Here is a 51,110-nt window from a genome sequence, read left to right as displayed (position 1 = left end):
CTCGTCTTTTGTTCTTAGAGGAGGGAGCGAGGTTATGTTTTGGGAACCCCAAAACGCCTCGCTCCACCATGAGGGCGAAGAAATTTTGCTCCCAACGGTTGCAGAAAGTGAGTGTACCAACTGTAGGCAGTGCATAGAAATATGTAAATAGATTTGTCAGGTGTAGTTTATTCTTCCTTTATTTGCACAAAAGTATGTTTTGAGTGTTATAAAAAATAAAAAAATGCACTATTACGTTGATACTTTTGTATTTTTGCACTCAGTTATCTTGGACAGCAGAATTTGAAACACTGAAAATCCGTAATCTGTCTATATGTAAAATCTTTAAATTTGGATTATTATGACTAAGAAGTTTTGGTTAATAGCACTCATCGTAGCTTGCACTGTTGTATTTGGCAGTTGCGATAAGTCTGAGGAATTGAGTGTTGAGCAATGTAAGTTGGATATGAATCTATTCAACCAAACCTATACTGTTAATGATGAGGGGTGCTGTGTGCTAAAAGGGAGAAAGCCAATAGCAGCAGAAGAAATACAGAGTAAGGTCAAGGGCTATGGTTGGGAGAGTATTGCCACTTATGAGGTACAGGAAAACGGAAAGTTGAGCAAGGAGGAATTTTGGAAAGACAGATTTGGTGGCAGCCCTACACACTTTTGGTTTGAGACATCACAGCAAGCTTTTAGTTATTTTTATAGTGATGCCTTGCCAGCCTTTTGTTTCAGTCGTGTATCATGGACTTATGACATGGACAAAGGCTTCATACTGTTTGGCAGCAACAAGCAGACAACAGACAGCAGATACATGCAGATTCTTAAGCTTGACGAGTCGAATGGCAAGACCTTAATGTACACCATACAAAAATTGGGAGCGACGAGTGATGGCAGCAATGGTTACAAGTCTATATATGGCATGATTGTATATAAACGCATGACCGAAACCGATTTGGAAATGATGAAGAAAAGTTACACGTATGATACGGATATTGACCGTTCTGTTCCCGACAACTGCAAGTTTAAGATTAAGGCATACTATGCAGAAGACGACAAAGACAACACAGACCCTGTGTTTCAGACCTTCTGCCTTGTAACATTTGAGCTTACCGATGAATATGGTTTCAACTCTTCAGATAATGCCTATTACAACTACTACGATTCAATTACTTGGACGAGTGATTGTCGTGATATGCCAGATAGCTTTGGAATCATGGAACGTAAGACAAACTGTTTGAATACTTCCTATTGGTGGAGCACATACTTCTTCACGCCTCATGACAATACTATTGTCTATGCCAATGGCTATAAAGATGGCCGTATTGTCTATCAAGCCCGAAAGAGGCTCTATTTGGTGAATGATGGATTCTTTGGTTACGATTGGGATAACGTAAGGTATAATTCCAAGAACCCCGAACTAACAGAATATTGCTTGCTGGACAAGAGCCGTGAGTTTATCCTAACTCCACCTACTGCCTACAAAGAAGACATTACAAAACCGTATGCAGAGTTACGTATTGTACTGAAAGGAGCAAAAGACAAAAACGACAAGGAATATATGTTAGGCGTGCTTGAACGTGAAAGAGAAGGTCTGTTGAAGATTATGGACCAGTACTATGAAGCACATAGTACTATAAAAGAAACAGAAAAGGCTTCGCTGTGTAAAACGTTTAAGGCACTACCCGAAGATGCTGATATTAAAGCATATTGGCGTACAAAACATTCTCGCATGGTACTGATACTTAAAACTGACGGGGAAGACCCTATAAACAGTGAATACTATGTGCATGCGGAACCAATTAAATGATAAATAAGTTTAATGTGGACAACAATAGTCATAAGGCGAAGTTAATCTTTGTTTTATGACTATTGTTTTTTTGCACCAACATAGTGTGGTTTCATTTTTATTTTGTATTTTTGCAACTGTAAAGAGTTGTTAGGCAAAGCAAACATATGCATATTGCAGAAGTTGTGACTATTGCCAAATCATTACCTCTATTGAGGTTGAACACTTATAAATCGCTCATTTTAAGCTATTCAGCAGATTATAGAAGAATTTTTCGGAAAAAAACAGCATAAAGATTTGGTAGTTTCAAAAGATTACACTATCTTTGCATTATAGAAAAACGAAAGACTTCTATCGATAGATGATAGCATAAGCTACGTCTAGTCGAAAAAAATATAAGGGTCGTGTCGGTTCGATCGGGATACTCATCAAATTACACTTATGAAACCGAGAAGACTTCTCTTGCCAATGGCGGGCCACATAAACTGACATGTCAACTAAGCTGCAAAGCCGGTGGATTACAAAAGCGGAGAGCTCTCAAATGTTACTGACATTCGGAGTTTCATCACATCATCGAGCGGCCCTTTCCTTTTAAAAGGCAGATTTCCTTAGTTGGAAATCTGCTTTTTTCGTATTATCTAAAATTTATTTTGCTCATAAACCTCGAAAACACGTTCTTCACACTCGTTTTAAACTTACATCAGACTTGCCACATTTTATACTTTTATCTACATTTTACACCCAAACTCCATTTTAAAAGATAAAAAGTAAAAAAAATGGGGGCCTGAGAATGAGAGGGTTACGAAAAAAGTGAATTTTTATTTAAAAATAATCGCTGAAAAATTTGGTAGAACCGAAAAAAAGTAGTACCTTTGCAACCGCATTTGAGAACGATGCTTGTTGATTCGGTAACGATTTCCGACTGGAAGGTTGGGTGAGTGGCTGAAACCAGCAGTTTGCTAAACTGCCGTGCGGGTAACCGTACCGGGGGTTCGAATCCCCCACCTTCCGCAAGCTGACTTCAAAAAATGTACCGTTGGTCGATTCATCTAATGGTTAGGATACAAGATTCTCAATCTTGGCATAGGGGTTCGATTCCCCTATCGACTACAGTGTTTTTCATGTATTAGTTAGATTGTTTAAGCTTGCATTCAGTCCTTCAGAGACTATTGCAAGTTATTTTTTTGCCCTTTTGTTTGGTAGTCTCCCCTATTTACCGTATCTTTGCAAAGACAAAAAGAATCAGCACAAACGCATTTTACAACATGAAAAAAGATAACTCCATCATTTCATCCAGTTTCAAAGCGATGATGATAGGCTGCATACTCATCCTGACAGCTCAACTACCAGGTAAAGCTCAGCATAACATCATACACAACAAACGCATAGCTTCACTCCAGGTGGTAGCCGGAACAGACTGGCTCAGCATGCCTATCACCCAACTGGGCGGCAATGCCATCAACATAGACTTCGACGACATGACCCACGATTATCATCGCTACACCTACCAAATCACCCATTGCGATGCCGACTGGCAGGAATCGGAAGGAATCTTTGATACCGACTATCTGCAGGGATTCAATGGAGAACTGACGATTGACAACAATGAGCAGTCGTTCAACACCAACCATCTATACACCCATTACCACCTGACTATCCCCAACGAGAACTGCCGGATTACGATGAGCGGAAACTATAAACTGACCGTTTACGATGACAATGCAGAAGAGGGAGAAAACACAATGTTTACGGCATGCTTCATGATCGTAGACCCCAAGATAAAGGTAGACCTAGCCTACTCTTCCAATACCGACATCGACAACAACAGACAGCACCAGCAGGTGAGGATGACGGCCGACTACAGGAATATCCACGTTACAGCACCCGGCGAACAGATTAAAACCGTGGTACTGCAAAACGGAAGATGGGACAATGCCGCAGTGAACGCAAAACCCGACTATCTCAGCGCAGAACAGATGAGCTGGATACACAACAGACAACTCATATTCAAGGGCGGAAACGAATACCACAAGTTTGAAATGCTGGACCTAGACCACCCGACCATGGGTATCGAGCGAATCAGCTGGGACGGAAAGGACTATCACGCCTACGTCACTCCCGACGAACCCAGACCCAGCTACGTATACGACGAAAGCGGACAAGGAGCCTTCTACATCCGCAACAGCGACAACATAGGCAACAACAGCCAAAGTGACTACGCCATCGTCCACTTCACCCTGAAGGCTCCCCGCCAGGAAGGAGCAGTATACCTGAACGGTTTCTGGACCCAAGATTCATTTACCCCAGAATATCAGATGGAATATGACGAAAGCAGCCATTGCTATCATGCACAGGTGAAACTGAAACAAGGCTATTACAGCTATCAATACCTGGTATTGAGAAGCGACGGCAGCACCCGACATGTAACAACAGACGGTGACTTCTATCAGACAGCCAACAGATATGATGCACTGATATACTATAGGGGAACCACAGACCGAAGCGACCAGCTGCTGGGATGGAAAAGCATCCAATAGAGAGGCGGGCAATCTTAAAAGGATTAAAAAGTATGCCGGATAACACCCTAATTAGTTAAATCTTCATAAAACCATATTCTTTAGGAAAGCAATATTCGTTTATATCGAAGATAATTTGTAATTTTGCACTCCGAATGCTCATGGATTGGGCAAATGTTACAGAAAAGTTTAGTTCGTTGGGGCTCGGTCAAGATCCGGCACGAAGCAGGACGCCTCGCGGAAAAACCCGTTTATATAAATAATTAAATGTACGCAATCGTAGAAATTAACGGTCAGCAGTTCAAGGCAGAGGAGGGCAAGAAGCTCTTCGTACATCACATCAAGGATGTAGAGGCAGGTCAGACTGTTGAGTTCGACAAGGTTTTGCTCGTTGACAAAGACGGCGCAATCACTGTCGGTGCACCAGCTGTAGAGGGTGCAAAAGTAGTAGTAGAAGTAGTGAACCCACTCGTAAAGGGTGACAAGGTAATCGTCTTCAAGATGAAGCGCCGTAAGGACTATCGCAAGAAGAACGGTCATCGTGCACAGTTCACTGAAGTATCAATCAAATCTGTAATCGCTTAAAATTAGGAGGAATTAGAAAATGGCACATAAGAAAGGTGTTGGTAGTTCTAAGAACGGCCGTGAATCAGCTTCACAAAGATTAGGCGTTAAGATCTGGGGTGGTCAGAGCATCATCGCAGGTAACATTATTGTTCGTCAGCGTGGTAACAAGCACTTCCCAGGTGAGAATGTAGCTCAGGGTAAGGATGATACATTGTATGCTTTGACAGACGGTATCGTTTACTTCCACAAGGGCCGCAAGGACAAGAGTACAGTTTCTGTTCTCTCTCCAGAGGTTTACGCTGAGAAGACCAAAAAAGCTGACGCTTAAATTTTAAAGTTTTAGAAAAAACTATTCCAAACAAACAACATAGAAGCCTGCTCATACCTTGAGCAGGCTTTCTTCGTTTATATACAATGCTTGGGGGCTTCCTTTGCAGTTTTTAGGCACGGATTACTCGGATTACACCACACCCCTTTCTAAGCTCCTTAACCCTGTAAAACCACAAAAAAACTTTAATTCTACCCTTCCCTGTAAAAAAGTCAGCATTTTTTTGCGTTATCACAAATATTTTTTGTACTTTTGCCTACAAATAGTAAATAATTAAATAAAAAGACATTATATGCTTACACTTAAACTCATCAGTGAAGAAACTGAACGTGTAGTTAAAGGTCTTGAAAAGAAGCATTTTCCTAATGCTCGTGAGGCCGTAGAGAAAGTATTGGAGTACGACAAGATCCGTCGTGAAGCTCAGCAGAAGCTGGATAACAACAAGCAGCAGGCTAACCAGTTTGCCAAGCAGATTGGTGCCTTGATGAAGGAAGGCAAGAAAGAGGAAGCTGAAAGCGCTAAGGCGCAGGTAGCTATGCTCAAGGCTGACGCTAAGGCTCTGGAAGAGATCATGGAGAAAGCACAGAACGATATGACCAATCAGTTGCTCGAAATCCCTAACATCCCTTGCGAACTGGTTCCTGAGGGTAAGGATGCGGCTGACAACGTAGTCGTAAAAGAAGGTGGCGAAAAGCCAAACCTCGGTGAGGATGCACTCTGCCACTGGGATCTCCTGAAGAAGTACAACCTCGTGGATTTCGACCTCGGTGTGAAGATTACCGGTGCCGGCTTCCCTGTATATATCGGTAAGATGGCTCGCTTCCAGCGTGCTCTCGAGGCTTTCTTCCTCGATGAGGCTCGTAAGAGCGGATATCTTGAGATTCAGCCTCCTTACGTAGTAAACGAGGATTCAGGTCGTGGAACTGGTCAGTTGCCAGACAAGGAGGGTCAGATGTATCATGCCAATCTCGACAACCTCTTCCTCATCCCTACTGCTGAGGTTCCTGTAACCAACATTTTCCGTGATGTGATTCTTGACGAGAAGGATCTCCCTATCAAGCGTTGTGCTTACTCTGCCTGCTTCCGTCGTGAGGCTGGTAGCTACGGTAAGGATGTTCGCGGCTTGAACCGTCTGCACCAGTTCGACAAGGTGGAGATTGTACGCATCGATAAGCCAGGTCACTCTTACGAGAGCCTGAACGAGATGCTCGACCACGTAGAGGGTCTCTTGAAGAAGTTGGAGTTGCCATACCACATCCTCCGTCTCTGCGGTGGTGACATGAGCTTCACCTCTTCTATCTGCTACGACTTCGAGACCTGGAGTGCAGCTCAGGGTCGCTGGTTGGAGGTTTCATCAGTATCTAACTTCGAGAGCTATCAGGCAAACCGTCTCCACTGCCGCTATCGCCATGCAGAGGACAAGAAGATTGAGCTTTGCCACACCTTGAACGGTTCTGCTCTCGCCTTGCCACGTATCGTTGCAACCATCCTGGAGAACAACCAGACACCAGAGGGTATCCGTGTGCCTAAGGTATTGGTTCCTTACTGCGGATTCGAGATGCTCGATGACAAGAACTTCGATTAATTCGAAAGAAAAAGACTGGATAGACATCCATACTAAAACATATTGTACGAGGATAACTTCGACTGCCCCAAAAGGTGGCCGTAGTTATCCTTTTGCATTTTTAATACCATGCACAAACATGCATAAACAACTAAATTAGAAATAGACAATAGTCAACATAAAAAGTTAATAGCCAATGAACAAGATTATCAAGAAAATACAATACTCAGAAAAGGTATTCCGTTTCGATGTGGAAGCTCCACTCATTGCAAAGAGCCGCAAGGCTGGCAACTTCGTCATCATCCGTGTAGACAACAACAGTGAGCGCATGCCGCTGACCATTGCTGATGCCGACATAGAAAAAGGCACCATTACTCTGGTAGTGCAGAAGGTAGGCTTATCATCAACCAAACTTTGTGCCCTAAACGAAGGCGATGAGATTCATGACGTAGTAGGTCCGCTCGGAAACCCAACACATATCGAGAACTTCGGTACCGTCATCTGTGCCGGTGGTGGCGTAGGCGTAGCTCCTATGCTCCCTATCATCAAGGCGCTGAAGGCTGCGGGCAACCGTGTGCTCAGCGTGATTGCCGGAAGAAGCAAGGACCTCGTCATCATGGAGGATGAGGTACGTGCTTCAAGTGATGAACTCATCATCATGACCGACGACGGCAGCTACGGCGAGAAAGGTGTTGTTACCGTGGGTATCGAAAAGCTTATTAATCAGGAGCATATCGACAAGGTATTCGCCATCGGTCCTCCTATCATGATGAAGTTCTGCTGTCTCCTGACCCAGAAATACAATCTCTCTACTGATGTATCGCTCAATACTATCATGGTGGACGGTACCGGTATGTGCGGTGCCTGCCGTCTGACTATCGGCGGAAAGACCAAGTTTGTCTGCATCGACGGTCCTGAGTTTGACGGCGCCCAGGTAGACTGGGACGAGATGTTCAAGCGCATGGGAACCTTCAAGGACGTAGAGCGCGAGGAGATGGAACACTTCGAGGAACATCTGGCTACCATAGATGCCGAAAAGAAGAAGGAGACCACAGACATAACAATGGACGTAGAGCCAACAGATGCATCCATCGAAGAGCTGACAGACCGCAATGCCGAGTGGCGAAAGGAATTGCGTGCTTCCATGAAAGCCAAGGAACGTACGGCTATCGAGCGTGTGAAGATGCCGGAACTCGACCCAGTATATCGTGCAACTACCCGTACGGAAGAGGTGAACATCGGTCTGACCAAGGAGATGGCATTGACCGAGGCAAAGCGCTGCCTCGACTGTCCTAAGCCTACCTGTATGGAAGGCTGTCCGGTAAGCATCAACATTCCTTCATTCATCAAGAATATTGAGCGCGGTCAGTTCCTGGCTGCTGCAAAGGTTCTGAAGAACACCTCTGCCCTACCTGCTGTCTGCGGACGTGTCTGCCCACAGGAGAAACAGTGTGAAAGCAAGTGTGTGCATCTCAAGATGAACGAGCCGGCAGTGGCTATCGGATATCTGGAGCGTTTTGCAGCCGACTATGAACGTCAGAGTGGCAACATTTCAGTTCCTCAATGCGATGAAGCCAACGGAATCAAAGTTGCCGTTGTCGGTTCAGGTCCTTCCGGTCTGAGCTTTGCTGGCGATATGGCAAAGAAAGGATTCGACGTCACCGTATTCGAGGCTCTGCACGAGATAGGTGGTGTATTGAAATATGGTATCCCAGAGTTCCGATTGCCTAATGCCATCGTAGACGTAGAGATTGAGAACCTTCAGAAGATGGGCGTGAAATTCATCACCGACTGTATCGTAGGTAAGACCATCTCCGTGAAAGACCTGGAAAAACAGGGATTCAAGGGCATCTTCGTGGGTTCAGGAGCCGGACTTCCGAACTTCATGAATATCCCTGGTGAGAATGCCTTGAACATCATGTCTTCCAATGAGTATCTGACCCGTGTGAACTTGATGGATGCAGCCAATCCTCATACCGATACCCCTATCAACCTGGGTAAGAAGGTGGTTGTTGTGGGCGGAGGAAACACAGCGATGGACAGTTGCCGTACAGCCAAGCGTCTGGGTGCCGAGGTAACATTGGTTTATCGCCGTTCTGAAGCAGAGATGCCTGCCCGACTCGAAGAGGTGAAGCATGCCAAGGAAGAAGGCATCAACTTCATGACTCTCCATAATCCTAAAGAATATGAAGCAGATGAAAAGGGCGCTGTGAAGTCTGTTGTCCTCGACGTCATGCAGCTGGGAGAACCTGATGCCAGCGGTCGCCGTCGTCCGGAAGCTACAGGCGAGACCGTGACATTGGAATGCGACCAGGTGATTGTTGCAGTAGGTGTAAGTCCTAACCCTCTTGTTCCTCAGAGCATTGAGGGATTGGAGCTCGGAAGAAAGAACACCATCGCCGTAAACGAGCAGATGCAGAGTTCTATCAAAGAAATCTACGCAGGCGGTGACATCGTCCGTGGTGGTGCTACCGTAATTCTTGCCATGGGTGATGGTAGAAAGGCTGCACTGAATATGAGCGAAAGACTCCTGGAATGATAAACAAGAAAAAGATAGCGTGTCATAAGTTTAGATAATAGTTAGCGCATAACAGTTGACTACCGCATGCACATCAGTTGGTGTGCGAGTGCATATCAGCTGATATGCGAGCGCACAACAGCTGTTGTGCGGCCAGAGATACTAGCTTTCTCAAAAACTTTAGCTGTCTTTTCCAACAATATATCAATAAGATATAAAAGAAAAAGAGGGTGCGTCATAAACTTATGACACACCCTCTTTTCTATTTATGTTTTAAAGATTGAATCTCAAACCAAACTGGAAATTGAAGTTCAGTTTCTTATCCTTGAAAGTGTTTTCAATCTCGCTGCCATTGTCAATGTAATATTTAGCACCCGGCTCGATATACAAGCCCACATTTGGCGTGATATCATATTGTGCTCCGAGCGAAGCCTTTCCTGAGAACTGCACTCTATCGCGTTTGGCATTCTCTTTCTTTACTCCCTCCTCTTCCGTATCATTCTTCACATTCAAGTCAGCCTCAGCACCAGCCATCACATAGGCATGGAATCCTCCACTCTTCCATAACTCATAGTTCAAACCTACCGGGATGCCCACATAGTGAAGTACCTGATGAACATTATAATTGTTGTGAGGAGCATACGGATAAAAATCGGAAGAGGTACGGGTATACACGAAACCCGAACTCAACGACAGACGTGGAGCAATACCAAATGCCACCTGCAATCCTACAGAGACAGGAGCATGATGCTTGGCTTCACCTTTATAGGTTTTCTGAACCACCTTATAGGATGCCATCAGATAATCGATGTCATTCACACCTCCTACTGTTGGATCAGGAACAACACCCGGCATAGGGTCTGCCAAAACACCAGAACCAGAACTCGCATAGGAATCATCAGAAGTAGACAATCCCAAGTTCGGACTCAGATTTTCTGCATAGAGTTTCATTGACAAGCCAGCAGTCTCTTCATGATGAGAGAATTGATAAGCATCAGCCACTACGGCATTCGCAAAGAGGTTGTCAATAGACTTTGCCTTTTGAGTCTGCCGGACCGGAGAATCCTGCTGAAGAGTTGACTCAGTTTTCTCTTCTGCAGATGAGACTGGCTGAGAATCAACAGATGCCACCATCAATTCATTCTCCGAAGTTGGCATCAATTCATTCTCCGAAGTTGACATCACTTCATTCTCGGAAGCAGAAGCCAAAAGAACCGTTTGATCAGCCAAAAGGTGTCTTCCAGCATTTTTACCTTCTACGGTTTGCTTTGGATTCCTTTTCATCCCCAACCCTACATTGTCATCTCTGGAATCAAGCGAATTTCCAGCTCCATTTTCCGATGTCTTACCCATAGGATGCGAATGCTCTGCAACCGCTGATGCAGATGCTTTATCTGTTACCATTGCCAACTGCGAACTGGCAAGTTTGTCTTCCTCCTGATGGAAGTAGACATAACTACCTCCTACTCCCAACAAAGCCACAGCCGCCGCAGCAGCAGACCAACGTTTCCAAGTGTTTATATGGATTATTTTACCAGGTTTAGATACCTCTTGATGTCCCGTCTTCTGAGCAAGCGATTGTTCAATACCCGCCCACAAGTCACGGCTGACAGGCTCTTGATAGTCTGCCAACTGATCTCGAAGTTTGTTTGTCCAATCATTATTACTCATATTCTTTCTCGTTTAATTTACTCAGATAATCATTAATTTTTCTTGCCAAGAGTTTCTTGGCTCTCAGATACTGCGATGCAGAACTACTTTCCTTAATGCCTAACCGCAGGGCTATCTCCTTATGACTCAACTGTTCGAAGACATACATATTAAGTACTAATCTATAGCCATCAGGCAGTTCTCCAATCATTTTAGTCAGCTCCGCAGGTGGTATCTTTTCTACAGGCGGTTCCTCTTCCAAAGGCTCATCCGGAAATTCTTCCACCAGCGTAAGTTTACTTTTCTGCCGAACACAAGTAATCGCCTCATTAACAACAATACGAAACAACCACCCCTTCAGTGACCCTTCACCTCTATACTGGAAATTCGGAATCGCAGCAAAAACCTTGATGAAGCTGTCCTGGACAACATCCTCGGCATCTTCGCGCAAAGGGACATACCTCAGCGCAACCGCCATGGCATGCCCTACATACCGTTCGTACAACCGATGCATAGCATCCCGGCTGCCACGAAAAATATCGTCCAAAAGCTCCTTCTCAGATTCCACTTTTATTTACTCTTTTATAAATTAAACGAAAGATATGAAAATCCTTGCATCAAATCATGAACTTTTTTTGAAAATCTTATCAAACGACATCAAAAACCATTCCCTCCTGAGAGAGTATAGAGTGATCAAACACCGCTTTCGCTTCTTCCAGCAAGACCTGTTCGTCATTATATCTCGCACTATAATGTCCCAGGAGCAAGGTACCCACACCAGCTCCTGCTGCTATGGTAGCAGCCTGGCGTGCCGTACTATGATAATAAATCTTGGCACGATCTTCCTGATCCGATGTATAGGTACTCTCATGATATAACACAGTAACGCCTTTCACCTTCTCTTTCAAACCAGGCACAAAACGAGTATCACTGCAGTAAGCATAACTACGAGGCGAATCAGCAGGCTGAACGAGTCGGGCATTCGGGATAATATCACCATCTTCATTCGTCCAATCTGCACCATTCTTGATATTGTTGATCTGACTAACAGGAATGCCATAATAGTCGATCATATCACGACGGATATGTGGCAAGGTAGGTTTCTCACGGAAGATGAATCCACAACAAGGCACACGATGCTGCAAAGGTACAGTTTCAACGGTAAGAGAGTGGTCCTCATATATGACCTGCTGCTTCTCTGTATCAACGGGAATCATTTCCATCTCATACTCCATCGTCTGCATGAAGAATTCAACCTGCTGCCTGAAGAGAGGTTCATAATCCTTGGGAGCATAAATTCTCAACTTGGAAGTACGTCCGAGCATTCCAAGCGTAGACAACAATCCCATCAAACCGAAACAGTGGTCGCCATGCATATGACTGATAAAGATGGCATTCAGTTTGGAGAAATGGATGTGAGAGCGACGGAACTGCATCTGCGCTCCTTCACCGCAATCCACCATGAAGCACTTGCCTCTCATCTCTATGAGTTGAGAGGAAGCGTTATGTTTGAGGGTAGGCAGCGCACTGCCACAACCCAGAATATGTATCTTAAAAGGTTCCATTAGCAAAATTATTCATCTTACACCGTTCCTGATTCACCAGGCAACTATTCCTGACGCTTAAAGACGAAGATACCCTGATGATTCTCCAACAGCAAACTGTCAGGACCCAAATTATCGATATCAAAGGTGTCCTTATTCAAAAGCAGCTTACCATTCAGGATTTTCCAGGAAGTCCAAGGGTTGGTTTCAGCCTTGACATTATTCTTCACCACGCCACCTTCCAGAAGGTCGAAATTCTTATCCAGAGAAATCCACTTACCCAACAAAGAAGTCAGATTGATAACCTTCCTGGCTACCATCTCCCCATCCTGTGCCTTATAAGCCAAAAGGGCAATACGGTCGCCAGCCATCAATCCTCCCTGAACAATAGAAGGGTCAGCGTCATCAATAAAGACAGAAAGCGTATCACCCTCATCAGAACACAGTTCCAGACTGTGCATGGATGTACCTTCTCCGCACACACCATATATCGTAGAATCATTCATCTCCTCTACTTCAACAGAGTCATTGGTACTGATAACAGAAGTCTCCTTCTTTTCCTTACAGCTATTGGCAGCAAACATGACTACCAAAGCTATCGCTATATACACTAACTTTTTCATAACTTTCCTAAGTTAAATATTAATATTGCTCAACATGACTGTTGATTTCCCAACTTATCTACGTTTACTCACTCTTGCGCTCTTCCTGCTTGGCTTCATTCCAGAGTTGATCCATTTCTTCCAGGCTCATATCCTTCAGATTTCTGCCCTGCTTAAAGGAATGATCTTCCACATAATTGAAGCGACGGATAAACTTCTGGTTCGTCTTTTCGAGGGCATTGTCAGGATTGAGTTTGTAGAGACGGGCAGCATTGATGACAGAGAAGAGGAAATCTCCCAATTCCTGGGTAGACTTTTCCTTGTCTTCCCTAGCCAATTCCACCTTGAGTTCCTCCAGTTCTTCCTGCACCTTATCCCATACATCCTCCTTTTCCTTCCAGTCAAAGCCCACATTGCGAGCCTTGTCCTGAATGCGATAAGCCTTGATAAGCGAAGGAAGAGAATTAGGTACTCCACTCAGGACTCTTTCATTGCCATCCTTCTCCTGCTGCTTGATCTGCTCCCAAGTCTTTTCCACGGAAGCCGCAGTCTTGGGTTTGCCAGCCTTCAAAGCCTGAGCATCAGACTCCTTATACACAACCTGTCCGGATTCATTGATATACATATCAGGATTAGAGACCGTCCATTCCCCCTCTTCATTCCAATTGATGAACGGATGGCGGAACATCAGTTTATCAGCTTCCTGGTTGCAGACATCACAAATATCAAACTTGCCATCTTCACGACCAATAATGCTATAAAACATCACATGTTCCAAGACGTCACCCAATTCTTTCTTTATATCCTTATAATCACGCTTCATGAGGGCATCACAAAGTTCGAAAGCCTCCTCGATGGTGTTAGGTCGAAGACTTTCAAACGTCTGTTTCTTGTCCCAAGGACATTGAACACGAAGTCGGTCCTGAACATCCAGCAATCTGCTGAATGCAGCTAGTTTTTCTTCTTTTGTATGCACTTTTATTGAGTTAAAATTAAATATTCATTATAAAATCATCGATAATCGAATTATTTTTGTGCAAAGATAGGCAAAAAATTTGGCAGAAACAAATTTTTTAATTATCTTTGCACTCGAAAGATAACTTTTCGAGCGATGTTTCAATTCTTGAAACGTCAAAATCACTCAGAAACAATATTCACATATACAATATATAATAATGTATAGCAAGGAAGAATTATCAGCAAATAGTGTCGTTCAGTTGAAGGACATTGCTAAGCAAATTGGAGTCAAGATTAAATCTGGCGACAATAAGGAAACGATTATCAATACTATTTTCAATGCTCAGACAGAGGATTCTACTCTGGCTGCAACAAAACGCAAGCGTACCCGTATCGTCTCCAGCAAAGAAGATAGAGTATATAGCGTAAATGGTATCGACGGAGAAAACTTTGACGTACAAAAGCATCAAGTAACAGGTCCAACAGAGAACAATGCGAAGGAAGAAGCCCTTCAGGAGGAAGAGACAACAGACCCATTGGCAGCATTCCCAAAACACCGTGGGCGCAAGAGTAAAGCAGAGCTTGAAGCCATAGCTGCTGCCAAGGCTGCTGCCATCAAAGCACAGTTGGAAAAACAGAATGCGCAACAAGGAACTCCAGAAGAGGCAAACCTTAACTTTTCAGAGCAGAATGTGCCTGAGACATTAACCACAGAGCAGACTGATTCTACAGGATCAGGTCAGGACGATTCGGCCACATCAGGAGAAAACCACTTCCAGCAAAACGATTCCTTCATACCGGAAGAACAATTTGCACAGAACGAGGCAAACAAGGACAATCAAGGAAACGATAAAGAGGAACTGATTGCAAAATTGCAAGCCAAAATGGAAGCACACAACAACAAGAATACGGATTCTGACAATGATGCCGATTCTGCTGAAGAGAATCAGGAAGCATACAAACCAGAAGCAGCATCCAACAATGCAAACGGTATATGGGAGGGAGATCCAGGTGATGGTACTGACTTCATCACCGTTGTAGACATTCCTATCGAAGACCAGACTGCCATTCCTTCAGTAGACATCTTCGACAGACCAATCAATACAGCAAATCCTGCGGCAGCACAGGAAACACCTAACGTTGAAGTGGTACCAGAGCCTGCCTATGATTTCTCTGGCATCGTCACATCATGCGGAGTGCTTGAAGTGATGCCGGATGGATATGGATTCCTGCGCAGCAGCGATTACAATTACCTTTCTTCACCAGACGATGTCTATGTATCTGCCAATCAGATCAAGCGATATGGTCTGAAGACGGGTGACGTTGTATTCTGCCAGGTTCGTCCGCCACACGAGGGTGAGAAATACTTCCCACTCACAAACATTGAAAAGATCAACGGTCGTGAACCATCAGAAGTAAGAGACCGTGTACCATTTGAACATCTAACTCCTCTCTTCCCAGACGAGAAGTTCAACCTTTGCGGAGACCGCAAGACCACCAACCTGAGCACACGAATCGTAGACCTGTTCTCTCCTATCGGTAAGGGACAGCGTGCCCTGATTGTGGCTCAGCCTAAGACCGGTAAGACCATTCTCATGAAGGATATCGCCAATGCAATAGCAGCCAATCATCCAGAAGCCTATCTGATGATGTTGCTCATTGATGAGCGTCCTGAGGAGGTTACCGACATGGCCCGCACCGTCAATGCAGAGGTGATTGCCTCTACATTCGATGAACCTGCTGAGCGCCATGTGAAGATTGCAGGTATTGTTCTGGAAAAGGCAAAGAGAATGGTAGAATGTGGACATGATGTAGTCATCTTCCTGGATTCCATCACCCGTCTGGCTCGTGCTTACAATACAGTGGCTCCTGCATCCGGTAAGGTTTTGACCGGTGGTGTTGATGCCAATGCTTTGCAGAAGCCTAAGCGCTTCTTTGGTGCTGCACGTAACATCGAAGGCGGCGGTTCTCTCACCATCATCGCAACAGCCTTGATTGATACTGGTAGCAAGATGGACGAAGTAATCTTCGAAGAATTCAAGGGTACAGGTAACATGGAATTGCAGCTTGACCGCTCACTCAGTAACAAGCGTATCTTCCCTGCAGTCAACCTCGTGGCTTCATCTACACGTCGTGATGATCTCCTGCAAGACAGAACCACACTCGACCGTATGTGGATTCTCCGCAAGTACATCTCTGACATGAACCCTATTGAGGCAATGAATACCATCCACAAGTCAATGCAGAACACTCGCAACAATGACGAGTTCCTGCTGTCGATGAATTCATAAAAAGTATCAGCATAGTCTCATTGACTCAAATCAAGAAATGCATGTTACATACACATTTCATGCAGAAATATTCGTTATTCCGATAAAAAAGTGTTAACTTTGCACTCGTATTAAGGAATAACGAATAATAAAATTTAAAAAGATTAAAAAAATTATGATGACTATGTTTACTTTAGCGTTAGCAGCAGTAATGTTCTCAGGAATGGTTGTATGTATGGGTATGTTCTTGAAGCATGTTATACATTCTATACCAGAAGTTGTAGATATCAACCACAGAGTATGTCTCTGCAAGTAAAGTAGACTCAAAATATTTCAGAGAGAGATTTTAAAAAAGAAAGGGCGGGTTCCGAATATGGAACCTGCCCTTCTTGCTTTATTGTTATTACCAATCAATCTTATTTACCGCTTTCCGGTACCAGGAACTTGTCACCAGACTGCTTAACCAATTCCTTGGCATACTTCTCTGGATAACCAGGACGAACTGGGCGAGCACCCAATCCATACTGAGTCTTCTCGAAAGTACCGTTCTTGTCGGTTGGCTTGATGATCATATCATTGTACTTCACCACCATAAACTCGAAAAGCTGGTTCCAGCGAGCCAACATCTGCTGAGCCTTCTCTACACTGTAGTCGTTGAGATACTTCACAGCTGCCTGTGGGTTCTGGGCATAAAGCTCCTGAGCCTTCTTCTCAACACCAGCCTGAGCAGCGAAATAGCTGTTGTCCAAGCTATCACGAACCTCCTTCAAGGTTGGGAACATCAGGCTGTAACGAGGATAAACCATGTTGCTGGTCATGTTGCAAACCCAGTAAGCATTCTTCTTGCTGAAATGCAAGGCATCAGCACCTGGAGTATTGTAGCACTCAGGACGCTCGGTCATTGAGCAATATACTGGAGTGAATGCAGCCATGTTGGCATCATCGTTGGCAAACCAGAGCACGCCACCAATCTCTCTTGGCATCCATGAACGCATCTGACTTACGAATACGAAACCACTCTGCTGGGTGCTGACAGGACGCTCGTTGAAATACTGCTTGCCATCCACCTTGTACATCAATGGTGTAGGACGATAAGGCATCTCCCAGATACCACCGCCGATGTCAGAACCGTCGGCTACAGAAAGAGGAGTACCCTCGTAATGGTCGCGCATCACATTCTCCACATCCTTCACGCTCACCTTCTTGTTAGGAACCACCCAGAGAGGCATATCCTGCGCATCAGGATTCTTGCCGAGTGCCCAATCCAAATATGGAGTCATGTCATAGAAGTGGTTGAGCATAGACCAGGCACGGGCATCGCAGAAGCGACGACCAGAGAAATCAGGCTTGGCATAAGCCATCTTCCAAGAGAAATCAGCATCCTTGCCCTGGAACCAGCCCTTGCTGCGAGCAAAAGAGACTACGTCCTTGGCATACATCACGTTCTTCTTGTCCTTCATGTTGAACTTGCCGATGCGGCTCTGGTTGGCATGAGCACAGACTGCATCATCCGGAATGCGGAGGGCTACCCAAACAGCACCCTTGGAACCGGCACCCTTACCCATCATCTCCATGATCCAAGCCTCATTAGGATCGCAGATGGTGAAGGTTTCACCTTCTGAATTATAACCGTACGTATTGGCGAGGGTGGTCATCACCTTGATAGCCTCGCGGGCAGTCTTACTGCGCTGCAAAGCTACATAGATAAGTGAGCCATAGTCCATGATACCGGTAGAATCCACCATCTCCTCACGACCGCCATAGGTAGTCTCGCCGATGGTAACCTGCCATTCGTTGATATTGCCGATAACGCTATAGGTCTGGGCAGCCTCAGGAATCTCACCATGATACTTGTTGGTATCCCAGTCATAAATCTTGCGCATCTCGCCCTTAGCGTGCTTAGCCGCAGGATAATGGCAGAGGTACTGGAACATACCGTAGTCATCGGCACTATAAGAACACATCACGGAACCATCCACAGATGCCTTCTTGCCCACAATGAAGTTGCTGCAAGCCTCTGCCTCAGAGACGCAGCCCATCATAGCTACAGCCATCATGGCTGAAGCAAAAATCTTATTCATAAAATATACCTTTATTTATAATATAGAGAGAAGAGCAATAGAATTCTTTACTCTTCCCTCTTCATTCTTCACTTACTCACAAGCCTTGAAGCTCATATCCAAGCCCTTTACACTATGTGTCAAGGCACCAACTGAGATGAAATCAACACCCTGCTCTGCATAGTCACGGATAGTATCGTAGGTGATACCGCCAGATGACTCTGTCTCATACTTGCCAGCAATGATATCTACAGCCTTCTTGGTATCAGGCACAGAGAAGTTGTCGAGCATGATACGGTCGACACCACCGTGCTTCAATACCTGGTCGAGCTCATCGAAGCTGCGAACCTCGATTTCAATCTTCAGGTCGAGACCCTTCTCCTTGAGATAAGCATGGCAACGGTCGATAGCGTTGTCGATACCGCCAGCGAAGTCGATATGGTTGTCCTTGAGAAGAATCATATCGAAGAGACCGATACGATGGTTCATACCACCACCAATCTTCACAGCCTGCTTCTCCAACATACGGAGACCTGGAGTGGTCTTACGGGTGTCGAGGATGTGAGTCTTGGTACCTTCGAGGCGCTTAACATACTTAGCGGTCATGGTAGCAATACCACTCATACGCTGCATGATGTTGAGCATGAGACGCTCAGTCTGAAGCAGAGAACGGGTCTTGCCTTCAACAATCATGGCGATGTCGCCCTTCTTGACATGGGTACCGTCCTGCAGCAACACCTCCACCTTCATGGTAGGGTCAAAGCGGGCAAATACCTTCTTTGCCATTTCAACACCAGCCAAAACGCCATCTTCCTTGATGAGCAAATGACTCTTACCCATGGCGTCCTCTGGGATACAACACAAGGTTGTGTGGTCGCCGTCACCGATATCCTCAGCAAATGCCAAGTCTATCAACTTGTCTTCTAATTGATCTACGCTTAACATATTATAAATGTTTATTGTTTAATGTTTCATGTTTACTTTTTGGGGGGAGATTTCTTAATTATCAATTCTCTTCCCCTTCCAATAGGCACGTCGGATACCTTCCTCGTCTATGATGATTCGAATTTCACCGCCTAGCCATTCCGTCATCGGCAGTTCATCCCGAAATTCATAATAGTTGACTACCCTGCTATCTTCCAGTTCAACAACGGCCTGAAGAAGCTGGGTACCATCAGGAAGGCTAACGACATGCGCTCCACATCTTCTTATTTCCATCAGCCTACTCTACCTTCATTTCTACCGGACGCAGCTGTTTCCCATTTGGAGAAGGAAGCGGCTGGTTGAGCATCGGTCTTGCTCCATGATCGATAGGAATAGGCTTCAGAGAATCTACCTTGGTACTGTCTTTAGAAGCAGAGTCCTTCGCCTTATCTTCCTTCTTGGCATGCATTCTGATGAGTCGGATATGCTCAAGGAACATCAGCTTGAGAGTAGATTCGGAAGTTTCATTCGTTGCGAAACCACCATCACTCAGCATAAAGTATCCCTTTACCTGCTTGATTCCAAGATTCTCATTATCCTTAATCTGCATAGAATAATGCTGGGAGCCGGAGATATGGATGATAGACTGAGCAACACTATCATTGGTGAATTCAACAGCCAACAAGGCGATACCATCACGAATACCATCCTGATAGATGAACTGGGAATCGAAATCCAGCATCAAGCAGTCGCCCTTGTGGTAGGCGGTATCAGCTTCCATCTTAAAACTGAAGACATTATATGGCTGAATAGTACTGAAGACCATAGAACGGGCATAACTCCAGATATTAGCCGTATCACCAGTAGCTGACAAGGTGTTGAAATCTGCACCAGCATGGCTACTTCCACCAAGCGCTTCAGTCTCATTACCCAGACGGTCGGCCAAGTCTTTATAGACATCCTTCAACAGTTCCGTATGTCGCATGTAAAAAACCATAGAGCTGTCAAACTCAGCTGACGTAACATCATGCTTCTTCAGAACCGCCTCACGATAGGTCAGACTCTCTCCCTTGTCGCCACCTTCCTTGGTATGCGCCATGGACAGCGCCAAATGATAATCGTAAAGAATATCTGTCATCTGGCCCTTAGAAAGCACATCACCAGGAAGCGACGGCTTACATGAAGCCATCATCTCCATCAGACATACGATACCAACCAGGAAACACAGATAGATGAATGATTTTTTCATAAGACTAATCCTCCTTGTTTTGAGCACTATACTCTTTAGCAACCTCTACATGATTCTTTTCTTCAGCAGTCATGTCCTGTTCTTCATCAGCAGACTTAGCTTTCTTCTTTCCATCTCCCAGACTTTCCAGTTCCTTACGGCAGAAAAGAAGCATAGAGATAATACCGACAGAGACACAGGCATCAGCCAGATTGAAAACAGGATCAAAAAAGACACCATGCTGACCTCCAAGGAAAGGCACCCATTCAGGCCAGGTATAGCTAAAGAATGGGAAGCGGAACATATCTACAACCTTACCCATCAGGAAAGGAGCATAACCATCGCCAAAAGGAACCTGATAAGATACATAATAAGGCGAAGCTGCTGTAAAGATGAGACCGTAGAACATGGAGTCGATGATATTACCAATGGCTCCGGTTGTGACCAGAGCTACCAGGATGATATACAGCTTCCGATGCTTTCCCGACTTGATGATGTGGCACAAATACCACAACAGAACACAGATGGCGGTGAGGCGCAGCATACTCAGCCAGAACTTGCCGATAAACGTCATGCCCCAGGCCATACCATTGTTCTCTATGAACTCTATAAAAAACCAATCTGTAACACGAACAGACTCGCCAAGGCAAAAATGGGTCTTGATGTACAACTTGATAATCTGATCGATAATCAAAAGTACAACCATCATTGCGGTGACGAGCCAACCGATATGTAATTTACTATTTTTCTCCATTTATTAATGTTTTCTTGCTTCCTTGGAAGCTACACTCAATGTGGCATGAGGTACAGCACGCAATCGCTCCTTAGGAATCAGCTCACCTGTCTCGCGGTCGATACCGTAGGTCTTGTTCTCGATGCGAATCAACGCAGCCTCCAATCCCTTGATAAACTTCTGCTGGCGCTGAGCCATCTGGATGATTTCCTCCTTGCTCTGTGCCTCGCTTCCCTCCTCCAGGGCCTTGTAGGTTGGTGATGTATCTACCACATCATTACTATCAGAGTGATTAAGCTGAGCCATACAGTCTCTGTAGGTCTGCTTTGCCACCTTTAATTTCTCTTCAATGATAGCGCGGAACTCAGCGAGATCCTCATCGCTATAACGTGCTTTTTCGTTAGCCATAGATGTTCTTTTGTTAAAAGTTATTATTAATGTTGTCTAGCTATTAAGGTATTAGAAGTTAGAAGTAAGCAGTTTTGGTAAAACTCCGAACTCCCAACTTCTAACTCCTAGCTTATTTAATTCTTCTCTACAAGAATGTTCAACTTAAAGTCATCAAACTCGGTCTCAACACCTGCGTTGTCACCGATTTCGATGCTGTCTGCCAATACCTGCCCCTTAATGTAGTCGCCGAATGCCTCGATAGCTGCATTGGTCTCCTCGTTAGGAGCCACAGTTACGTTGATGCGGTCGGTAATCTCCAGTCCAGTCTCCTTGCGGAGGTTCTGGATACGGTTGATCAGCTCACGAGCCATACCCTCCTTCTTCAATTCAGGGGTCAACTCTACCTCAAGTGCAACGGTCAGATTGCCCTCGTTAGAAACGAGCCATCCTGGGATATCCTCAGAGATAATCTCCACGTCGGCTACCTCTACCACGGCTTCCTGTCCGTCGATATTCAATGTGATGTTGCCTGCCTTCTCGAAGGCTGCAATCTGGTCCTGATCGAGTGCTGACATCTGGGCTGCAACACCCTTCATCAGCTTGCCGAACTTCTTACCCATCACTCTGAAGTTACACTTCACCTTCTTAACGAGAATACCCTGACCCTCAATGAAGTTAACCTCCTTCACGTTCACCTCGTTCTTCAACAGTCCGGCTACTGCCTCGATGTGTGCCTTCTGCACATCATCTACGGCTGGAATCATGATCTGCTGGAGTGGCTGACGAACCTTGATGTTCACCTTGCGGCGCAATGCCAATACCATAGAAGTAATCTTCTGGGCGATGGCCATACGCTCCTCCAGGTCGGCATCGATAGCAGCTTCATCAGCTACTGGGAACTTGTCGAGGTGTACGCTCTCCAACTCGCCGCCCAAGTCGTGATACAACTCGTCTGCATAGAATGGAGCGAATGGTGCCAGCAGCTTAGCCACTGTCATCAAGCAGCTATAGAGAGTCTGGTAAGCGCTCAACTTGTCCTCGCTCATCTCCTTACCCCAGAAACGTTTACGGTTCAGACGAACGTACCAGTTAGAGAGGTCATCGTTTACGAATGCATCGATGAGACGGCCTGCACGGGTTGGATCATAGCCAGCCAACTCTCTGTCAACGCCCTTGATGAGGGTATTGAGTGAAGAGAGAATCCAGCGGTCAATCTCTGGGCGCTTCTCGAATGGCACCTGAGCAGCCTCAGCATCGAAACCATCTACATTAGCATAGAGGGCGAAGAAACTGTAGGTATTATATAAGGTACCGAAGAACTTGCGACGGGTCTCATCTACACCGTTAGGGTCGAACTTGAGGTTGTCCCAAGGCTCGCTGTTGGTCATCATATAGAAACGAACAGGGTCGGCACCATACTTATCGATCATCTCGAATGGGTTGGTCACATTGCCCACGTGCTTACTCATCTTGTTGCCCTTAGCATCGAGAACGAGACCAGAAGAGATTACGTTCTTGAAGGCTACGCTATCGAATACCATAGTAGCGATGGCGTGCAGGGTGAAGAACCATCCACGGGTCTGATCCACGCCCTCGTTGATGAAGTCGGCTGGATAGAACTTAGGAGGAATAGCATATCCCTCGTAGGTGCTGTGGATGAGTGCATCGCGGTCTGCCTCTGTGCCACGGGCCATCTCTCCCTCGAATGGGTAGTGGAGCTGGGCGTAAGGCATTGAACCTGAATCGAACCAAACGTCGATGAGGTCGCTCTCACGATACATTGGCTTGCCCTCCTCATTAACCAATACAATCTTGTCAACGTATGGACGGTGGAGGTCAATCTTATCATAGTTCTCCTGACTGTAGTCGCCAGGAACGAAACCATTCTCCTTCAGTGGGTTGCTCTGCATGATGCCTGCAGCCACAGACTTCTCGATTTCAGCATACAGCTCCTCAAGACTGCCGATGCACTTCTCGCCACGGTTCTCGTCACGCCAGATTGGCAATGGAGTACCCCAGAAGCGGGAACGTGAAAGGTTCCAGTCGTTCAGGTTCTCGAGCCAGTTGCCGAAACGGCCTGTACCGGTGCTCTCTGGCTGCCAGTTGATGGTCTTGTTGAGTTCTACCATGCGCTCCTTGCGGGCGGTATCCTTGATAAACCAGCTATCCAATGGGTAGTAGAGGATAGGCTTGTCGGTACGCCAGCAGTGAGGATAGTTGTGCACGTGCTTCTCGCTCTTGAAAGCCTTGCCCTCCTGCTTCAACTCGTAGCAGAGTACGATGTTCAGGTCTTCGGCCTTATCAGAAGCCTTCTTGTCCCAAACACCATCCACATTAAACTGTGGGTCGTAGGCATTCTTCACGTAGTCGCCTGCGTGATGAGCGTATGCCTCCTTGTTGACGCAAGCGTTCACGAAGTTGTCATCGAGGTCTTCGATGAGATAGAACTTACCCTGCAGGTCAACCATTGGGCGGGTCTCACCCTTCTTATTAATAAGGTAGAGGGCTGGGATGTTGGCATCCTTAGCCACCTTGGCATCATCGGCACCGAATGTAGGAGCGATGTGCACGATACCAGTACCGTCATCGGTAGTAACATAGTCGCCGAGGATTACGCGGAAAGCCTCGCTATCCATCTCAACGAACTTATCGCGACCATCCTCAGAAGCGAATACCTTCTCAGGATGAGCAGCAGCATATTCTGCAACGAAAGCTGGAGCAAAAGCATCTACCTTCTCGCATGGCTTCACCCATGGCAGGAGCTGCTCGTAGTGCATGCCTTCGAGGTCGGTACCCTTCATGTGGTCGATAATGCGCCATGGGCACTGCTTCTTCTCCTTGTCGAATGGAAGGAGATCGCCCTCCTTGCACTCCTGGTCTGCCTTCAGATAAGAACCTACCAAAGCCTCAGCCATCACGAGTGTCATAGGCTCGCCATTGTAGAGGTTGTAGGTCTCGATAGCTACATAGTCAATCTTAGGACCCACACAGAGAGCCACGTTAGATGGCAAAGTCCAAGGTGTAGTGGTCCATGCGATGAAGTATGGCTTGCCCCACTTGGTCCACTCAGCCTTAGGATCCTTGATGAGGAACTGGGCTGTGGTTGTGAGGTCCTTAACATCGCGATAGCAGCCAGGCTGGTTCAACTCGTGAGAGCTCAAGCCTGTACCTGCACCTGGAGAGTATGGCTGGATGGTGTAACCCTTGTAGAGCAGGCCCTTGTTGTAGAGCTGCTTGAGGAGCCACCAGAGAGTCTCGATATACTTGTTATCGTAGGTGATATAAGGATGATCGAGATCTACGAAGTAACCCATCTTCTCGGTCAACTCGCGCCACTCAGCGGTGAACTTCATCACGTTCTCGCGACACTTGTGGTTGTAATCCTCAGTAGAGATATACTTCTCAGAAGCCTTGTTGTCGATATCCTTCTTGGTGATGCCGAGTTCCTTCTCGACACCGAGTTCAACAGGGAGTCCGTGGGTATCCCATCCCGCCTTGCGGTGAACCTGGAAGCCCTTCATGGTCTTGTATCTGTTGAATGTATCCTTGATACTACGTGCCAACACGTGGTGAATACCCGGGTGGCCATTAGCTGATGGAGGTCCCTCAAAGAAGATAAACTGAGGGCAGCCTTCACGCTCGTCGATAGACTTGTGGAAGATATCGTTTTTCTCCCACGCTGCTAGTACGTCATTGTTTGTCTGAGTCAAATTCAGACCGTTGTGCTCGGCAAATTTCTTAGCCATATTATCAATTTAAATTTTATATTGTTTTTACTTTTGGGCGCAAAGTTACAAAAAAAATATGTTTTACCCAAAAATAGAAAGACTTTTTATATAATTATTTTATTATAAACGAAAAAGTTAGGAGTTGGAACAGCGCCCCGACTCCTAACTTTTTATTTCCCGTTTTATTAAAACTTCGCTGCCATGTATTATAAATTTTCCGCCTCCTGCAGCCAGATAGTGGATGCAGCATCGCTAGGCATGCGCCAGTCGCCACGAGGACTGAGGCTCACGCTTCCCACCTTCGGACCATCAGGCAGACAGCTGCGCTTGAACTGCTGGTTGAAGAATCTCCTCACGAAGGTCTTCAGCCACTTCTTGATGGTCTCCTCATCATAGGAATCAGGATCGTTGTCGCTGATTTTCACGCGCTCCAGCTCGGTATCGATAAATGCCTTCTTTGCCAGCATGTAGATCTTGGCTGGACAGAAACCGAAGCGAAGGAAGTAGTAGAGGAAGAAATCGTGCAACTCGTATGGTCCCACCAGGTCTTCGGTCTTCTGCTTGATATTACCGTTCTCATCTGCCGGAATCAGCTCAGGACTGATTGGCGTATCGATGATGTCGCGAAGGGTGATGCGGCTCTGCTCGTCTACCCCACTCTCGGCAACATGGTTTACGAGATAACGGATCAGGGTCTTTGGGATGCTGGCATTCACGCCATACATGCTCATGTGGTCGCCATTATAGGTAGCCCATCCCAAAGCCAGCTCAGAGAGGTCGCCGGTACCGATAACCATTCCTCCCATCTTATTTGCCAAGTCCATCAGGATCTGGGTACGTTCACGTGCCTGCGAATTTTCATAGGTTACATCATGCACGCTGGCATCATGACCGATGTCCTCGAAGTGCTGGGTTACCGCCTTGGCGATGCTGATTTCCTTGATGGTGATACCGAGGCTCTGCATCAGTGAGATGGCATTGTTGTAGGTTCTGTCCGTGGTTCCGAAACCAGGCATGGTGACGCCCACGATACCCTTGCGGTTCATCTTCAGTTTATCAAATGCCTTCACGCAGACGAGCAAGGCAAGCGTAGAATCCAGTCCGCCGCTGATACCCACCACTACGGTCTTGGCATGGGTATGGACGATGCGCTTGGCAAGTCCCATCAGCTGGATATTGAATATCTCCTCGCAGGAGGCATTCATGTCGTTGCTGGCAGGAATAAAAGGATGCGGATTCACCTCACGCTCCAGCACGAATTCACGCTCATTCTCGGTAGGATCTGCATCGATGTTGCGGATATTGAACTGTCCTCCGAGAACAGAATATTTGATGTTGCGCTGGGCATTCACATAGGTTGAATTTGTACGACGTTCCGAGCGGAGTTTCTCTACATCTACCTGCGAGATAACCATCTGAGGATCAAGTGAGAAACGTTCACTTTGTGAAAGTAAAACTCCATTCTCATAAATCAGGGCATTTCCACCATATACAACATCCTGTGTACTTTCCCCGAAACCGCAGGAACTATACACGTATCCGGTCATCGTGCGGGCGCTCTGCTGACTCAGAAGACTCTTCAGATAATTGTGCTTACCGATGAGTTCATCGCTGGCAGAGAGATTGAAGATAAGGTCAGCTCCAGCCAATGCCAACTTGTTGCTTGGAGGAGCAGGAGCCCATACATCCTCACAGATCTCCACGCCAAACTGCACGCCGTCGTAGGTCTGGAATATCTGCACATCCGGAGTCAGTTTCACCTTGTGTCCGGCATAGCGGATTTCGCAGTCTCTCAGGTCCTGAGCAGAGGCAAACCAGCGCTTCTCGTAGAACTCGCTGTAGTTAGGCAGATAGGTCTTAGGCACGACACCCAAGATCTGTCCGTGCTGGATGACGATACCGCAGTTGAGCAGCAGGTCACCAGCCACAACCGGTGCACCGACGATGGAGATGATATCTAGCTTGCGTGTGAAATCAAGCAGCATCATCACCGCCTGCTCCGATGTTTCCAGCAGCATCTGCTGGCGGAAAAGGTCCTGACAGGAATAACCCGTAATGGACAGTTCCGGGAAAGTAATGATCTCTACGCCCTTGCCTTCAGCCTGGGCTATCAGATCTTCTATCTGTTGAGCATTGAATACCACATCACCCACCTTGACAGATGGAATGGCACTCGCCACCTTGATAAATCCGTACTTCATATTACTTTGAACTTTGAGATTTGAACTTGGAACTTTAAGATTTGAACTTGAAACTTGGAACTGTATGATTACTTTGAGTGATATAACTTGCTAAGCATATCATAAAGTTCAAAGTTCCAAGTTCAATGTTCAATGCTCAATGTTCGATGTTTACTTAATCGTTACCTGTGTGGCACCATAGCCGTATTCCTGGAAGGAAGCATCCTGGTAGCTGCAGCTCTTATAGCGATAGTTCAGCTCATGGATGAGAGCCTGGCGCAGTACGCCTTCGCCCTTGCCATGGATGAAGACAATCTTCTGTCCCTTCTTGTTCTTGTATTCATTCATCGTCTTCGTGAACACATCCATCTGATAATGAAGGATATCGGCAGAATTCATTCCAGCAGTTGTTTCAAGTACCTCGTCCGCATGAAGGTCTACTACGAGTGTGCCATCATCCTTCTTGCTCTTCTTCTTGCCGGTATTGGCAATCACCTTCTCGTCCTTGTACATCTGCTCCTTCAATCGTTTGGAGTCGATAACGAGCGGACGAGCCACCTCGTCATTCTCTACGATGGTGAAGAGATAGGCTGGAGTCTCGAAGAAATCATTCTCCCCGAAGAGATGAAGCTTGTAGAACTTCACTGGGTCCAGACGGAACTGTACGTCGGTAGCCGGCTTCAGGAGGAAAGGTTTCTCCTTCTTGTAGGCAATCATCTGGATGGCGATATGCTCCATTTCGTTCAGCGCCTCACGGCCGAACTCCTCGATGAAGAGCTTGGTATTGGGTTCGATTTCACCCTCAGCCTTCAAGGTCCAGGCATTGCCCTCTGCTACGAGATAAGTATAGTGCAGATAATAGTTGCTGTCGTTCACCATATAGGTCTCGAAACGGGTATTGGTAACCTCCTTGATATCGATAGGCACGAAGGCGAGATAGGCGCTCAGCTTGTTGCCGCCCGTACGCTCCTGGATGTGCTTGACGAAGGTTACTTCCCTGTCAGCCGGATCATACTCTTCCTCCTCGATGTCGGTATCATGCTCATTGAGGATAGCCTTGATGCTTCGGCTGTCCTGATGCAGTTCCGTGTTGGCATGTTCTTCCGCCTTCTGCTTGGCATCCATCTTAGCCGAAATCATCTTACCCATGGCATAGTCGTCCTGCTCTACTACCACTACCTCGTTGATAGGCATAGGGATTTCAAATCCATCCTCGTCCTCTACCAGGACGATATTCTTACCCTGGAAGCCGGCAACCTTACCGCCACCCACTTCACTCAGGAATCTTACTTTATCTCCTTTTTTCATATCTGTTATTTTTTATATTCTTACTTACTATTGCGATATACGGGTCGTTGAAAGACCGGCGCTGACGACATACGGTTGCTAAAAAAGCCGTATATTTTCTGCAAAGATACAAAAGATATTGCAAAATACTACCGTTTTTTATTATTTTTAATGTATGTAAGAAAATAATCTATAGGAAAGGGAGCAGTATTGAGATATTTTTTATATCTTTGCAAGAGAATTATCGACTCTTAAACAATTTAGATTATGATTACATTTCCTTGCGCCAAGATAAACCTTGGCTTAAATATAGTCAGCAAACGGGCAGACGGTTATCACAATCTGGAGACCGTGTTCTACCCTATTCCGCTAACAGATGCGCTGGAAATCAAGCTCATGGGCGAAGAGTTTCCGAGCGAAGTGCCATGCGATCTCAAGATAACAGGCAATGCCATAGATTGCGATGAGCAGAACAATCTAGTGGTGAAGGCATATAACATGATTGCAGCCGACTTCAAGATACCTCGCATCCATGCCCATCTCTTGAAGCGTATTCCGTCTCAGGCAGGTATGGGTGGCGGTTCTTCTGATGCAGCCTACATGATTCGCCTGCTGGATGAACGGTTCCGTCTCAACATCGGCAATTCCGAGATGGAACGATATGCAGCCAAGCTGGGTGCCGACTGTGCCTTTTTCATCGCTGCCAATCCAGAGGATGGAGATACAGCCTGCTATGCTGAGGGAATCGGCGATGTATTGATGCCGGTAAGCGGTCCTGGCGACAACATGAAGGGCTATTACATCGTTGTGGTGAAGCGCGATGACATTGCCGTGAGCACCAAGGATGCCTATGCAGCCATCACTCCTAAGCAGCCTGCTAAGTGCTGCCGTGACATCGTACGTCAACCTATCGAGACCTGGAAGGAAGAACTCATCAATGATTTCGAGGCTCCTATCTTTGCGATGCATCCTGAGCTTGCCGAAATCAAGGAGAGCCTTTACAATCTCGGTGCCGTATACGCAGCAATGAGTGGCAGCGGAAGTGCCATCTTCGGCATCTTCAAGCATAAGCCAGCAAACATAGAGGAACAGTTCGAGGGAATGTTCTGCAAAACAATGAAACTTTAAAAAATGATGAACGAAGAAACACATCAGAAACTGATGACTATCAAGCGAAGCTTTCGCTTGCTGATGAATGGTCCGGGTTCGCAGTCGATGCGCGACAAGGGCTTGGGATATAAACTGAATTGGGGCGTGCCATTCTATGAGCTCAAGAAGATGGCGCAGGAATACGGCAAGGACTATGACCTCGCCATCGAACTCTGGAAGGAAGACATCCGAGAGTGCAAGATTCTGGCTACGCTCATCATGCCTGCCGACAGGATGCTTGCCGAGATCACGGATATCTGGATGGAACAGGTACAGAGCCAGGAGATGGCTGAGATGCTTGCCTTCAACCTGCTGCAGCATGTAGACTATGCGCCTGTGATTGCCTATCAATGGATTGCAAGCGACAAGCCATTCTATGAGATTGCCGGTTTCCAGCTCCTTGCCCGTCTCTTTGCAAATGGTCAGGAGCCTAACGAGCGTGGCATCAATGAGTTCCTTGATCAGGCTGCCGTGGCTTTGCAGGGTGACAATATGGGCATCAAGCACGCTGCTGCCAATGCCGTCATGCGATTCTGTGACTTCGGAGAGGATTTCGAGAAGATTGCTCAGGGGGCACTCAAGGGAATCTTCGAGATATAATCTTACTTACATGTTCTTAATGTCTCACAGATTTTAACATCCCACAGAGGTGTAATTTTAAAAGTCCCACAGATTTCACAGATTTACACAGTTTTTTTCTCGAACTGCAGAAATGCTCTGTGTAAATCTGTGAAATCTGTGGGACATTTTCTTAGCGGTCGAAAAACTTCTGGTATTCGTTTTCGAAATTAGGAGTAAAGACACCTTTTCCAATGTTTTCCTTAATTTCCTCCTTACTCCAGAATCTGCCACCAGCCAATTCTTCCTGGCTAGGCTTCACCTCACCGTCGTATACGCAGCGGTGAACGTATACCAGTTCCTTTTCCCTCTGACTTTCAAAGACATAATGTCCCAAAGACTCCGGTTCGAAATCGGTGATACCCAGCTCTTCCCTTACTTCACGATGAAGCGCCTGATTCACGCTCTCGCCTAAATCTACGTGCCCACCACAGGCTGTATCCCATTTATCCGGCTGGATATCCTTCCATGCCGGACGATGCTGAAGATACAGTTCTCCCTTGCTGTTGAATACATGCAGATGAACCACCGGATGCAATATCTTGCTTCCGTCATGGGCATGTCCCCGGGTGATGGCACCCAGGATATTGCCCATTTCATCCACTATCGGAAATTCCTCGTTCTTATTATCTGTCATCATTTCTTATTACAAAGTTCCGTATTCGTCTGAATAACGAAGCATCTGGTCGGTATAACTCTCCTCGTAATCCAATAAAACATCTGTAGGAGTACCCTCCTCATCATAATGCAGCGTCATCTTCGGATTGATGAATCCCTTATATGGAGCGAGATTCAGCTTCTTGTATCTTGCCAGTATCTCACGATGCAAGGCTGGGTCGATGTTCACTGCATACTTCTCTACCAGCTGTCGGGCTGCCTCATAATCGCCCTCGCTCTTGATGCGCTGAATCTCGGCAAGTAGTTCACCGAAGAGATGACGGAGCTTTTCATAATCATTCACCTTCACATAGGTTCGGGTGGTGATGATATTGCCCTCTGCATCCTTCAGCGCATCCTCGGCAGAAGCATAGTTCACTTCTTCCTGAACGAGTTCCACGGCTCCCTCTGCATGTTCCAGCGTCCACCAGGCGATGAGGGCACGGTTACGCATGTGGGCTTCCTCTATCTTGTCGCCCTCCTTGATGCGGATGGTCTGGGTGAGCAGTCCGTTCATCAGATAGCTGTAATACTGAGCCTTATACGCCTCGTCATTAGGCGTCAGACCGAGTTCTACCAGCTTATGATCGGCTACATAATAGAGTCCGAAGAGGTCGGCACGGGCTTCTTCTATGGTGTTGCCGTAAGCTTTCAGAGCATCCGGGTCTGTGGTAGGAAGCAACTGTCCGCTACCATGTCCCAAGCACTCGTGCAGGTCGGTATGCAGGTCATCGGTGATGTCGGCATACTGGTTCATCAGCGCCACGGTTTCCTTGTCGATGACAAACTCATCTCTGAATCCGTTGCCCTGTGCAGCTTTATTGTAGGCATCAGTCAGGTTGCCGATGGTAACGCTCTTGGAGCCATGTTCCTGACGGATCCAGTTGGAGTTAGGCAGGTTGATGCCGATGGCAGAAGCCGGATATTCCTCACCGCCCAGCATGGCAGCACAGATGACGTTGGCTGTAACTCCCTTCACTTCCGGCTTGCGGAAACGGGGATCTACAGGCGAATGGTCCTCAAACCACTGTGCGTTCTGGCTGATGGTCTGGGTGCGCTTGGTAGCCTCCAGGTCCTTATATTCCACGATACCTTCCCATGTACCTTTCATACCGAGAGGGTCACCGTATACTTCGATGAATCCATTGATGAAATCCACCAGACCTTCATGCTGTTCTACCCATGCGATGCAGTATCGGTCGAAATCCTCCAGGCTACCGGTGCGGTAGAACTTCACCAGCAGGTCGATGACATGCTTCTGCCCTTCGTTCTCAGCATACTTCTGCGCCTTGAGCAGCCAGGACACGATTTCGCGGATGGTCTCCCCATAGAGTCCATCTTCCTTCCATGTCAGTTCCACTACTTCATTGTTGCGCTTGGTCAGTTTGGAGTTGAGTCCGTATGAAGGAGGGTTCGGATTGTCCGTGTTCTTCATCTTGGCATAGAATCTCTCTACCTCCTCCTGCGTCACATCCTCGTAGAAGTTGCAGGCAGATGTCAGCACCAGGTCTTCCCCATCCGTCTGGTTCACGCGCTTAGGCATCACCTCGGGGTCGAAGAGGATGGATTCCAGCTGTCTCATGAGGTCTTCCTTGGTTTCTCCCCTCTTGATGGGCAGGAGTTCTTCCCCTATGTTTTCCAGCAGATGATAGAAATATTCCTCGGAGAATCCCGGTTTGAATTTTTCACAACCATAATGGTGATGAATGCCACTGGCAAACCAGATGCGCTTCAGGTAGACTTCGAATGCCTTGAATTCCTCGCATTCTCTGTCGCCTTCATAGTGCAGATAAACGGTTTCCAGTGTTTTTCTGATGCGAAGATTGTACTTTCCCTGCTGGTCGAACGTGATATCTCGTCCCATCAGGGTAGCCTTAGCCAAGCAGAAAATATACAGTTTCTGGTTGAGCGATAAGTCCTCAAATCCCTTCAGCTCATAGCGGAGCATCTGGATGTCGGCGAATCGCTCATTCGTGTTCACATTACATTTTGCCATGTTATCATTGTTTGATTCTACCGCAAAAGTACGACAATTATTTTATATTTCAAACTTTTTTGGCTACTTTTCTTACTTTTAAGTGTAGAAAATGACTATTCTCCCGATTTTTTAGTAACTTTGCAGGAATATCGAACAAAAAAGTAGAAAATAAGAAGAAAATGCAAATCCACGAGATATTAAAGACATACTTCGGTTACGACTCGTTCCGTCCCAATCAGGAAGCCATCATCCAGGAGGTGATGCAGGGGCACGACTGTCTGGTGCTGATGCCTACGGGCGGCGGCAAGAGTCTGTGCTATCAGGTGCCGGCATTGGCGATGGAGGGAACGGCGGTGGTCATCTCTCCGCTCATCAGTCTGATGCACGACCAGGTTGAGGCGCTCAAGGCGAACGGTATTCCTGCCGAGGCTCTGAACAGCGGCAATGATGCTACCGATGAAGTCATCATCCGCCGTCGCTGCGAGGCTGGCGATCTGAAGCTGCTGTATGTATCACCCGAGAAGCTGATCAGCGAGATTCCTTTCCTCTTCAGCAACATCAGGATATCGCTCTTTGCGGTAGACGAGGCGCATTGCATCAGCCAGTGGGGGCATGATTTCCGTCCGGAGTACAACCAGCTGGGTCTGCTCCGCGAGAAGTTCCCCAACGTCCCGGTGATGGCGCTCACGGCTACAGCCGATAAGATTACGCGCCAGGACATCATCCAGCAGCTGCATCTCAACGGTCAGACGTTCGTCAGCAGCTTCGACCGTCCTAACCTCAGTCTCTCCGTCCGTCAGGAGAGCACGAAGAAGGAGAAGCTGAAGTTCATCTACCGCTTCATCCAGAGCCATCGGGGCGATGCGGGTATCATCTATTGCCTGTCCCGCAAGAACACGGAGATGGTGGCAGAGGCACTGAAGGAGCACGGTATCAATGCCGAGGCCTATCATGCCGGACTCTCCAGCGTGCAGCGTGCATCGGTGCAGGAGCGCTTCAAGATGGACCAGATTGATGTGGTATGTGCCACCATCGCCTTCGGAATGGGCATCGACAAGGGCAATGTGAGATGGGTGATTCATTACAACATGCCGAAGAGCATCGAGAGTTTCTATCAGGAGATAGGACGTGCCGGACGAGACGGCGATCCTGCCGATACCATTCTCTTCTATTCGATGGGCGACATCATCACCCTGCGCTCGTTCTGCGAGGAGAGCGGACAGCGGACGGTGAACCTGGAGAAGCTGCGAAGAATGGAGGAATATGCCGAATCACGTGTGTGCCGCCGCCGCATTCTCCTGAATTACTTCGGAGAGACATCGGCAAAGGACTGCGGTCACTGCGATGTTTGCAACAATCCTCCGCGCACTTTCGACGGTACGGTACTCACGCAGAAGGCGCTCAGTGCCATGGTGAGAGCCAGCGAGAAGATTGCCGTGGGTACGTGTATCGAGATTCTCAGGGGCATGCAGACGCCTGCCGTTGTCAGGAATCATTATAATGAGCTGAAGACGTTTGGCGTGGGCAAGGACGTGAGCGTGCGCGACTGGCAGGCTTATCTGCTGCAGATGTTGCAGATGGGTTTCTTCGAGGTGGCGTATAATGCGCATAACCAGATGAAGGTTACGCCATTGGGATGGAAGGTTCTCAAGGGCAAGCATCAGGTTTCGCTGGCAATCATGGAGAATGAAGAGCGGTCAACTCGTCCGCAAAAAGCCAATAGGTCAGCACGCGGCAACAGCATCCCTGTGGTTCATGCCGAGCGTGTTGTTTTCCAAGAAGAAATGTCGGGTGCAGAAGACAAGAATCTCTTTGAATATCTGCGCAAGATCAGGAAGAATCTAGCTGACGAGCAGGGTTATCCGCCATACATCGTCCTTTCCGACAAGAGTCTGCATGAGTTGACCAGGATGAAGCCAACCACACTTGATGCCTTCGGTCTCATCAGCGGCATCGGTGAGTTCAAGGTGAAGAAGTATGGTGAAACATTCATCAAGGCTATCAGGAAATATACGGGAAGTTAGGAGTAAATTCATTCTCACACATAAGAAAAAAAAGAGGTAATCCATTCATCTGGGTTACCTCTTTTTTTATAATGAAATTGGAAGGAAACTTAGTTATTCACGCTACCTCCCACAATATCAAGCAATTCATTGGTAATGGCCTGTTGACGACTCTTGTTGTACTGCAAGTTGAGCTCACGAAGCAGTTCGTCGGCATTATCCGTAGCGGTCTGCATGGCAACCATGCGGGCAGCATGCTCACTCGCCTGACTATCCAGCAAGGCAGTGAAGAGCATGAGATGCAGCTGCTTAGGAATCAATACACCGAGAACGGTCTCCAAGTCTGGCTCCACGATGAAGTCATCGTTCAGAGGATGCGCCTCTGCCGATTTTCTTTCATTCTCCTCAGCCTGTTTCTTGCGTAGATACTCCTGCGCCTTAGCTGTAGCCACATTCGAGGTGAGGTCTCTGTCGTTATCCCCTCCTATTGCTTCTGTGCTGAGGTCGATAGGCAGGAAGGTCTTGCGGGTCAGAATCTGCGAGCCGGCACTCTTGAAGTGGTGATAAATCATCTCCACCTTGTCGAGTTCGCCAGCCGCATACTGCTTGGCAAGATTACGGGCGATGTCGGCACATGCGCTTGAATTAGGATGATCGGCAAGATCCATGAAGTTGCCGCCAATCTTGACTCCCAGCTTCTGTGCTTTCTCAGCCACCTTTCTTCCGATAGGATAAACCGTGATGTCGTCAATGCCCTGAGCCTTATACTCGTCGACCGTATGCATCATCATCTTGATGACGTTGGAATTGAATCCACCGCACAAGCTGCTGTTGGAACTGTAAACCACAAGAGCCACTCGCTTGGTTTCCTTGTGCTCCACCTGTAACTCATGGTCCACATTCGGAGTACTCACCAGGAAGCTCTTGAGGATATGTTCCAGCATATTCTCGTAAGGCAGCATGTTCTGTATAGCCACCTGTGCATGATGCAATTTGCTCGAAGCCACCATCTTCATGGCACTCGTAATCTTACGGGTACTGTTGACGCTGGCGATGCGAGTCTTAATCTCTTTTAACGACGGCATAGGCTATTACGCTTTATATTGTCCTGCAACATTAGCCATGGTCTCCTCGACTGCCTTAATGGCCTCGTCGGTGAGCTTACCATCGCCTAAAGTCTGAATCACATCGGCGTGCTGGCTGCGCATAGCGTCGAGGAACAGATCCTGGCACTCGCGAACCTTGTCCATTGGTACATCGTGCATCAATCCGTGCACACCGCAATAGAGGATAGCTACCTGCTCGCCCACTGGCATTGGGCGGTACTGAGGCTGAACCAGCAACTGGTCGTTCTTGCGACCACGGTCCAGTGTCATCGCTGTTACGGCATCCATATCGCTTGAGAACTTGGAGAAGGCCTCCAGCTCACGATACTGAGCCATATCAATCTTCAGTGTACCAGCCACCTTCTTCATACTCTTGATCTGGGCAGAACCACCTACACGGGATACGGAGATACCTACGTTGATAGCTGGACGGAAGCCCTGGTTGAAGAGGTCGGTCTCAAGGAAGATCTGACCGTCGGTGATGGAGATCACGTTGGTTGGGATGTATGCTGATACGTCACCAGCCTGTGTCTCGATGATAGGGAGGGCAGTCAAGGAACCGCCACCCTTTACCTTGCCCTTCATGCACTCAGGCAGGTCGTTCATCTGCTCTGCTACCTCCTGCTGGTCGTTGATACGAGCTGCACGCTCCAACAGACGAGAGTGGAGATAGAAGACATCTCCAGGGTAAGCCTCACGTCCTGATGGACGGCGGAGGATCAGGGATACCTCACGGTAAGCCACAGCCTGCTTACTCAGGTCATCGTATACGACGAGAGCAGAGAAACCGCGGTCGCGGAAATACTCACCGATGGCTGCACCGGCAAATGGTGCATAGTACTGCATCGCAGCTGGATCAGCAGCGGTAGCACTGACGATGATGGTATATGGCAGAGCGCCATGTTCCTTGAGGTTCTGTACCAATGCTGCAACGGTAGAAGCTTTCTGACCGATGGCTACATAGATACAATATACTGGCTTGCCTGCCTCGTAGAAGCTCTTCTGATTGATGATGGTATCCACTGCGATGGCAGTCTTACCGGTCTGGCGGTCGCCGATGATCAACTCACGCTGTCCACGACCGATAGGAATCATAGAGTCTACAGCCTTCAAACCTGTCTGAAGTGGTTCCTTTACTGGCTGGCGATAGATTACACCAGGGGCCTTGCGGTCCAATGGCATTTCGAAGGCATCAGTAAGGTCGATATCGCCGAGTCCGTCGATAGCCTGTCCCAGCGGATTAACGACACGTCCCAGGAAGTTATCGTTCACACGGATGGAAGCGATACGGTGGGTACGCTTCACGCTCTGTCCCTCCTTGATGCCAGCAGTAGGACCTAAGAGGACGCAACCTACATTGTCTTCCTCCAGGTTCATGACGATCGCCATCGTGCCGTTCTCGAACTCAAGAAGTTCATTAGCCTCTGCGTTGCGGAGTCCGTAGATACGTGCCACACCATCGCTGACGGTGAGTACAGTACCGACCTCATCAAACTTTTCAGAGCTATTCACCTCCTGCAGTTGCTGCTGAAGAACTTCAGACACTTCACTTGGTTTAATTTTATCTGACATTGTTTTATACTTTGAAAATTGAACTTTGAGATTTGAACTTTATGATTACCTTTCAAGGGTATCATTCATTCCATCCCTTTTCGTTTTACTTTTTGAGCTGTGTCAGAATGTTATTGAGCTTAGTCTTTACGCTCGCATCCATTCTGTAAGTATCATACTCAAGGATGAAACCTCCGATAATATCAGGGTTCACCTCAGTCTTGAACTCCACAGTACCTTGCGTTCTCTGCTCCACCATCTTGCGCATCTTATCCTCAGTAGAGGCATCAACGGCAGTGGCGGTGATCAGCTTACCGCGGATGATGTTCTTCTGTTTCCTGTAAAGAGTGATATACGAAGCAGCCATGAATTGCAGGGTGCTCTCCCTATCCTCCTTCAGTACGAGTGCGATGAACTTCTTGCTCAGCTCGGATGGGTTCTTGCCCAGGGCTGTGGTGAGAAGCGCCTGCTTCTTGTCTTTAGAGAGCATAGGGTTGTCTATCGTAAATCTCAGTTCAGGCACGTCGATGTAGCTCTTGTAGAGCGTCTGCATCTCCTGGTACACCTGATCTTCGAGCTTCATGCTGAGTGCGCTCTTGATGAGGGCACGGGCATAACGCACCGATATTACACCTATATCCATAAGCTTTACTATTTGTTGTCAGAAGAAACCTCGTCCAGCAGTCGATTTATCATATCCATCTGTGCCTTGTCGTCAGAGAGCTTAGCCTTGAGCACCTTCTCAGCAATCTGAACAGAGAGTTCAGCCACCTGACCGCGGATTTCGCGGATGGCGTTCTGCTTCTCAGATTCAATCTGTGCCTTGGCGTCAGAGAGGAGACGAGCGCCCTCTTCGCGAGCCTTGTCCTGTGCTTTCTCTACGATGGCGTCGCGTGTTTCGGCAGCCTCTCTGAGGATGGCAGCCTGCTTCTCGCGAGCTTCCTGCAAGATGGATTCACCTTCTTTTTGGATATTGGCAAGCTTCTCGTTGGCTTCGTGAGCTTTCTTCAGGCTCTCGTCGATGAAGGCCTTGCGATCGGTCACCATCTTGACGATGGCTCCGAAACCAGCCTTTCTCAAGATGACGAAGACAATCAGAAAAACGACTGTCATCCAGAAAAGCAAACCGCTATCAGGAATCAATAAATCCATATATACTGGTTAAAGTTTTACTTAAACGTTTTTATTTTAACTAACTCTAGAATAGTCTCTATCCTACCCCGGCTTCAGAACCCGGCAGAAACTCTGGAGGATATCCTTGATCCGGGGCTGATAATAGTGACATATGAGATGATTACATAACGATTGCCAAGATGGCGATGATGACAGCGAAGAACGCAACACCCTCAACCAACGCAGCTGCGATAATCATAGAAGAACGGAGGTCGCCCATCTTCTCTGGCTGGCGTGCCATAGCATCCATAGCCTGGCCACCAATGCGACCGATACCAATACCTGCGCCAATAGCGGCCAAACCTGCACCTACTGCGGCACCCAACTTTGCAATCTCTGCTGCTAATAAAAGTGATAACATAATCTTATAATTTAAGTTGTTAATATTTTCTTTATTTATTGTCTAATTGTATTTTTGCCTCTACATCAAATCATAAAGTTGAAAGCTCAAACTTCTCATAAAGTTCAAAGTTCAAACTTCAAAGTTCAATGTATTAAGCAACCTCTGGCTCAGCCTCATGAGACTTTACATGAGCCAGCGAGATGAATACTGCACTCAGCATGGTGAATACCAATGCCTGAATGTAGCTTACCAATACTTCGAGGAGCATCATGAAGACACTCATCGCAATACTTACTACTGTCATACCCGTACCTGCCACATAGTTGGCGATAGCATTCTCACTGATGTTGAACATGATGAAAATGATAGCCGCAAACGAAAGTGCGATGGCGTGACCCGCCATCATGTTGGCGAAGAGTCGGATAATCAAAGCCAACGGTTTCGTGAAGATACCGAAAAGCTCGATGAATGGCATCAATGGCACTGGAACCTTCAGCCAGGTTGGTACTTCTGGCCAGAAGATGTCCTTCCAGTATTCCTTCGTACCAGTGAAGTTGGTGATCAGGAAGGTCGTCACACCGAAGAATGCGGTGCAGGCGATATTACCCGTCAGGTTACCACCACCTGGAGGGAATGGTACGATACCCATGATGTTGGCCACGAAGATGAAGAAGAAGCAAGTAAGCAACCATGGTGCATACTTAGGGGCTTCCTTACCCAGTGTAGCCTTGATCACATCGTCATATACTGACATGACGAACATGTGCATCAGTCCTGTAAATCCCTTTGGTGCAGGGTCATCCACCTTGTGCTTCCTGCACCAGCTGGCTGGTATCAGGATGCAGAGCAACAGGATGATAGCGTCGATGAAGAGCACGCAAACGGTCTTCGTCATGGAGATGTCGAGAGGACGAACCTCCTGACCTCCCACCTTCTCTACTATCTTGTTAGGATTCGTCTGTGCTTCACCGTTCTTGATGACGAGGTTGAATGGTCCCGGACGGTCTCCGTTGGCATCCTTCTCTTCCGAGAATTGGCTGCTGCAGAAGACGTGCCAGCCCGTTGAGCTCTTCACGATGATAGGCAGATGAATCACTACGGGATGATCTCCCACCTTAGTGATATGCCATTCATAAGAATCCTTGATATGACCCCACAATATCTCTTTCACGTCGATGTTTTCCTTGGCCGATACCTGCACAGGTGCCAGCGTAAAGAGCAGCATCGCCATCAAGAGGAATTGCTTGAGATGTTTCATATTCTTTAATTCTTACTTTGTTATTAATTTATTTATCTGGGAGCCGCATCATGAAAGGCGGCTCTTTTTCTCTACCCGAGCGAAGTAGATGCAGTCGAACACGAGAAGCACTACATAGAACAGGGCGAAGATGGCAGTGAATCCCAGGATGTTCTGCTTGTCGCATACCAGCACGTAGATGAGGAACACCAGTGTACCGGCCATCAGCTTCAAGACCAATGCCGCCAGGTAGAACTTGGCGAGATTGGCAGGAGATGATTTAGCCACAGTCTTCCAGGCTTCACCATAAGCAGTACTTGCAACGAGCGAGAATATCGCACTCACTATCAGCGGATTAACAACCCGTGGCAGAATATCATCGCATAAAGCAGAAACCCTACAGGCGAAGAGGATGGCAAGAGCCATGAGAGCTGTGAGCCACAGAGAAATCTGCTTATACCTGATGCTCGCCTGCCTGATAGTCTGCAAGCGCAACTTTTCATCTTTTTCCATTATCTAATAATTAATCACTAAAAATTAATCACTTATCTAAACTTCTACGCAAAGGCTTACTTCGTTTTTCTTACATTCCACGAATCCGCCCTTGATGTTCATAGCCTGCTTGCCTTCCTTGGTGGTATACTCTACCTTGCCCTCTTCGAGCGAAGAGATGATTGGCGCGTGGTCTTTGAGAATCTCGAACGAGCCGATGGTTCCCGGAACCAGTACGCTCTCCACCTCACCCTGGAAGACTACTTTCTCAGGAGATACTATCTTTAGCTTTAACATAATCTTTAACTTTGAATTTTGAACTTTGAACTACGAACTTTGAACTTTGAACTTTGAACTTTGAACTTTATGATTAGCAAAGCTATTGAATTCTTCACTCTTCATTCTTCGTTCTTCACTCTTCATTCTTCGTTCTTCGTTCTTCACTCTTCACTAAAGACTACGCCTGTGCTGCTGCGAGCAACTGCTTAGCCTTCTCCTTCGCATCCTCGATAGTACCTACGTTGAGGAATGCCTGCTCTGGCAGGTCGTCTACCTCGCCGTCAAGGATGGCGTTGAAGCCCTTGATAGTCTCTTCGATAGGAACCATCACACCCTTCAGACCGGTAAACTGCTCGGCTACGGTGAATGGCTGACTCAGGAAACGCTGTACACGACGTGCACGGTTCACGGTCAACTTATCCTCATCCGAAAGCTCATCCATACCGAGGATGGCGATGATATCCTGCAACTCGTTGTAACGCTGCAGCAACTGCTTTACTCGCTGTGCACAATCGTAGTGAGCCTTGCCCACAATCAGTGGGTCGAGGATACGAGAGGTTGAACCCAGTGGGTCTACAGCAGGATAGATACCGAGAGAGGCAATCTTACGGGAAAGCTCTGTGGTAGCATCCAGGTGGGTAAAGGTGGTAGCTGGAGCAGGGTCGGTCAAGTCGTCGGCAGGAACGTATACAGCCTGCACGGAAGTGATGGAACCGTTCTTGGTAGAAGTGATTCGCTCCTGCATGGCACCCATCTCAGAAGCCAGTGTAGGCTGATAACCTACGGCTGATGGCATACGGCCGAGCAACGCAGAAACCTCAGAACCTGCCTGGGTGAAACGGAAGATGTTGTCGATGAAGAACATGATATCTGCTGCCTCACCGTCCTTGCCTCCGTGGTCACGGAACTCCTCGGCAACGGTCAGTCCTGAAAGCGCAACTGAAGCACGTGCCCCAGGTGGCTCGTTCATCTGTCCGTATACCAGGGTAGCCTGACTTTTTGCCAGCTCCTCTGGGTCTACGAGAGAAAGATCCCACTTACCTTCGTCCATTGCCTTTCTGAACTTCTCACCGTACTTGATAACGCCAGACTCGAGCATGTCTCGAATCAAGTCGTTACCCTCACGGGTACGCTCACCTACACCTGCGAATACAGAGTATCCGTTGTGTCCCTTGGCAATGTTGTTGATCAACTCCATGATGAGCACCGTCTTACCTACACCGGCGCCACCGAAAAGTCCAATCTTACCACCCTTCATGTAAGGCTCGAGCAGGTCGATGACCTTGATACCGGTAGCAAGCATCTCCTTGTGGGTTGACAGTTCGTCAAACTTAGGAGCTTCGCGGTGGATAGGATAAGCGCCCTTCATGTCCAATTCTTTCATACCATCAATAGGCTGTCCGATGACGTTCATCATACGGCCCTTGATCTGCTCACCTGCTGGCATGACGATAGGATTGCCTGTAGAGACAACCTCCAAGCCACGCTGCAAGCCGTCGGTGTTGTCCATAGCAACGCAGCGCACTGTGTCCTCACCGATGTGCTGCTGCACCTCGATGACCAGTTCGCGTCCGTCTGGGCGTTTCACCTTCAGAGCTTCGTAGATCTTAGGAAGCACCTTCTCAGGATTCTCGCCCTTGGTATCGAAGTAAACGTCGATAACCGGACCGATGATCTGCGAGATGCGTCCGTTAATTTGTGACATAAGCTTATTAATTTAAAGGTTATTTTTATATTATTTTTCTATTGTTCTATTCGCTCGAAATCAGGAATAGGAGTTGTTTCAGCTTCTTTCTTGATCAAGTAGATAGTGGGGAGATTCGCCTAGTGGCTTCGCCCCTGTTTTGCCCGGGAACTGACGAGCCTCGCCCATGGCTCCGCTCTCTCAATTCCCGGCGGCAAAAGTAACAATAATTTATGAAAACCGCAAATCTTTTTGTGGTTTTATACGGTTTTTATACCTTATTAAAACACATTTGTACCGTTTAAGACAATTTTCAATTTGAGAATCCTTCTTTCGGACACCCAACCGCCTTTTCGCGATACTCAACCCGTCTCTTTTAGATACTCAACTCGTCGAGAACCTTGATGAGCTTGCGGTCGAACGGCTTGTCTGAACGGATGGCCTCTGAAAGCGGTACGTATACCACCTCGTTGTTGCGCACACCGATCATCACGTTGCGCTGACCCTGCATGATTGCCTCGATGGCACCGCAACCGGTACGGCTGGCAAGGATGCGGTCACGGGCTGATGGACGGCCGCCACGCTGCAGGTGACCCAGGATAGATACACGTACGTCGAACTCAGGGAACTCCTTGCGTACACGGTCTGCATAATAGAGCGCACCACACTTAGGACTCTCTGACACGATGACGATACAGCTCTTCTTTGACTTGCGGATACCACGCTCCATGAACTGTGCCAACTGGTCTACGTCGGTAGAGTCCTCTGGGATGATGGCAGCCTCTGCACCGCTGGCGATGGCTGAGTTCTGAGCCAGGAAGCCGGCATCTCGTCCCATCACTTCGATGAAGAAGATACGCTCGTGGCTCTGCGCAGTATCACGGATACGGTCCACGCACTCTACGATGGTGTTCATGGTTGTATCATATCCGATGGTATTGTCAGTGCCGTAGAGGTCGTTGTCGATGGTACCAGGCAATCCGATACAGCAGATATCAAACTCACTTGCGAAATTCATCGCTCCGGTAAGCGAACCGTTACCTCCGATGACAACGAGTGCATCTATTTCCTCTTTCTGGATATTCTCAAAAGCCTTCTGGCGTCCTTCCTCGGTCATGAACTCCTTGGAACGGGCTGTCTTCAGCATCGTACCTCCGGTACCGATGATACCGCTGACGTTCTCTGTAGTGAATGGTACGATTTCATCATTGATGAGACCGTCATAGCCACGGTAAATACCCTTCACGTTGAATCCGTTGTAGATGGCAGAACGGGTCACAGCACGAATTGCTGCGTTCATACCTGGAGCATCACCTCCAGAAGTCAAAATTCCTATAGTCTTAATCTTTGCCATAACTATATTACCTTATTATATATATATGATAAATTTATTAATAGTTTATTTTTTCTGTTTTTCTCTTAGATCCAATTGTCCTTTTCGTCTTCGGGATGCGTGTTTCCATCCCCTTTTTCTTCTTCAGATATGGTTTAAATCATCAGGTACATGGTTCCGCCCATCAGGGTATGGGAGAGCCAGAGGATAGCGAGGCCTGCCACGCCACCCACGAGAGCCTTCGAGCCGATGTTGCGGAAGAACCAACCTATGTGCATGTGTTCCATCTTCATCAGGGCAAGGCCGCTGATGGTTCCGATGCCCAATACGTTGCCGCCTGCCATCACGCAGTAGGCTACTACCTGCCAGTAGAGTCCGTTGGTGCTGTAGTTTGGATCCAGAACCATGGATGGGTCGCCCAGTCCCACTACGTCGTGCAGTGAGAAAAAGTTCATAGCGGTGGCAAAGTTGTCGAGCACGGTACTCAATACGCCTGCAGCAATGCCGTGCAGCCATACGTTAGGGCGCTCCTCTCCCCCGCCAAGCAGGTTCATCAGGTCGTCGAAGGCGCCTGATTCCTTCACTACGCCAACAGCCATTATCATTCCCATCACGAAGAGAATCATCTGTATCACGCCATATTGCAGCACTCTAGGGGTGCGACGTTCCACCATCGCATCCATGTTCATGAGCTTGCGGTTGAAGATTTCGTTCACAATCCACAGGATGCTGAGCACGCACAATGCGCCCAGGAACGGACTGAGCTTGGTGATGCTATGGAATGTAGGGATAAACCAGAGTCCGCCGATACCCACGAAGAGCATCAGCTGTCTCTGCCATGCGTTGAGTCTTGTATCATCGCCTCTGAAAGGCATCACGATCCATTCGCTGTCTACCCTCTCCGGCAGCATGCGCATCATCATCGCCGTCGGGATGAGCCAGGCAGCGAGACAAGGGAGAAGCAGGGAGAAAGAGAAGACGGTGGCTGTGACGGCTCCGGAATTCCAGAGCACCAGTCCTTCAGGATTACCTATCACGGTGAGTGCTCCGCCACAGTTGGCAGCCAAAAGAATGGCACTGCCATAGATCATCCTCTGACGGCGGCTAGGTATGATGGCGTGCATCATAGTAAGCATCATAACGGTAGTGGTCAGGTTATCGAGGTTGATTGAAATCAGGAAAGTAACGATGGCGAGCGTCCATAGCATCTTCTTGCTGCTGCGGGTTCGCAACAGCTGTCTTACGAAGTCGAAGCAGCCATTGTTGTTGAGAATCTCCACGATGGTCATCGTAGCCAGCAGGAACAGCACGATTTCAGCTGCCCTGCCCACCCAAGGGAGGAAGATGTTGCGGGAGATGTAGTACTTGACAGTAGTGCTGGTGGAATCGGCGTCTCCAAGATGGAGGAACCGGGAATAGTCAGCCAGATGCTCGCTGGTAACGAAGTCCATACCAAAGCACACATATAGCACCCATCCCACCGTTCCGGCAAAGATAGCCACGGCAGCACGGTTCACCTTGGTCACGTTCTCAGTTGCGATGAGCACGTAGGCAAGCACTAATATGGTAAGGATGACCAGCGTCATATACTCTACTGTTAAATCATTATTTTCATAATTACTAATTCAATGGCAAAGGTAACAAATTATTTGATATAACAAGCATTTCGAATCTTTTTTTTAATGTATTTAACGCAAATTTCATATAAATGAAACAAAAAGCCGACTGTGTGCGCACAAAATGAAAGTAATCATTAATAGATGTATACATTATTTATAGTTAACGGCTCCATAAGGAAGAAAACAGGCGAAAGGCATCCGGCAGAGAGGGAAAGAGAGGCTTTTTAGTTAAATATCATTAACAGAAGAAAGAAAAGTGGAGATGAACGCTTGTAAATCAAAGAAAATGAGTAATTTTGCAGCCGTTTTATATAATTCACATAAAGTCAAACTTTATTAAATTTAAATTTTTAATTAATTTTTATGTCAAATTTCAAGAACGTACAGCCACTCGACGACTTCAATTGGGAAGAGTTTGAGCAGGGTACAAACGCAGGCGTCAGCAAAGAGGACCTCGAGAAGGCCTATGACGAAACATTGAACAAGGTAACTGAGCACCAGGTAGTAGAGGGTACAGTAATCTCTGTTGATAAGAAAGAGGTTATCGTAAACATCGGCTACAAGAGCGACGGTATCATCCCAGCTTCTGAGTTCCGTTACAACCCAGACCTCAAGGTAGGCGACAAGGTAGAGGTTTACGTAGAGAACCAGGAGGACGTAAAGGGTCAGTTGGTACTCTCTCACAAGAAGGCTCGCCTCAGCAAGTCTTGGGAGCGTGTTAACGCTGCTCTCGAGAACGAGGAGATCATCCAGGGTTACATCAAGTGCCGCACTAAGGGCGGTATGATCGTTGACGTCTTCGGTATCGAGGCTTTCTTGCCAGGAAGCCAGATCGACGTTCATCCTATACGCGACTACGACGTATTCGTAGGCAAGACAATGGAGTTCAAGGTTGTAAAGATCAACCAGGAGTTCCGCAACGTTGTTGTTTCTCACAAGGCGCTCATCGAGCAGGAGTTGGAGCAGCAGCGTAAAGAGATCATCGGCAAGCTCGAAAAGGGTCAGATCCTCGAAGGTACCGTTAAGAACATCACTACTTACGGTGTATTCGTTGACCTTGGTGGCGTAGACGGTTTGATCCACATCACAGACCTCTCTTGGGGCCGCGTAAGCGATCCACACGAGGTTGTTTCTCTCGACCAGAAGATCAATGTTGTTATCCTCGACTTCGATGAGGAGAAGAAGCGTATCGCTCTCGGTTTGAAGCAGCTCACTCCACATCCATGGGATGCTCTTGATCCAAACCTCAAGGTTGGTGATCACGTGAAGGGTAAGGTAGTGGTTATGGCTGACTACGGTGCATTCGTTGAGATTGCTCCAGGTGTAGAGGGCTTGATCCACGTTTCTGAGATGTCTTGGAGCCAGCACCTCCGTTCTGCTAACGACTTCATGAAGGTTGGCGACGACGTAGAGGCTGTTATCCTGACTCTCGACCGTGCTGAGCGCAAGATGAGCCTTGGTATCAAGCAGCTCAAGGAAGACCCATGGGAGACTATCGATACTAAGTTCCCTGTAGGCAGCAAGCACGTTGCTAAGGTTCGCAACTTCACTAACTTCGGTATCTTCGTAGAGCTCGAGGAAGGTGTTGATGGTTTGATCCACATCTCTGACCTCTCTTGGACAAAGAAGATCAAGCACCCATCAGAGTTCACAACAGTTGGTGCAACTCTCGATGTAGTAGTTCTCGAAATCGATAAGGAGAACCGTCGCTTGAGCCTTGGTCACAAGCAGTTGGAGAAGAACCCATGGGATGAGTATGAGACAATCTACACTCCAGGTTCTGTTCACACTGGTAAGATCATCGAAATGATGGATAAGGGTGCTGTAGTTGCTCTCAACGAGGGTGGCGAAGGCTTCGCTACTCCAAAGCACCTCACAAAGGCAGACGGCTCAATGGCTAAGAAGGGCGAGGAGCTCGACTTCAAGGTAATCGAGTTCGTTAAGGAGACAAAGCGCATCATCCTCTCTCACTCTCGTACATTCGAGGAGGGTAAGGACGAGCCTATTTCTAAGCCAGCACGCAAGCACAACAACGGTGGCCGCAAGAGCGATGCTCCTACAATCAACAACGTAGCAGCTAGCACATCACTCGGTGACATCGATGCACTTGCTAAGCTCAAGGCTCAGATGGAAGGCAAGGCATAAGTTTGATGTATAAAATACACCAATAAGGGTTTGTTGTTTTACATTCCCTATTGTTAATAATTTTGTTTAAAAGATTGCTTTTTTCCCGGCTCTTCGTGAGAAGTGCCGGGATTTTTTTGTTTATTCATCGGAGGATTGGTTTATTCATCGGAACATTCTTGCTATTTTTTAAACCCACGCAGATTTCGCAGATAACGCAGATTTTTCTTCGCTGTCACCCGTCCCGGCGGATTTGAAATCCGTCGAAACGCCTAACGGGAGGCTACGAAAACTTAGTCCACACCTATATTATAACCCAAACGGTCTTTTCTCGTTCCATCTATAAAGGTATAATAGTTGCCAGTCGGGGTTTCTGTAAATGAGACTTCCGTATAAGTGAAATCGGAATGAAGCCTGTGCAAAGTGTCAAGCACGCGGCTTGGAACAACGATGTCTTTAGGCAAAGCATATCTCGTTTCTTTCCATCTTGTGTCAATGCTGTTTGAATCGAACGAAACAGACTTCAACACTCCGTTGTGCATGATGAGATATTCGTCATAGCCCATATCGTTTACATACCCGAGAACAACAGCAGCACTGTAACGCTCAGAAATCCATTCTATGTCGGAAGGAAGCGGACGCACATATGCGGAGTTGTTCAGTTCATATCCGCACGACTTAATAACCGTGCCTTCACTGTCGATAACAAGCGTGTGGAGGCTTGGTATGGACGAGTCATTAGCAAAGACCGAATCATAAAGAAGATAACACAGCTCATAGTATGTGCCGCTTATGCAAGCCTGTGACACTTCATTTATCTTCCTAAACTCGTATTTGGTAGCATTGGGGACTTCCTTAAAAAAGCTCCACCGCACGGCATCGGGCAAATCATTAATGGCTGACAGGGTTTGCACAGTGCGGTTCCACACGTTATCCACGTATGCCACAAACAATTCATTTCCTGCCTTGTCCTTGGAATAGACCATCGTTTCCTGTTGCCCTGTGTGGCGGTAAAAGTCAGAACCCGTATAAACGTGTTCTATGGTGTTGTCTCCGTAGCGACTATTGAAGTCTTGAGCTATTACCTCTGGTAATTCGTTTTCTGTTACCGTCGGAATTTCATTCTCAGAATTGCATGAAACCAGCGTAAACGCAGTTATTACAAGCAATCCACATACAAACAAACTACTTATTTTTGTCATTCTTCCTCTATTTTATTTTTTCTTTACTAATTTTGATTCCGCCAAATTTCTACCTGTACGGTTGAAATTACCCAATACGCCCTGAAAGGGCAGAAGCTCCTAGCCCAGGGCAACGCCCTGGGGTATATGCAGTTACAAACAAGGCGCCCTGTAAGGGCAAAAGCTTTAAAATCGCAATTTGAGTATTTCTGCTAATCCTCTAATTTCATCCACATATCCTTGAAATCCACAAATTTCTCCTATCATATATTATTGATTTACATATAGAAACGTCTTACTCTCTGTTGATTCTTTCCACCAATTCACCTGGTGTAAGTATCTCCATCTTTGAGAATCCGAACCACTTTTTGCCCAAGTCCTTGATAGATGCTCCTATATGATACACATCATCATCTATACAAAGGAAGCGGTCATGTGATAAACGGAATGTTTCAACATCAATCGGTGCATATTGAGCGTTATGACGCTCTATGTCAAGCTGGAACTGACGACTTATCTGCTGAGTATAGATGACCGCAGACACACCATTTTCTCTTTTATCGAGCAATGTCAATACTGTCTCGTCAACATAGTTGTCGATAAGGATAATACGTTTCTTCGCACTCTTAATCAAGTCAGACACGAAAGTATAGGCATCATAAACTTGCCCATTGTAGAACACACCCTGCTTCGGCTTTGCATTACCCTCGTCCAATCTGCGGAATACCTCGTCAATGCGTTTGTCTGTTTCCTGCTGATGTTGCTGCATTTCCAGTTGATGGTACTCCATTGTTGAAAGACGTTGGAAAACATCTGCATTTGTCACCATGAAACGTCTCATTGCAACAAATGCATCCATAATTCGTATGCTTACACGAATTGCGGTTTCACTTCTAAGAACAGTGGAGAGCATAGCCACTCCCTGCTCAGTGAAAGCATATGAACGAACTGTTGAGTGCTTCAAACTATTGAACCGGTCGCAATTTGCGACCAGTTCAGCCATTTCCTCCTTAGTTAGTTGAAAACGGAAACGCTCAGGGAAACGTTCTATATTACGTTTTACAGCCTCGTTTAATCTTTTAGTTTCCACTCCGTAAAGTTCAGCCAAGTCTCTGTCTATCATAATTTGATTTCCACGAATAGACATTATTCGACTTTCTACAGGAGTGGTAACTACGACTTCATCATTTTGTAACCGGTCACAATTTGTGACCAGTTCTCCTTTATCTTGATGTTCATTATTATCTGCCATATTTATATCAATTTTCAAAATCACAATTTGTGACCTTAAACGCTTATTTTATGGCTACCTTGATGGCATTATCACCGAATTTAGCGATAACCATGGTTTCTGACACAGCGCAGGATGCGGTACCGTCTACGGCAGAAGAGGAGCCGATAAGCTTACCATCTGCTGCATAGAACTTGACAACCTCGCCATTATCAAGGCCCGAAATGCTGACGATGCCGTCATGGGAAGAAGCCACAACGCCACGGGTTCTAGCCTGGTTGATGTTGGTTGCATTCTCCAGGTTGGCATTGACCCAATATAGTGTAGCCTTAGCTTTTTCTGATGTTTTATAGCCATCAGCTGTTGCATATACAGATATGTCATAAGCAGCAGAAAGGTTTACATTACCGTCTTCGCTAAGTGCATCTGTAGCCATATCCTTATCGCTGATAGTATAATGATACTTTGCTCCTGCAGTTTCGCAAGAGAACTTCAACTTGCCAGCGCCATAAAAGACAGATGGAGTAGCACA

Annotated in this window: 41 protein-coding genes and 2 tRNA genes (1 of these 43 only partly in view); 13 read left to right on the top strand and 30 right to left on the bottom strand. The window is 47.0% G+C overall.

The annotated features are described in order from the left end of the window. Positions 1 to 340 precede the first annotated feature (340 nt). The 8 genes from F7D73_RS07450 to F7D73_RS07415 all read left to right on the top strand — a co-directional run bounded on the left by F7D73_RS07450 (position 341) and on the right by F7D73_RS07415 (position 9,288). On the top strand, positions 341 to 1,795 hold the full coding sequence (locus F7D73_RS07450; protein WP_089545425.1) for a hypothetical protein: 1,455 nt from the start codon (positions 341 to 343) through the stop codon (positions 1,793 to 1,795). 903 nt (positions 1,796 to 2,698) lie between these two features. After that, a tRNA-Ser gene (locus F7D73_RS07445) sits at positions 2,699 to 2,785 on the top strand. Positions 2,786 to 2,812: 27 nt separating this feature from the next. Continuing rightward, a tRNA-Glu gene (locus F7D73_RS07440) sits at positions 2,813 to 2,884 on the top strand. Between the two features lie 155 nt (positions 2,885 to 3,039). Beyond that, positions 3,040 to 4,311, top strand: coding sequence for a DUF5103 domain-containing protein (locus F7D73_RS07435; protein WP_228117664.1), 1,272 nt, complete (start codon positions 3,040 to 3,042; stop codon positions 4,309 to 4,311). A gap of 246 nt (positions 4,312 to 4,557) precedes the next feature. Further along, a complete protein-coding gene (gene rplU, locus F7D73_RS07430; protein ID WP_089543391.1) occupies positions 4,558 to 4,875 on the top strand; it encodes a 50S ribosomal protein L21 in 318 nt (105 codons plus the stop codon). A gap of 19 nt (positions 4,876 to 4,894) precedes the next feature. Next, positions 4,895 to 5,185 (top strand): 50S ribosomal protein L27, encoded by a 291-nt coding sequence (gene rpmA / locus F7D73_RS07425; protein ID WP_118116983.1) that lies wholly within the window; start codon positions 4,895 to 4,897, stop codon positions 5,183 to 5,185. Between the two features lie 292 nt (positions 5,186 to 5,477). After that, complete coding sequence (gene serS, locus F7D73_RS07420; RefSeq protein WP_153123549.1) at positions 5,478 to 6,770, top strand: serine--tRNA ligase; 1,293 nt, start codon at positions 5,478 to 5,480, stop codon at positions 6,768 to 6,770. A 175-nt stretch (positions 6,771 to 6,945) separates the two neighbouring features. Continuing rightward, positions 6,946 to 9,288 (top strand): bifunctional dihydroorotate dehydrogenase B NAD binding subunit/NADPH-dependent glutamate synthase, encoded by a 2,343-nt coding sequence (locus F7D73_RS07415; RefSeq protein ID WP_153123547.1) that lies wholly within the window; start codon positions 6,946 to 6,948, stop codon positions 9,286 to 9,288. Positions 9,289 to 9,540: 252 nt separating this feature from the next. Here the strand turns inward: F7D73_RS07415 and F7D73_RS07410 are convergent, their stop codons facing one another. The 5 genes from F7D73_RS07410 to mazG all read right to left on the bottom strand — a co-directional run bounded on the left by F7D73_RS07410 (position 9,541) and on the right by mazG (position 14,039). After that, the gene (locus F7D73_RS07410) at positions 9,541 to 10,938 is read right to left on the bottom strand and encodes an outer membrane beta-barrel protein (RefSeq protein ID WP_153123545.1); all 1,398 of its coding nucleotides are present in this window, start codon (positions 10,936 to 10,938) and stop codon (positions 9,541 to 9,543) included. Beyond that, a complete protein-coding gene (locus F7D73_RS07405) occupies positions 10,931 to 11,485 on the bottom strand; it encodes an RNA polymerase sigma factor (protein WP_218416038.1) in 555 nt (184 codons plus the stop codon). The genes F7D73_RS07410 and F7D73_RS07405 overlap by 8 nt, the downstream gene beginning before the upstream one ends. A 79-nt stretch (positions 11,486 to 11,564) precedes the next feature. Further along, positions 11,565 to 12,482 carry a ribonuclease Z gene (locus F7D73_RS07400; protein WP_153123543.1) on the bottom strand — a complete coding sequence of 306 codons (918 nt, stop codon included), beginning with the start codon at positions 12,480 to 12,482 and terminating at the stop codon, positions 11,565 to 11,567. Positions 12,483 to 12,526: 44 nt separating this feature from the next. After that, positions 12,527 to 13,084 carry a hypothetical protein gene (locus F7D73_RS07395; RefSeq protein WP_153123541.1) on the bottom strand — a complete coding sequence of 186 codons (558 nt, stop codon included), beginning with the start codon at positions 13,082 to 13,084 and terminating at the stop codon, positions 12,527 to 12,529. A gap of 64 nt (positions 13,085 to 13,148) precedes the next feature. Continuing rightward, positions 13,149 to 14,039, bottom strand: a complete 891-nt coding sequence (gene mazG, locus F7D73_RS07390; protein WP_367383705.1) for a nucleoside triphosphate pyrophosphohydrolase — start codon at positions 14,037 to 14,039, stop codon at positions 13,149 to 13,151. 199 nt (positions 14,040 to 14,238) lie between these two features. Between mazG and rho the strand changes: the two genes are divergently transcribed. After that, positions 14,239 to 16,311 carry a transcription termination factor Rho gene (rho, locus tag F7D73_RS07385; protein WP_153123539.1) on the top strand — a complete coding sequence of 691 codons (2,073 nt, stop codon included), beginning with the start codon at positions 14,239 to 14,241 and terminating at the stop codon, positions 16,309 to 16,311. 395 nt (positions 16,312 to 16,706) lie between these two features. On the opposite strand, the gene F7D73_RS07380 is transcribed toward rho, so the two are convergent. The 9 genes from F7D73_RS07380 to F7D73_RS07340 form a co-directional block, all read right to left on the bottom strand. Beyond that, positions 16,707 to 18,371, bottom strand: a complete 1,665-nt coding sequence (locus F7D73_RS07380) for a dipeptidase (protein WP_194256872.1) — start codon at positions 18,369 to 18,371, stop codon at positions 16,707 to 16,709. Between the two features lie 72 nt (positions 18,372 to 18,443). Then, positions 18,444 to 19,295 carry a carboxylating nicotinate-nucleotide diphosphorylase gene (gene nadC / locus F7D73_RS07375; RefSeq protein WP_153123537.1) on the bottom strand — a complete coding sequence of 284 codons (852 nt, stop codon included), beginning with the start codon at positions 19,293 to 19,295 and terminating at the stop codon, positions 18,444 to 18,446. 54 nt (positions 19,296 to 19,349) lie between these two features. Beyond that, complete coding sequence (locus tag F7D73_RS07370; RefSeq protein WP_153123535.1) at positions 19,350 to 19,568, bottom strand: hypothetical protein; 219 nt, start codon at positions 19,566 to 19,568, stop codon at positions 19,350 to 19,352. Positions 19,569 to 19,572: 4 nt separating this feature from the next. Further along, complete coding sequence (locus F7D73_RS07365) at positions 19,573 to 20,523, bottom strand: DUF4296 domain-containing protein (RefSeq protein WP_153123533.1); 951 nt, start codon at positions 20,521 to 20,523, stop codon at positions 19,573 to 19,575. Between the two features lie 4 nt (positions 20,524 to 20,527). Next, positions 20,528 to 21,256, bottom strand: coding sequence for a lipoprotein signal peptidase (locus F7D73_RS07360; protein WP_153123531.1), 729 nt, complete (start codon positions 21,254 to 21,256; stop codon positions 20,528 to 20,530). A 3-nt stretch (positions 21,257 to 21,259) separates the two neighbouring features. Next, positions 21,260 to 21,643 carry a TraR/DksA family transcriptional regulator gene (locus tag F7D73_RS07355; RefSeq protein WP_153123529.1) on the bottom strand — a complete coding sequence of 128 codons (384 nt, stop codon included), beginning with the start codon at positions 21,641 to 21,643 and terminating at the stop codon, positions 21,260 to 21,262. Between the two features lie 116 nt (positions 21,644 to 21,759). Beyond that, entirely contained in the window at positions 21,760 to 25,371 is a 3,612-nt protein-coding gene (gene ileS / locus F7D73_RS07350; protein WP_153123527.1) for an isoleucine--tRNA ligase, read from the bottom strand. Between the two features lie 188 nt (positions 25,372 to 25,559). Next, the gene (locus tag F7D73_RS07345) at positions 25,560 to 27,554 is read right to left on the bottom strand and encodes an NAD(+) synthase (RefSeq protein WP_153123525.1); all 1,995 of its coding nucleotides are present in this window, start codon (positions 27,552 to 27,554) and stop codon (positions 25,560 to 25,562) included. A 150-nt stretch (positions 27,555 to 27,704) separates the two neighbouring features. After that, positions 27,705 to 28,841, bottom strand: a complete 1,137-nt coding sequence (locus F7D73_RS07340) for a DUF2027 domain-containing protein (protein ID WP_153123523.1) — start codon at positions 28,839 to 28,841, stop codon at positions 27,705 to 27,707. A 246-nt stretch (positions 28,842 to 29,087) separates the two neighbouring features. Here F7D73_RS07340 and ispE point away from each other — a divergent pair, with 246 nt between their 5' ends. Together ispE and F7D73_RS07330 are read left to right on the top strand one after the other, a co-directional pair. Beyond that, positions 29,088 to 29,948 carry a 4-(cytidine 5'-diphospho)-2-C-methyl-D-erythritol kinase gene (ispE, locus tag F7D73_RS07335; RefSeq protein ID WP_153123521.1) on the top strand — a complete coding sequence of 287 codons (861 nt, stop codon included), beginning with the start codon at positions 29,088 to 29,090 and terminating at the stop codon, positions 29,946 to 29,948. Positions 29,949 to 29,954: 6 nt separating this feature from the next. After that, the gene (locus F7D73_RS07330) at positions 29,955 to 30,569 is read left to right on the top strand and encodes a DNA alkylation repair protein (RefSeq protein ID WP_153123557.1); all 615 of its coding nucleotides are present in this window, start codon (positions 29,955 to 29,957) and stop codon (positions 30,567 to 30,569) included. Between the two features lie 151 nt (positions 30,570 to 30,720). Here the strand turns inward: F7D73_RS07330 and F7D73_RS07325 are convergent, their stop codons facing one another. After that, positions 30,721 to 31,227, bottom strand: coding sequence for an NUDIX hydrolase (locus F7D73_RS07325; protein ID WP_153123519.1), 507 nt, complete (start codon positions 31,225 to 31,227; stop codon positions 30,721 to 30,723). 6 nt (positions 31,228 to 31,233) lie between these two features. Next, positions 31,234 to 33,240 (bottom strand): dipeptidyl-peptidase 3 family protein, encoded by a 2,007-nt coding sequence (locus F7D73_RS07320; RefSeq protein ID WP_153123518.1) that lies wholly within the window; start codon positions 33,238 to 33,240, stop codon positions 31,234 to 31,236. A 161-nt stretch (positions 33,241 to 33,401) separates the two neighbouring features. Between F7D73_RS07320 and recQ the strand changes: the two genes are divergently transcribed. Then, positions 33,402 to 35,246, top strand: a complete 1,845-nt coding sequence (gene recQ / locus F7D73_RS07315; RefSeq protein ID WP_153123516.1) for a DNA helicase RecQ — start codon at positions 33,402 to 33,404, stop codon at positions 35,244 to 35,246. An 89-nt stretch (positions 35,247 to 35,335) separates the two neighbouring features. Here the strand turns inward: recQ and F7D73_RS07310 are convergent, their stop codons facing one another. From F7D73_RS07310 to F7D73_RS07260, 11 genes are all read right to left on the bottom strand, one after another. Beyond that, positions 35,336 to 36,310 (bottom strand): F0F1 ATP synthase subunit gamma, encoded by a 975-nt coding sequence (locus tag F7D73_RS07310; RefSeq protein WP_153123514.1) that lies wholly within the window; start codon positions 36,308 to 36,310, stop codon positions 35,336 to 35,338. A gap of 6 nt (positions 36,311 to 36,316) precedes the next feature. Next, on the bottom strand, positions 36,317 to 37,903 hold the full coding sequence (atpA, locus tag F7D73_RS07305; RefSeq protein ID WP_153123512.1) for a F0F1 ATP synthase subunit alpha: 1,587 nt from the start codon (positions 37,901 to 37,903) through the stop codon (positions 36,317 to 36,319). Between the two features lie 85 nt (positions 37,904 to 37,988). After that, complete coding sequence (locus tag F7D73_RS07300) at positions 37,989 to 38,525, bottom strand: F0F1 ATP synthase subunit delta (RefSeq protein ID WP_153123510.1); 537 nt, start codon at positions 38,523 to 38,525, stop codon at positions 37,989 to 37,991. An 8-nt stretch (positions 38,526 to 38,533) separates the two neighbouring features. Further along, positions 38,534 to 39,034, bottom strand: coding sequence for a F0F1 ATP synthase subunit B (gene atpF / locus F7D73_RS07295; protein ID WP_153123508.1), 501 nt, complete (start codon positions 39,032 to 39,034; stop codon positions 38,534 to 38,536). 142 nt (positions 39,035 to 39,176) lie between these two features. Next, on the bottom strand, positions 39,177 to 39,416 hold the full coding sequence (atpE, locus tag F7D73_RS07290; RefSeq protein WP_006846851.1) for an ATP synthase F0 subunit C: 240 nt from the start codon (positions 39,414 to 39,416) through the stop codon (positions 39,177 to 39,179). A 133-nt stretch (positions 39,417 to 39,549) separates the two neighbouring features. Beyond that, positions 39,550 to 40,656: a F0F1 ATP synthase subunit A gene (gene atpB, locus F7D73_RS07285; RefSeq protein ID WP_153123506.1), complete on the bottom strand. Its 1,107-nt coding sequence runs from the start codon at positions 40,654 to 40,656 to the stop codon at positions 39,550 to 39,552. Positions 40,657 to 40,704: 48 nt separating this feature from the next. Then, positions 40,705 to 41,148 (bottom strand): hypothetical protein, encoded by a 444-nt coding sequence (locus F7D73_RS07280; protein WP_153123504.1) that lies wholly within the window; start codon positions 41,146 to 41,148, stop codon positions 40,705 to 40,707. Between the two features lie 36 nt (positions 41,149 to 41,184). Continuing rightward, positions 41,185 to 41,424 (bottom strand): ATP synthase F1 subunit epsilon, encoded by a 240-nt coding sequence (atpC, locus tag F7D73_RS07275; RefSeq protein WP_153123502.1) that lies wholly within the window; start codon positions 41,422 to 41,424, stop codon positions 41,185 to 41,187. 160 nt (positions 41,425 to 41,584) lie between these two features. After that, positions 41,585 to 43,111, bottom strand: coding sequence for a F0F1 ATP synthase subunit beta (atpD, locus tag F7D73_RS07270; protein ID WP_153123500.1), 1,527 nt, complete (start codon positions 43,109 to 43,111; stop codon positions 41,585 to 41,587). A 355-nt stretch (positions 43,112 to 43,466) separates the two neighbouring features. Continuing rightward, on the bottom strand, positions 43,467 to 44,444 hold the full coding sequence (gene pfkA, locus F7D73_RS07265; RefSeq protein WP_153123498.1) for a 6-phosphofructokinase: 978 nt from the start codon (positions 44,442 to 44,444) through the stop codon (positions 43,467 to 43,469). Between the two features lie 134 nt (positions 44,445 to 44,578). Beyond that, entirely contained in the window at positions 44,579 to 46,009 is a 1,431-nt protein-coding gene (locus F7D73_RS07260; protein ID WP_153123496.1) for an SLC13 family permease, read from the bottom strand. Between the two features lie 396 nt (positions 46,010 to 46,405). Between F7D73_RS07260 and rpsA the strand changes: the two genes are divergently transcribed. Then, complete coding sequence (gene rpsA, locus F7D73_RS07255) at positions 46,406 to 48,187, top strand: 30S ribosomal protein S1 (RefSeq protein WP_153123495.1); 1,782 nt, start codon at positions 46,406 to 46,408, stop codon at positions 48,185 to 48,187. Between the two features lie 272 nt (positions 48,188 to 48,459). Here the strand turns inward: rpsA and F7D73_RS07250 are convergent, their stop codons facing one another. The 3 genes from F7D73_RS07250 to F7D73_RS07240 form a co-directional block, all read right to left on the bottom strand. Beyond that, positions 48,460 to 49,152: a hypothetical protein gene (locus F7D73_RS07250; protein ID WP_228117663.1), complete on the bottom strand. Its 693-nt coding sequence runs from the start codon at positions 49,150 to 49,152 to the stop codon at positions 48,460 to 48,462. A gap of 490 nt (positions 49,153 to 49,642) precedes the next feature. Continuing rightward, positions 49,643 to 50,599 carry an ORF6N domain-containing protein gene (locus F7D73_RS07245; RefSeq protein ID WP_153123491.1) on the bottom strand — a complete coding sequence of 319 codons (957 nt, stop codon included), beginning with the start codon at positions 50,597 to 50,599 and terminating at the stop codon, positions 49,643 to 49,645. Between the two features lie 43 nt (positions 50,600 to 50,642). Further along, on the bottom strand, positions 50,643 to 51,110 hold the 3' portion of the coding sequence (locus F7D73_RS07240) for a hypothetical protein (protein ID WP_153123490.1). It continues 75 nt past the right edge of the window; 468 of the gene's 543 nt are visible here — the last part of the coding sequence; its start codon lies beyond the right edge, outside the window — the gene reads right to left on this strand; the stop codon is at positions 50,643 to 50,645.

Source organism: Segatella copri, from assembly GCF_009494395.1.
In the GTDB taxonomy this organism is placed as follows: domain Bacteria; phylum Bacteroidota; class Bacteroidia; order Bacteroidales; family Bacteroidaceae; genus Prevotella.
This window is presented reverse-complemented; position numbering and strand designations above follow the sequence as displayed.

Coding starts and splice junctions, on each gene's coding strand:
- F7D73_RS07450 (WP_089545425.1), top strand. CDS start 341: ATGACTAAGAAGTTTTGGTTAATAGCACTCATCGTAGCTTGCACTGTT.
- F7D73_RS07435 (WP_228117664.1), top strand. CDS start 3,040: ATGAAAAAAGATAACTCCATCATTTCATCCAGTTTCAAAGCGATGATG.
- rplU (WP_089543391.1), top strand. CDS start 4,558: ATGTACGCAATCGTAGAAATTAACGGTCAGCAGTTCAAGGCAGAGGAG.
- rpmA (WP_118116983.1), top strand. CDS start 4,895: ATGGCACATAAGAAAGGTGTTGGTAGTTCTAAGAACGGCCGTGAATCA.
- serS (WP_153123549.1), top strand. CDS start 5,478: ATGCTTACACTTAAACTCATCAGTGAAGAAACTGAACGTGTAGTTAAA.
- F7D73_RS07415 (WP_153123547.1), top strand. CDS start 6,946: ATGAACAAGATTATCAAGAAAATACAATACTCAGAAAAGGTATTCCGT.
- F7D73_RS07410 (WP_153123545.1), bottom strand. CDS start 10,938: ATGAGTAATAATGATTGGACAAACAAACTTCGAGATCAGTTGGCAGAC.
- F7D73_RS07400 (WP_153123543.1), bottom strand. CDS start 12,482: ATGGAACCTTTTAAGATACATATTCTGGGTTGTGGCAGTGCGCTGCCT.
- F7D73_RS07395 (WP_153123541.1), bottom strand. CDS start 13,084: ATGAAAAAGTTAGTGTATATAGCGATAGCTTTGGTAGTCATGTTTGCT.
- rho (WP_153123539.1), top strand. CDS start 14,239: ATGTATAGCAAGGAAGAATTATCAGCAAATAGTGTCGTTCAGTTGAAG.
- F7D73_RS07380 (WP_194256872.1), bottom strand. CDS start 18,371: ATGAATAAGATTTTTGCTTCAGCCATGATGGCTGTAGCTATGATGGGC.
- nadC (WP_153123537.1), bottom strand. CDS start 19,295: ATGTTAAGCGTAGATCAATTAGAAGACAAGTTGATAGACTTGGCATTT.
- F7D73_RS07370 (WP_153123535.1), bottom strand. CDS start 19,568: ATGGAAATAAGAAGATGTGGAGCGCATGTCGTTAGCCTTCCTGATGGT.
- F7D73_RS07365 (WP_153123533.1), bottom strand. CDS start 20,523: ATGAAAAAATCATTCATCTATCTGTGTTTCCTGGTTGGTATCGTATGT.
- F7D73_RS07360 (WP_153123531.1), bottom strand. CDS start 21,256: ATGGAGAAAAATAGTAAATTACATATCGGTTGGCTCGTCACCGCAATG.
- F7D73_RS07355 (WP_153123529.1), bottom strand. CDS start 21,643: ATGGCTAACGAAAAAGCACGTTATAGCGATGAGGATCTCGCTGAGTTC.
- ileS (WP_153123527.1), bottom strand. CDS start 25,371: ATGGCTAAGAAATTTGCCGAGCACAACGGTCTGAATTTGACTCAGACA.
- F7D73_RS07345 (WP_153123525.1), bottom strand. CDS start 27,554: ATGAAGTACGGATTTATCAAGGTGGCGAGTGCCATTCCATCTGTCAAG.
- F7D73_RS07340 (WP_153123523.1), bottom strand. CDS start 28,841: ATGAAAAAAGGAGATAAAGTAAGATTCCTGAGTGAAGTGGGTGGCGGT.
- ispE (WP_153123521.1), top strand. CDS start 29,088: ATGATTACATTTCCTTGCGCCAAGATAAACCTTGGCTTAAATATAGTC.
- F7D73_RS07330 (WP_153123557.1), top strand. CDS start 29,955: ATGAACGAAGAAACACATCAGAAACTGATGACTATCAAGCGAAGCTTT.
- F7D73_RS07325 (WP_153123519.1), bottom strand. CDS start 31,227: ATGATGACAGATAATAAGAACGAGGAATTTCCGATAGTGGATGAAATG.
- F7D73_RS07320 (WP_153123518.1), bottom strand. CDS start 33,240: ATGGCAAAATGTAATGTGAACACGAATGAGCGATTCGCCGACATCCAG.
- recQ (WP_153123516.1), top strand. CDS start 33,402: ATGCAAATCCACGAGATATTAAAGACATACTTCGGTTACGACTCGTTC.
- F7D73_RS07310 (WP_153123514.1), bottom strand. CDS start 36,310: ATGCCGTCGTTAAAAGAGATTAAGACTCGCATCGCCAGCGTCAACAGT.
- atpA (WP_153123512.1), bottom strand. CDS start 37,903: ATGTCAGATAAAATTAAACCAAGTGAAGTGTCTGAAGTTCTTCAGCAG.
- F7D73_RS07300 (WP_153123510.1), bottom strand. CDS start 38,525: ATGGATATAGGTGTAATATCGGTGCGTTATGCCCGTGCCCTCATCAAG.
- atpF (WP_153123508.1), bottom strand. CDS start 39,034: ATGGATTTATTGATTCCTGATAGCGGTTTGCTTTTCTGGATGACAGTC.
- atpE (WP_006846851.1), bottom strand. CDS start 39,416: ATGTTATCACTTTTATTAGCAGCAGAGATTGCAAAGTTGGGTGCCGCA.
- atpB (WP_153123506.1), bottom strand. CDS start 40,656: ATGAAACATCTCAAGCAATTCCTCTTGATGGCGATGCTGCTCTTTACG.
- F7D73_RS07280 (WP_153123504.1), bottom strand. CDS start 41,148: ATGGAAAAAGATGAAAAGTTGCGCTTGCAGACTATCAGGCAGGCGAGC.
- atpC (WP_153123502.1), bottom strand. CDS start 41,424: ATGTTAAAGCTAAAGATAGTATCTCCTGAGAAAGTAGTCTTCCAGGGT.
- atpD (WP_153123500.1), bottom strand. CDS start 43,111: ATGTCACAAATTAACGGACGCATCTCGCAGATCATCGGTCCGGTTATC.
- pfkA (WP_153123498.1), bottom strand. CDS start 44,444: ATGGCAAAGATTAAGACTATAGGAATTTTGACTTCTGGAGGTGATGCT.
- F7D73_RS07260 (WP_153123496.1), bottom strand. CDS start 46,009: ATGACGCTGGTCATCCTTACCATATTAGTGCTTGCCTACGTGCTCATC.
- rpsA (WP_153123495.1), top strand. CDS start 46,406: ATGTCAAATTTCAAGAACGTACAGCCACTCGACGACTTCAATTGGGAA.
- F7D73_RS07250 (WP_228117663.1), bottom strand. CDS start 49,152: ATGGTCTATTCCAAGGACAAGGCAGGAAATGAATTGTTTGTGGCATAC.
- F7D73_RS07245 (WP_153123491.1), bottom strand. CDS start 50,599: ATGGCAGATAATAATGAACATCAAGATAAAGGAGAACTGGTCACAAAT.